56 protein-coding genes (2 of these 56 cut by a window edge) are annotated in these 57,671 nt (G+C 45.3%); 15 read left to right on the forward strand and 41 right to left on the reverse strand.

The genetic code is table 11. From position 1 onward, the window contains the following. Positions 1-332 carry the 3' portion of a DNA endonuclease SmrA gene (gene smrA / locus OCU60_RS13180; RefSeq protein WP_074371664.1) on the forward strand. 250 nt of this gene lie to the left of the window's left edge, so the window shows 332 of its 582 coding nt (coding positions 251-582); the start codon falls outside the window, past its left edge; its stop codon occupies positions 330-332. Positions 333-477: 145 nt separating this feature from the next. Here the strand turns inward: smrA and upp are convergent, their stop codons facing one another. Then, positions 478-1,104: a uracil phosphoribosyltransferase gene (gene upp / locus OCU60_RS13185; RefSeq protein ID WP_074371931.1), complete on the reverse strand. Its 627-nt coding sequence runs from the start codon at positions 1,102-1,104 to the stop codon at positions 478-480. Positions 1,105-1,338: 234 nt separating this feature from the next. Between upp and purM the strand changes: the two genes are divergently transcribed. From purM to nudI, 5 genes are all read left to right on the forward strand, one after another. Next, a complete protein-coding gene (gene purM / locus OCU60_RS13190) occupies positions 1,339-2,379 on the forward strand; it encodes a phosphoribosylformylglycinamidine cyclo-ligase (RefSeq protein WP_074371665.1) in 1,041 nt (346 codons plus the stop codon). Positions 2,380-2,382: 3 nt separating this feature from the next. Then, positions 2,383-3,030 carry a phosphoribosylglycinamide formyltransferase gene (gene purN, locus OCU60_RS13195; protein ID WP_074371666.1) on the forward strand — a complete coding sequence of 216 codons (648 nt, stop codon included), beginning with the start codon at positions 2,383-2,385 and terminating at the stop codon, positions 3,028-3,030. A 281-nt stretch (positions 3,031-3,311) separates the two neighbouring features. After that, complete coding sequence (locus OCU60_RS13200) at positions 3,312-4,181, forward strand: radical SAM protein (RefSeq protein ID WP_074371667.1); 870 nt, start codon at positions 3,312-3,314, stop codon at positions 4,179-4,181. Continuing rightward, a complete protein-coding gene (locus OCU60_RS13205) occupies positions 4,178-4,918 on the forward strand; it encodes a deoxynucleoside kinase (RefSeq protein WP_074371668.1) in 741 nt (246 codons plus the stop codon). Before OCU60_RS13200 ends, OCU60_RS13205 begins: the two co-directional genes overlap by 4 nt. Next, the gene (gene nudI, locus OCU60_RS13210) at positions 4,888-5,316 is read left to right on the forward strand and encodes a nucleoside triphosphatase NudI (protein ID WP_074371669.1); all 429 of its coding nucleotides are present in this window, start codon (positions 4,888-4,890) and stop codon (positions 5,314-5,316) included. Before OCU60_RS13205 ends, nudI begins: the two co-directional genes overlap by 31 nt. Before the next feature lie 52 nt (positions 5,317-5,368). Here the strand turns inward: nudI and OCU60_RS13215 are convergent, their stop codons facing one another. Together OCU60_RS13215 and lpcA are read right to left on the reverse strand one after the other, a co-directional pair. After that, positions 5,369-6,214: a class II glutamine amidotransferase gene (locus tag OCU60_RS13215; RefSeq protein WP_074371670.1), complete on the reverse strand. Its 846-nt coding sequence runs from the start codon at positions 6,212-6,214 to the stop codon at positions 5,369-5,371. Between the two features lie 28 nt (positions 6,215-6,242). Beyond that, on the reverse strand, positions 6,243-6,818 hold the full coding sequence (gene lpcA / locus OCU60_RS13220) for a D-sedoheptulose 7-phosphate isomerase (RefSeq protein ID WP_074371671.1): 576 nt from the start codon (positions 6,816-6,818) through the stop codon (positions 6,243-6,245). A 316-nt stretch (positions 6,819-7,134) separates the two neighbouring features. Between lpcA and fadE the strand changes: the two genes are divergently transcribed. Beyond that, positions 7,135-9,621 carry an acyl-CoA dehydrogenase FadE gene (fadE, locus tag OCU60_RS13225; protein ID WP_074371672.1) on the forward strand — a complete coding sequence of 829 codons (2,487 nt, stop codon included), beginning with the start codon at positions 7,135-7,137 and terminating at the stop codon, positions 9,619-9,621. Between the two features lie 127 nt (positions 9,622-9,748). On the opposite strand, the gene OCU60_RS13230 is transcribed toward fadE, so the two are convergent. Then, positions 9,749-10,996 carry a TIGR03503 family protein gene (locus OCU60_RS13230; RefSeq protein WP_074371673.1) on the reverse strand — a complete coding sequence of 416 codons (1,248 nt, stop codon included), beginning with the start codon at positions 10,994-10,996 and terminating at the stop codon, positions 9,749-9,751. Positions 10,997-11,010: 14 nt separating this feature from the next. Beyond that, entirely contained in the window at positions 11,011-11,751 is a 741-nt protein-coding gene (gene dnaQ / locus OCU60_RS13235) for a DNA polymerase III subunit epsilon (protein WP_074371674.1), read from the reverse strand. Positions 11,752-11,808: 57 nt separating this feature from the next. Here dnaQ and rnhA point away from each other — a divergent pair, with 57 nt between their 5' ends. Next, positions 11,809-12,270, forward strand: coding sequence for a ribonuclease HI (gene rnhA / locus OCU60_RS13240; protein WP_074371675.1), 462 nt, complete (start codon positions 11,809-11,811; stop codon positions 12,268-12,270). Positions 12,271-12,274: 4 nt separating this feature from the next. Here the strand turns inward: rnhA and OCU60_RS13245 are convergent, their stop codons facing one another. Beyond that, on the reverse strand, positions 12,275-13,003 hold the full coding sequence (locus OCU60_RS13245) for a class I SAM-dependent methyltransferase (RefSeq protein ID WP_074371676.1): 729 nt from the start codon (positions 13,001-13,003) through the stop codon (positions 12,275-12,277). 52 nt (positions 13,004-13,055) lie between these two features. On the opposite strand from OCU60_RS13245, the gene gloB reads away from it, so the two are divergent. Continuing rightward, on the forward strand, positions 13,056-13,814 hold the full coding sequence (gloB, locus tag OCU60_RS13250) for a hydroxyacylglutathione hydrolase (protein ID WP_074371677.1): 759 nt from the start codon (positions 13,056-13,058) through the stop codon (positions 13,812-13,814). 74 nt (positions 13,815-13,888) lie between these two features. Next, the gene (locus tag OCU60_RS13255; protein WP_074371678.1) at positions 13,889-15,463 is read left to right on the forward strand and encodes a lytic transglycosylase; all 1,575 of its coding nucleotides are present in this window, start codon (positions 13,889-13,891) and stop codon (positions 15,461-15,463) included. 93 nt (positions 15,464-15,556) lie between these two features. On the opposite strand, the gene OCU60_RS13260 is transcribed toward OCU60_RS13255, so the two are convergent. From OCU60_RS13260 to rpsB, 21 genes are all read right to left on the reverse strand, one after another. Next, positions 15,557-16,417, reverse strand: a complete 861-nt coding sequence (locus OCU60_RS13260; protein WP_074371679.1) for an endonuclease/exonuclease/phosphatase family protein — start codon at positions 16,415-16,417, stop codon at positions 15,557-15,559. Between the two features lie 110 nt (positions 16,418-16,527). Continuing rightward, positions 16,528-16,866 carry a nitrogen regulatory protein P-II gene (gene glnB / locus OCU60_RS13265; RefSeq protein WP_038183495.1) on the reverse strand — a complete coding sequence of 113 codons (339 nt, stop codon included), beginning with the start codon at positions 16,864-16,866 and terminating at the stop codon, positions 16,528-16,530. Positions 16,867-16,979: 113 nt separating this feature from the next. Continuing rightward, positions 16,980-17,120: a hypothetical protein gene (locus OCU60_RS13270; RefSeq protein ID WP_159439440.1), complete on the reverse strand. Its 141-nt coding sequence runs from the start codon at positions 17,118-17,120 to the stop codon at positions 16,980-16,982. Next, positions 17,113-18,489: a tRNA lysidine(34) synthetase TilS gene (gene tilS, locus OCU60_RS13275; RefSeq protein ID WP_074371680.1), complete on the reverse strand. Its 1,377-nt coding sequence runs from the start codon at positions 18,487-18,489 to the stop codon at positions 17,113-17,115. The genes OCU60_RS13270 and tilS overlap by 8 nt, the downstream gene beginning before the upstream one ends. Positions 18,490-18,673: 184 nt before the next feature. Beyond that, positions 18,674-19,633 carry an acetyl-CoA carboxylase carboxyl transferase subunit alpha gene (gene accA, locus OCU60_RS13280; RefSeq protein WP_074371681.1) on the reverse strand — a complete coding sequence of 320 codons (960 nt, stop codon included), beginning with the start codon at positions 19,631-19,633 and terminating at the stop codon, positions 18,674-18,676. 44 nt (positions 19,634-19,677) lie between these two features. After that, positions 19,678-23,157 carry a DNA polymerase III subunit alpha gene (gene dnaE / locus OCU60_RS13285; protein WP_074371682.1) on the reverse strand — a complete coding sequence of 1,160 codons (3,480 nt, stop codon included), beginning with the start codon at positions 23,155-23,157 and terminating at the stop codon, positions 19,678-19,680. A gap of 81 nt (positions 23,158-23,238) precedes the next feature. After that, a complete protein-coding gene (rnhB, locus tag OCU60_RS13290) occupies positions 23,239-23,853 on the reverse strand; it encodes a ribonuclease HII (protein WP_074371683.1) in 615 nt (204 codons plus the stop codon). Continuing rightward, on the reverse strand, positions 23,854-25,005 hold the full coding sequence (gene lpxB / locus OCU60_RS13295; RefSeq protein ID WP_074371684.1) for a lipid-A-disaccharide synthase: 1,152 nt from the start codon (positions 25,003-25,005) through the stop codon (positions 23,854-23,856). It abuts the gene before it with no gap. Positions 25,006-25,097: 92 nt separating this feature from the next. Then, on the reverse strand, positions 25,098-25,886 hold the full coding sequence (lpxA, locus tag OCU60_RS13300) for an acyl-ACP--UDP-N-acetylglucosamine O-acyltransferase (RefSeq protein WP_074371685.1): 789 nt from the start codon (positions 25,884-25,886) through the stop codon (positions 25,098-25,100). 1 nt (position 25,887) lies between these two features. Then, positions 25,888-26,319 carry a 3-hydroxyacyl-ACP dehydratase FabZ gene (gene fabZ / locus OCU60_RS13305; RefSeq protein WP_162493848.1) on the reverse strand — a complete coding sequence of 144 codons (432 nt, stop codon included), beginning with the start codon at positions 26,317-26,319 and terminating at the stop codon, positions 25,888-25,890. A 149-nt stretch (positions 26,320-26,468) separates the two neighbouring features. Continuing rightward, positions 26,469-27,500 carry a UDP-3-O-(3-hydroxymyristoyl)glucosamine N-acyltransferase gene (gene lpxD, locus OCU60_RS13310; protein WP_074371932.1) on the reverse strand — a complete coding sequence of 344 codons (1,032 nt, stop codon included), beginning with the start codon at positions 27,498-27,500 and terminating at the stop codon, positions 26,469-26,471. A gap of 7 nt (positions 27,501-27,507) precedes the next feature. Next, a complete protein-coding gene (locus OCU60_RS13315) occupies positions 27,508-28,017 on the reverse strand; it encodes an OmpH family outer membrane protein (protein ID WP_074371687.1) in 510 nt (169 codons plus the stop codon). A gap of 16 nt (positions 28,018-28,033) precedes the next feature. After that, a complete protein-coding gene (gene bamA, locus OCU60_RS13320; protein WP_074371688.1) occupies positions 28,034-30,454 on the reverse strand; it encodes an outer membrane protein assembly factor BamA in 2,421 nt (806 codons plus the stop codon). Positions 30,455-30,505: 51 nt separating this feature from the next. Next, entirely contained in the window at positions 30,506-31,864 is a 1,359-nt protein-coding gene (rseP, locus tag OCU60_RS13325) for a sigma E protease regulator RseP (protein ID WP_074371689.1), read from the reverse strand. Then, positions 31,861-33,069: a 1-deoxy-D-xylulose-5-phosphate reductoisomerase gene (gene ispC, locus OCU60_RS13330; protein WP_074371933.1), complete on the reverse strand. Its 1,209-nt coding sequence runs from the start codon at positions 33,067-33,069 to the stop codon at positions 31,861-31,863. Before ispC ends, rseP begins: the two co-directional genes overlap by 4 nt. Before the next feature lie 62 nt (positions 33,070-33,131). Beyond that, entirely contained in the window at positions 33,132-33,974 is an 843-nt protein-coding gene (locus OCU60_RS13335; RefSeq protein WP_074371690.1) for a phosphatidate cytidylyltransferase, read from the reverse strand. 11 nt (positions 33,975-33,985) lie between these two features. Then, the gene (uppS, locus tag OCU60_RS13340; protein ID WP_074371691.1) at positions 33,986-34,741 is read right to left on the reverse strand and encodes a polyprenyl diphosphate synthase; all 756 of its coding nucleotides are present in this window, start codon (positions 34,739-34,741) and stop codon (positions 33,986-33,988) included. Between the two features lie 91 nt (positions 34,742-34,832). Continuing rightward, positions 34,833-35,390 (reverse strand): ribosome recycling factor, encoded by a 558-nt coding sequence (gene frr / locus OCU60_RS13345; RefSeq protein WP_074371692.1) that lies wholly within the window; start codon positions 35,388-35,390, stop codon positions 34,833-34,835. 34 nt (positions 35,391-35,424) lie between these two features. Next, a complete protein-coding gene (gene pyrH, locus OCU60_RS13350) occupies positions 35,425-36,162 on the reverse strand; it encodes a UMP kinase (RefSeq protein ID WP_074371693.1) in 738 nt (245 codons plus the stop codon). A 162-nt stretch (positions 36,163-36,324) separates the two neighbouring features. Beyond that, positions 36,325-37,167, reverse strand: a complete 843-nt coding sequence (tsf, locus tag OCU60_RS13355; protein WP_074371694.1) for a translation elongation factor Ts — start codon at positions 37,165-37,167, stop codon at positions 36,325-36,327. A gap of 130 nt (positions 37,168-37,297) precedes the next feature. Beyond that, on the reverse strand, positions 37,298-38,023 hold the full coding sequence (gene rpsB / locus OCU60_RS13360) for a 30S ribosomal protein S2 (RefSeq protein ID WP_095533261.1): 726 nt from the start codon (positions 38,021-38,023) through the stop codon (positions 37,298-37,300). Positions 38,024-38,385: 362 nt separating this feature from the next. Between rpsB and map the strand changes: the two genes are divergently transcribed. The 3 genes from map to OCU60_RS13375 all read left to right on the forward strand — a co-directional run bounded on the left by map (position 38,386) and on the right by OCU60_RS13375 (position 42,589). Further along, positions 38,386-39,228 carry a type I methionyl aminopeptidase gene (gene map / locus OCU60_RS13365; protein ID WP_074371696.1) on the forward strand — a complete coding sequence of 281 codons (843 nt, stop codon included), beginning with the start codon at positions 38,386-38,388 and terminating at the stop codon, positions 39,226-39,228. A gap of 212 nt (positions 39,229-39,440) precedes the next feature. Continuing rightward, positions 39,441-42,065, forward strand: a complete 2,625-nt coding sequence (glnD, locus tag OCU60_RS13370) for a bifunctional uridylyltransferase/uridylyl-removing protein GlnD (RefSeq protein WP_074371697.1) — start codon at positions 39,441-39,443, stop codon at positions 42,063-42,065. A gap of 140 nt (positions 42,066-42,205) precedes the next feature. Next, positions 42,206-42,589, forward strand: coding sequence for a DUF3461 family protein (locus OCU60_RS13375; protein ID WP_074371698.1), 384 nt, complete (start codon positions 42,206-42,208; stop codon positions 42,587-42,589). Between the two features lie 48 nt (positions 42,590-42,637). Here OCU60_RS13375 and pgpA read toward each other — a convergent pair whose 3' ends face one another. From pgpA to OCU60_RS13445, 14 genes are all read right to left on the reverse strand, one after another. Continuing rightward, complete coding sequence (pgpA, locus tag OCU60_RS13380; protein ID WP_162493847.1) at positions 42,638-43,144, reverse strand: phosphatidylglycerophosphatase A; 507 nt, start codon at positions 43,142-43,144, stop codon at positions 42,638-42,640. Continuing rightward, positions 43,145-44,122 carry a thiamine-phosphate kinase gene (thiL, locus tag OCU60_RS13385; RefSeq protein ID WP_074371700.1) on the reverse strand — a complete coding sequence of 326 codons (978 nt, stop codon included), beginning with the start codon at positions 44,120-44,122 and terminating at the stop codon, positions 43,145-43,147. A gap of 119 nt (positions 44,123-44,241) precedes the next feature. Beyond that, positions 44,242-44,709 (reverse strand): transcription antitermination factor NusB, encoded by a 468-nt coding sequence (gene nusB, locus OCU60_RS13390; RefSeq protein ID WP_074371701.1) that lies wholly within the window; start codon positions 44,707-44,709, stop codon positions 44,242-44,244. Then, complete coding sequence (gene ribH, locus OCU60_RS13395; protein WP_074371702.1) at positions 44,709-45,179, reverse strand: 6,7-dimethyl-8-ribityllumazine synthase; 471 nt, start codon at positions 45,177-45,179, stop codon at positions 44,709-44,711. The genes nusB and ribH overlap by 1 nt, the downstream gene beginning before the upstream one ends. Positions 45,180-45,318: 139 nt before the next feature. Further along, positions 45,319-46,428, reverse strand: a complete 1,110-nt coding sequence (ribBA, locus tag OCU60_RS13400) for a bifunctional 3,4-dihydroxy-2-butanone-4-phosphate synthase/GTP cyclohydrolase II (RefSeq protein WP_074371703.1) — start codon at positions 46,426-46,428, stop codon at positions 45,319-45,321. Positions 46,429-46,509: 81 nt separating this feature from the next. Next, positions 46,510-47,169 (reverse strand): riboflavin synthase, encoded by a 660-nt coding sequence (locus tag OCU60_RS13405; protein ID WP_074371704.1) that lies wholly within the window; start codon positions 47,167-47,169, stop codon positions 46,510-46,512. Between the two features lie 10 nt (positions 47,170-47,179). Further along, a complete protein-coding gene (ribD, locus tag OCU60_RS13410) occupies positions 47,180-48,301 on the reverse strand; it encodes a bifunctional diaminohydroxyphosphoribosylaminopyrimidine deaminase/5-amino-6-(5-phosphoribosylamino)uracil reductase RibD (protein ID WP_074371705.1) in 1,122 nt (373 codons plus the stop codon). Between the two features lie 12 nt (positions 48,302-48,313). Beyond that, complete coding sequence (gene nrdR / locus OCU60_RS13415) at positions 48,314-48,763, reverse strand: transcriptional regulator NrdR (RefSeq protein ID WP_059121427.1); 450 nt, start codon at positions 48,761-48,763, stop codon at positions 48,314-48,316. 111 nt (positions 48,764-48,874) lie between these two features. Next, complete coding sequence (locus tag OCU60_RS13420; protein ID WP_074371706.1) at positions 48,875-50,125, reverse strand: glutamate-5-semialdehyde dehydrogenase; 1,251 nt, start codon at positions 50,123-50,125, stop codon at positions 48,875-48,877. A 14-nt stretch (positions 50,126-50,139) separates the two neighbouring features. Then, entirely contained in the window at positions 50,140-51,279 is a 1,140-nt protein-coding gene (gene proB / locus OCU60_RS13425) for a glutamate 5-kinase (RefSeq protein ID WP_074371707.1), read from the reverse strand. Between the two features lie 118 nt (positions 51,280-51,397). After that, entirely contained in the window at positions 51,398-51,790 is a 393-nt protein-coding gene (crl, locus tag OCU60_RS13430) for a sigma factor-binding protein Crl (RefSeq protein WP_074371708.1), read from the reverse strand. A gap of 83 nt (positions 51,791-51,873) precedes the next feature. Further along, positions 51,874-53,118 (reverse strand): esterase FrsA, encoded by a 1,245-nt coding sequence (gene frsA / locus OCU60_RS13435; RefSeq protein ID WP_074371709.1) that lies wholly within the window; start codon positions 53,116-53,118, stop codon positions 51,874-51,876. Between the two features lie 98 nt (positions 53,119-53,216). Then, positions 53,217-53,681 (reverse strand): xanthine phosphoribosyltransferase, encoded by a 465-nt coding sequence (gene gpt / locus OCU60_RS13440; RefSeq protein WP_074371710.1) that lies wholly within the window; start codon positions 53,679-53,681, stop codon positions 53,217-53,219. A gap of 38 nt (positions 53,682-53,719) precedes the next feature. Continuing rightward, positions 53,720-55,009, reverse strand: coding sequence for an NCS2 family permease (locus tag OCU60_RS13445; protein WP_074371711.1), 1,290 nt, complete (start codon positions 55,007-55,009; stop codon positions 53,720-53,722). An 815-nt stretch (positions 55,010-55,824) separates the two neighbouring features. Here OCU60_RS13445 and OCU60_RS13450 point away from each other — a divergent pair. Together OCU60_RS13450 and OCU60_RS13455 are read left to right on the forward strand one after the other, a co-directional pair. Next, positions 55,825-57,306 (forward strand): aminoacyl-histidine dipeptidase, encoded by a 1,482-nt coding sequence (locus tag OCU60_RS13450; RefSeq protein ID WP_074371713.1) that lies wholly within the window; start codon positions 55,825-55,827, stop codon positions 57,304-57,306. Positions 57,307-57,650: 344 nt separating this feature from the next. Continuing rightward, on the forward strand, positions 57,651-57,671 hold the 5' portion of the coding sequence (locus tag OCU60_RS13455; RefSeq protein ID WP_074371714.1) for an ATP-dependent zinc protease family protein. It continues 420 nt past the right edge of the window; 21 of the gene's 441 nt are visible here — the first part of the coding sequence; it begins with the start codon at positions 57,651-57,653; its stop codon lies off the right edge, out of view.

A 57,671-nucleotide genomic window follows, 5' to 3' on the forward strand; every position in this document is an offset into this window, starting at 1 on the left:
GACTAGGCAAATATCCGATTCAAGCGCGTTTGGATCTTCACCGAAAAACACTGGAACAAGCCCGTGATGAGATTGTGAAATTTTTACGTCAGTGTATGCGAATGGATATTAGAACCGTCCTCATCATCCACGGGAAAGGCGAACACTCGAACCCGCCGGCACTGATGAAAAGCTATGTTTCGTACTGGCTTCCTCAGATCGCAGAAGTCCAGTGTGTTCACAGTGCACAACGATTTCACGGTGGAAGTGGCGCACTTTATGTTCTCTTGCGTAAAAGTCAGGTACAAAAACTGGAAAATCGTGAGCGCCACCAGAAAAAGCGGCCTCACTAACCGAAAAAGCAACAACGGATATGACTTTCTTTCCGTACACGTATGTACTTTGGATAAACAAGCACTTTGGATAAACAAGCCGAAAATAAAAAAACAGTCAGACTATAAGAAGACTGACTGTTTTTTTATCTGATCAACGAAGAGCTTACTTGGTACCGAAGATTTTATCTCCAGCATCACCCAGACCGGGAACAATATAGCCTTGTTGATTCAGATGATCATCGATTGCAGCGGTGTACAATTCAACATCAGGATGCGCTTTTTCTAACGCCCGAATCCCTTCAGGTGCTGCCACCAGAACCAAGATTTTAAATTGTGTGCATCCCTGCGCTTTTAACAGATCAATCGTTGCGATCATCGAGCCACCGGTTGCCAACATGGGGTCAACCACCAAAGCAATTCGCTCCTCGATGTTTGAAGCAATTTTATTAAAATAAGGAACAGGTTCCAGTGTTTCTTCATCCCGATAGATACCCACCACGCTAATGCGGGCACTCGGTATATGCTCAAGCACACCATCCATCATACCCAATCCCGCACGAAGGATCGGAACAACCGTCACTTTCTTGCCTTTGAGTTGATCAATCTCAACCGGGCCATTCCACCCTTCAATCGTCACTCTCTCGGTTTCAAAGTCTGCTGTTGCTTCATAAGTGAGTAAGCTGCCGACTTCAGTGGCTAACTCGCGAAAACGCTTGGTACTAATATCAACCTCTCTCATCAAACCCAATTTGTGTTTGACAAGCGGATGTTTCACTTCGACAACTTTCATCTGCATCTCCGACATTCAATCAAATAAACTTTCCGATTATACATACTTTCTATCGTTAATTTTATCCTTAACATCAGGAAATATCATGATTTAACACATGGAGAAGCCATGATTACCCAGAATTTTCAGCCTATCTCACCAGATAAAAAAATCAGCGCAAACGTTTTCCTTTTACTTTTTTCCCCTGTAGAATAGCGCCGTTTTCATATCCAACCAAAGAACGAGGATGACCCCGTGAGTGGCAAAAACACATCTCTGAGCTATAAAGATGCAGGCGTTGATATTGATGCAGGCAACGCGCTTGTAGAGCGAATTAAAGGTGCCGTAAAGAAAACGCGTCGCCCGGAAGTAATGGGTGGTATCGGTGGTTTTGGTGCCCTGTGTGAATTACCAACCAAATATAAGCACCCAGTGCTTGTCTCAGGAACGGATGGTGTCGGCACTAAATTACGTCTGGCACTGGATATGAAAAAGCACGACACCATTGGGATCGATTTAGTCGCAATGTGCGTCAACGATTTGATTGTACAAGGTGCCGAACCTCTATTTTTCCTTGACTATTATGCCACCGGAAAACTTGACGTTGATACCGCAGCAGACGTCGTTTCCGGGATTGCCGAAGGCTGTCTTCAGGCTGGTTGTGCGCTGATTGGCGGAGAGACCGCAGAGATGCCCGGCATGTATGAAGGTGAAGACTATGATGTCGCCGGATTCTGTGTCGGTGTCGTTGAAAAAGAAGCCATTATTGACGGTTCCAAAGTTGGGGCCGGTAACAGTTTAATTGCTGTAGGCTCGAGTGGTCCTCACTCAAATGGTTATTCACTGATCCGCAAAATTCTGGAAGTCTCGAATGCGGATAAGTCAGAATTGCTGGACGGAAAAGCCGTTGGTGAACATTTGCTCGAACCGACCAAAATCTATATCAAGTCAGCACTCAAACTCGTTGCTGAACATGATATTCACGCCATTTCTCACATTACAGGTGGCGGATTCTGGGAGAATATTCCCCGCGTTCTACCACAAGGTACCAAAGCCGTCATCGATGGTAACAGCTGGGAATGGCCAGTGATTTTCAAATGGCTGCAAGAAAAAGGTCACGTCGAGACTTACGAAATGTACCGGACTTTCAACTGCGGTGTCGGTTTGATGATCGCACTGCCAGAAGCACAAGCTCAAGCGGCGGTCGAACTTCTCCAATCAGAAGGAGAAAATGCTTGGATTATCGGGCATATTGCAGAAGCACAAGCTAACGAACCGCAAGTAGAGATTAAATAGTTCATGAAAAGTATTGTCGTTTTAGTTTCGGGAAACGGGACCAACTTACAAGCGATCATTGATGCTTGTGATTCTAAAATGCCCAATGGCAGGGTGACTGCTGTTTTTTCAAACAAAGCAGATGCTTATGCGCTGGAAAGAGCCAAAAAAGCAAATGCCGCGGCAATCTTTGTCGATCCGAAAGCCTTTGATACGCGTGATGCTTTTGACCGTTCATTGATGGAACAAATTGATGGATACGCACCAGATCTGATTATTCTGGCAGGTTATATGCGTATTCTGAGCGCAGAATTTGTTCGTCATTACATGGGAAAAATGATTAACATTCACCCATCGCTATTGCCGAAGTATCCCGGCCTGAATACCTATCAGAGAGCAATTCTTGCTGGGGATGAAGAACATGGCACCAGCGTTCACTTCGTCACAGAACAACTTGATGGCGGCCCAGTGATTCTACAAGCCCGGGTTCCAATCGATGATGATGATACGATTGAATCTCTGACCCGTAAGATTCAGGAGCAAGAACACCGGATCTACCCGCTGGTCGCACAATGGTTTGTTGAAGAGCGTGTCGAAATGCGTGATGGCAAAGCCTATCTTGATGGTGAGCCTCTGGGAATTTATGGCTATAAAGGCCACTCAGCCCGTTAACCCCCCATTTTCTCCACACTTTCAATGTTGAACAGGCGGCGCCATGGCGCTGCCTTTTTTATCTCTCTGTCTCATCCTTAAATCATACTTCACGCCAGTATGGAGCTGTCCATACTTATCCATCCGACATGTCTTTTGCTGATCCCCTTCCACAATCACGTTCACAATCGCGCTCACAATCGAGTCATTGCTGACACGTCACTGGAATAAATGCACCTATTTGCACAATAACAATGTAAAGACTATGGTTATTCGAATACACATAGACTGGAACATTAAATATGTTAGATATCAATACATTATTGTTAGATTTCCGAATTACGTCTTATTGCAATCTCGACTGTGATTTGTGCTTCAGAAACCCGGGTATTGAAGATCAATCAACCGAGAGTGCCTTAAACGTCTTAGACAAAATGTACCAAGTCGGATTTCGCCGGGTGGGCTTTACCGGAGGAGAGCCAACCACACGGAAAGATTTTCTAATCTTAATTGAACATGCCAAAAAACTCGGTTTTATGACTTATCTATCAACCGTTGGTCACCGCTTCATCATGGATCACGCGCGGTTAAATGGTGTGCTGGACTGGGTTGGTATGCCCATTGATGGTATAGAAAAACAGACCAACAGTGACATCCGAAGTGAGAAAATGGGAAACCAACATCGCGTGATCAAAGATATTCTCACTTGGTTGTCACAGACAAATAACACCATCAATATAAAGCTAACTACCGTTGTGTCGCAAACAAATGCCCATCAAATCTCTGATATTGTTCGTTGGGTAAATAGTTTCCCCTATAAAATCCAGTCTTGGCGATTTTATCAATTTTGTCCGCTCGGTGTGGGTAAGGAAAAACGAGATAAGTTGGAAATTGATACTGACTTATTTCTCAATACAATGAAACAGACAAAAAATGAATTTCCTGATCTGCCATTGAGTTGGGCGACATTTGAGGAACGGGACAAAGCCAATATCGTGATGGAGCCCAACTTTGATGTCATTATACCCGACGGAGAAAACTATACCTACCTGTGTAATATGGAGAAAGACTCACCAGAACAGATCATTCACCATATTTTTGGTCAATCTGAAATTATGGAAAAATGTGAAAACAATCGATTCTGGCTTGATGAAATGGAGTTTGTTTCATGAATAAACACCATCTCTACACGCCCCCCTGGACGGTCGGAGAACTGCCGGATGCACCGGATGCAAACCCATTATATATTGTTCTGTCCGGTAACTCCGGTGTGGGTAAAAGTACACTGCTCCGCGCTATCTCAACACATATTTATGAAAACAATCCTCAAACAATTGCGATTGATGAAAAGTCACTTCATCACCCATTATTACAAAACCTGTTTGATAAAACAGAAACGTATGGCTATCCATTACAGCTTAATTTTATGATCCAGCGAGTGCTTCTGGTTAAATCTTGGCTAGATAAAGGCGTTAATGTTATTATGGAACGCTCTCATATCGAGGATTATATATTTGCAAACTTTATGTATAAGCAAGGATATATATCCAGAGGACAACATCAAGCTTATCTGACTTTATGGCATGAACTCATGGATATAGTTCCCGATCCCGATGTGATTATTTATATGAATTTTCCGCCCGACTTTTCATTAAAAAATTTATTCAATGACGAGTTAAAAGGTATTCGTCCCCGAGAGTTTCCAGATGAAGCGACCAAACAACGGTGGATTCATGGCTGGGGAGAGGAATATCAATCATTGATTGATAACTTGCCGGCACATTTGCAAGATCGGGTGGTTGAATATAATCCGCAAATGACGATTGAAACCATTACCGATCTCGTTATCAATAAAATTCAAAATAAACAGGAGCCTTTATGCGACAGCGAACCATTGTTTGCCCCTTGATCACCAACAACGGGGATTACTTACTTTGTAAAATGGCAAATGATCGCGGTGTATTTCCCGGTCAGTGGGCGCTTCCCGGAGGTGGTATAGAACCGGGAGAAACAATGGAAGAGGCATTAAGACGTGAAATCAGAGAAGAGTTGGGCCCTGATTTAGAACTCACGCGGATCTCCCCTTGGAAATTTAGAGACGATACTCGGATCAAAACTTACCCGGACGGAACTCAAGAAGAAATCTATATGATTTATCTGATATTCGACTGTGAAAGTGCCAATCGACATATTGCAATTAACGACGAATTTCAGGAATTTAAATGGGCAACTTCTGAAGAACTCCAGACGCTTGATCTCAATGACGCAACAAAAGTGACCTTTGCACAAAAAGGGTTGCTGAAATAAATAGATCTGCTGAAAGAATGACAGAGGCTTGCAACATGGCAAGCCTCTTTTTTTATTCGAGCGGTTCCGTCGGAGCCTGAGAGCCGGGTTTATCTTCCGCAAACGGAATATCCGCTAACTGAGACTGATTGGTATCAATCAACTCTCCTTGATGGAAAATATTGTACTCTCCGGGCTTCATTCGATGCCACTGCTCGTTCAGTGTCAGTGGCTGAGTCGCAATCACTGTGACAATATCATTGGGTGTCGTCTCTTCCTGAAAATTAACTTCGACTTCCTCATCAATCAACGTTGCCTTACCAAAAGGAGACCGACGTGTAATTGAATAGAGATGATTGGTACAGTAGGTCATCACATGCTCACCATCCGTCAGCAGCATATTAAAAACCCCCAGTTGTCGAAGCTGGTCACACTGCGAAGCAATAAAACGACAGACTTCTATTGCATCATCGGGTGGTGTCGGATATTGATCATCCAGACGCTTTAACAACCAACAGAATGCCAGTTCACTGTCTGTTTCTCCCACAGGCCGATGATTGGCAGTATCAAGCGCCTTATAACCACTCAATTGTCCATTATGCGCGAATGTCCAGAAACGTCCCCAAAGCTCTCGCGTAAACGGATGGGTATTCTCCAAACTAACCCCACCACGATTTGCCTGACGAATATGGCTAATCACGGCCCGACTTTTGATTGGGTATTTCTGAACCAACTCAGCAATCGTGGACTGGTAGCCCGGCTTCGGGTCCTTGAATGTGCGAAACCCCTTCCCTTCATAAAACGTAATTCCCCAGCCGTCACGATGCGGGCCTGTTTTACCACTGCGCTGAATCCAGCCAGTAAAACTAAAACAGATATCGGTCGGAACATTAGCGCTCATGCCGAGCAATTCACACATAACCTACGCTCCCTTATTGAACCGGTAATTAAGCCATTTCTTTCTCGATCAACATAATCAGAATATGGATGATTTTGATATGAATTTCCTGAATACGATCAGCATAGCCGAAATGAGGAACCCGGATCTCAACATCAGCAACACCCGCCATTTTGCCACCATCTTTACCGGTTAAAGCAATACTTTTCATGCCTTTTGCTTTCGCCGCTTCAATGGCTTTCAGGATGTTACCGGAATTTCCCGAGGTCGAAAGCCCGAACAATACATCGCCTGTGGCACCGACAGCCTCGACATAGCGAGAAAATACAAATTCATAACCAAAATCATTACTGACGCACGACAGATGACTGGGATCTGAAATGGCAATGCCCGGATAGCCCGGTCGATTATCACGGTAACGTCCGGTCAGTTCTTCAGCAAAATGCATCGCATCACAATGGGAGCCACCGTTCCCACAAGAAAGCACTTTTCCACCCTGTTTAAAAGAATCTGCAATCAGCTTGGCAGCCGCCTCAATCTGAGCAATATTGTGCTCATCACTTAAAAACTTGTTTAGTACGTCGGCAGCTTCGTCCAGCTCGTTCTTAATTAAATCGTGGTACATAACTCAATTCTCTTTGATGTATGCTGAAATGGCACTCTTATGACAAGAGCGATACATATTTACCCGGATCACTCAGGAGATATTGGTGAAATGTTCCGGAGATAATCATGAGTTTACCCCAACAATTCATTCTGTCGAGCCTTGCCCTGTAAGAATGCTGTTTCTTCCCTCAGATCCAGTTCATCATCGCACCAAATCATCAGAAAGTGACTCACAACCCGATCTCCTTAACACTTTTGCAACATTACAACTGGTAAGACCTCTTCGATAGTTCTACGATAAAAGCATCTGAATCTCCCGATTAAGGAAAATAAGTATGAGTATTTTGCTCTCGATCGTCGTATTACTCGTGGTATGGGGAATCTGCGCCTATCATCGTCTCTCGATGGCATTGGGAACAGGAATACTTACTGCGTCACTCATTGTGTTAACGCTGCTTGGCCAAGTCGGTTTCACATTCTGGGTCATTTACGCACTGCTCCTTGCCTGCGTGACAGTCCCATCGATTCGGCAAAATCTAGTGACATCCCAAATCTTCACTCTCTTTAAACGCCAACTCCCAAAAATGTCCAAGACCGAAAAAGAGGCCTTAGATGCAGGAACCGTCTGGTGGGAGGCCGAGCTATTTCGAGGCAAACCCGACTGGCAACAACTTCATCGCTATCAAACACCTCAGCTGACCGAAGAAGAACGTGCATTTTTAGACGGCCCGGTGAATCAGGCCTGTGAAATGGTCAATGATTATCAGGTTTCTCATGAGCAGGCAGACTTGCCTCCTGAAATCTGGGAATATCTCAAAGAGCAGAAATTCTTTGCCATGATTATCAAGAAACAATATGGCGGCTTGGAATTTTCAGCCTACACACAATCACTGGTGCTTCAAAAGCTGGCAGGTGTCTCTGGTATCCTCGCGATTACGGTCGGTGTTCCAAACTCTTTGGGTCCCGGAGAATTATTGCAACATTACGGCACCGAGGATCAAAAAGACTATTATCTGCCTCGGCTGGCAACGGGTCAGGAGATTCCCTGTTTTGCGCTCACCAGCCCTGAAGCGGGTTCTGATGCCGGTTCGATTCCTGACTTTGGCGTGGTTTGTCAAGGGACATGGGAAGGGAAAGAAGTCCTCGGGATGCGTCTGACTTGGAATAAACGCTATATCACACTTGCCCCCGTAGCAACCGTATTAGGGTTAGCATTTAAATTACAAGACCCGGATCATTTACTCGGTGAAGAAGAAGATATTGGCATCACTTGTGCGCTGATTCCAACCGATATGGCTGGCGTGGAGATCGGTCGTCGTCACTTCCCGCTGAACATTCCATTCCAAAACGGCCCCACTCAGGGAAAAGACGTCTTTGTCCCGCTTGATTTCATCATCGGTGGGCCCAGTATGGCCGGCAACGGATGGCGCATGCTGGTTGAATGTCTGTCGGTTGGCCGCGGTATCACCCTGCCATCCAACTCAACCGGTGTCACCAAAACTACGGCAGTGACAACCGGAGCCTATGCAAGAATCCGTCGTCAGTTCAAGCAACCGATAGGAAAAATGGAAGGGATTGAGGAGCCACTGGCACGCTTAGGCGGAAATGCCTACCTCATGGATGCAGCCTGTCAACTTACCGTGACGGGTATCATGAACGGTGAAAAACCCTCGGTCATTTCAGCCATCGTCAAGTATCACTGTACCCACCGGGCTCAACAGTGCCTCAAAGATGCCATGGATATCACCGGTGGGAAAGGGATCTGCCTTGGTCCGTCGAATTTCCTTGCCAGAAACTATCAGGGCGCGCCCATCGCAATTACGGTCGAAGGCGCGAATATTCTGACCCGTTCGATGATTATCTTTGGCCAAGGCGCGATTCGCTGTCACCCTTATGTACTCAAAGAAATGGAACTGGCTCACTCTCAAAGTGATAACGCGATGGCACAGTTCGACCAGACGCTCAGTGCGCATATTGCTTACACCGTGAGTAATGCAGCACGCAGCTTTTGGCTTGGTCTCACCAATGGACTCGGGTCCGCGGCACCACATCATGATGAAACCCAACGTTACTACCAGAGACTCAACCGTTACAGTGCCAATCTCGCACTCATGGCCGACCTGACCATGCTGACTCTCGGGGGTAGCCTAAAACGCAAAGAACGCGTATCAGCCCGTCTGGGAGATTTGCTGAGTCAACTGTATTTGTCTTCAGCAACATTGAAACGCTATGACGATGAGGGCCGTCACACTGAAGATTTGGACTTGGTGCGCTGGGCGCTGGAAGATAGTCTGAAACAGACGGAGGTGGCATTGTCAGAATTACTCGACAACTACCCGTCTCCGGTCTTGGGTTATCTGCTCAAACGGATCCTCATGCCTTTTGGACGAGTTTGCCACGGTCCCAGCGATAAACTGGATCACCGGGTTGCGAAACTATTGCAATCTAACACAGCACCGAGAAACCGTCTGGGTCGTTATCAGTACTGGTATGCAAGCGACCATAATCCGGCGGGTCGGATTCATCAAACGCTGGATACGATTATCCAAGCAGAACCGATTTTTGATAAGATCTGTCAGCTGAAAAATAAACATTATCCATTTACCAATTTGGATCAACTGGCGAAAACAGCATTGGATGAACAACTGATTTCAAGCGACGAATCAGATTTACTGATCAAGGCAGAACAAGAGCGACTCTATGTGATTAATGTAGATGACTTTGCACCGGAAGCGTTAGCCGCCGGATCACCTGACCGTCCGAAACAGGGAAGAGCAAAGCGTAGCAATCGTAAAACAGCCAGTCCGGTACAAGAATCCTAAAATCAGAGAGACGAGAAAAAGCAGTGTCATCCCCATAAGCAGAATGCCAGTCAGTATCACTGACTGGCATTCTTTCATATCGATCTTGATATCAATAGCGTTCCACAAATCACTCAGGACATCATGATTACTTTTTCGGCATATCGAGCTGTAGTGACACTTCAGATTTTTTTGCTTTCATCTTGCGGACAACCATCCAGATAACGAGTCCCAGCATCAAAGCACCAATATTCCCTAGCACGATATAAATCAGCTTCCATTTTCTTGCTGACTCCCGCTGTTGCAGTATCTCTTCCTGCTGTTCCTGCTTAACTTTCTCCGCGAGGGCTTTCTTTTGCATAAGGCGCGTCTGCTCGATATTCACATCTTCCACGACACTATACGTATGTTCAGGGATAGGGAAAACAAGCGGCCGCTGAGAGTTGGCTTCAGTCGCATAGACTCGACCATTCCATTTAAAATTCCCCACTTCACCATCGTTAGGAATCGCCAGTTTAACGGTCAGCGATTCACTACCGGATTGGCCTTCGGCAGTAAAGTGGTCGTCATACCGATCCCAGTGATCGACATGTGCAATCAGCGACCCCGGTTTGATGGTACCTTCTAGCCCGGAAAACACTACTTGGTGGGGCTGGTCATCAACACGAGACTGAATAAAAGACGTGGTAATCGGGGACGGATAAACCAGCACTTCCTGTTCCTGCGCGCGTAAAAAGACACCATTCCCCGAGGTAATCCGTGCCCGATATCTTCCCGGCTCAGAGAAAATATTCAGTTTGACGGTGAATACACCATCGCCGGGTTTTTCATCAAGTCCCCGGCCATCATCGGCAAACTCACCGATCACATCTGGTGTCGGGCGCGCTTCTTTGACCAGTTGTGCTTCATTCTCGATGTATTTAGTAAAGGTCACTTTCAGTTTCACGCGATCCAAAAAATCACGAATCGTTAACGGCTTATCATCGGAAGTTAGTCTGGCGGTAAACTTAATATCTTCGCCCTGATATAACCGTAACGGGAGCTTATCGGTGGTCAACGCCAAATTTGAGATGAGTCTGATATTATTTTTGGGTGTCACTTTCCCCACCGCTTGCCAAGGGCCGGGCATAGGCTTATCAATCGAGATAATATCCATTGAAGGTTCCTGATACCAACGGACATTATCCGGATGCCGCCATGAATAGTATTTTGTACCATCAGGGCGAACTAACACCACAGGTCTCGAGGGTTTCTCACGATAAATGACGAAAGTAATCTGACTGATTGTCGGATCCACCCGAACGCGATTATCCAACAGAGACACCGGAGAATTTGTTGCAGCATAACTTCCCAGCGATACCCATAGCCCGATAAAGATCGTTAACACCCGCAACATATATATTCACTCTCCTACTGACGCCAAAGACAGCTGCCACTTTTTTCAACTAAATCTAAACGATCTTGATGTGCTTGTATTTCATCGGCAGTTGCGCTTAAAACCTTTAGTGATTTTCGTCCGGTGGTCACTCTGCGAATTGCTTCACCGCCATCCCCGGAGCTTTGTCCTGCCGAAAACTGCAATGAGGTTTGCCCACCGGTCATGAACAGATAAACGTCAGCAAGAATCTCCGCATCGAGCAAAGCGCCGTGCAATGTCCGATGTGAATTATCGATGCCATAGCGTTCACATAATACATCCAGATTATTCCGCTTACCGGGGAAAATCCGTTTGGCCATTGCCAGGGTATCGGTCACCTTGCAATACTGCTCCGTTTTGCCGATATTGTCGGCATTGAGCTTAGCAAATTCATAATCCATGAAGCCGACGTCAAACGGTGCGTTGTGAGCAACCAGTTCAGCCCCGCGAATAAATTCTAGAAAAGCAGCATGGACATCTTTGTATTCCGGTTTATCGACGAGAAATTCATCAGTAATACCGTGAATTTCAATCGCTTCTGGCTGAATTTGGCGATCCGGCTTGAGATAGACATGAAAATGTCTCCCGGTCAATTTACGATCGATGATTTCAACCGCACCGATCTCAACGATCCGATGTCCTTCATAGTGCGGACCACCATCTTGGTTCATACCTGTAGTTTCCGTATCGAGAACCACGATACGATGTATTTCAGAATTGTTGCTAGTATTCATTGGGATAACTGTGTCAGACTATATTGATTCAATCACTGTGGCTTATAGTATCAAATCATGGCGAAACAGGTGGAAATTTTCACAGATGGTTCTTGTCTCGGCAATCCGGGACCGGGCGGATATGGCATTGTTCTGCGTTATAAAAGCACTGAAAAAAATCTTTCTCAAGGCTTTCGGTTAACCACCAACAATCGAATGGAGATGATGGCGGCAGTTGTCGCACTGAAAAGTCTCAAACAACCCTGTCAAGTCATTCTGACAACGGACAGCCAGTACGTCCGACAAGGGATTACCCAGTGGATTCATAACTGGAAGAAGAAAGGCTGGAAAACCGCAGGTAACAAGCCCGTTAAAAATGCAGACTTATGGCAAGCACTGGATAAAGAAACCCAGCGTCATAACGTTGAATGGCATTGGGTCAAAGGCCATGCAGGTCACCGGGAAAATGAGATTTGCGATGAGTTGGCGCGTACAGCGGCTGAATCACCAACCGCTGATGATGAGGGATATCAACCATAATCGATTACTCAGAATGGGTACGGTAGTTGACCCGAACCGGGCTCAGCGGGCGTTTGAAACGCCAGTGCGGTTTAATCAGCTTCAGCGGATAAGTTCTTTTTCTGGCAACGATAAAGTACAGACTGCCGAAAGGACAACAGTAATCACTGATATTGTTTTCCAGCCAAGTCCAAAGAGGACGATAATTCTGGACCGGAAACAATGCATACCGTTCACATTCAAGCACTTGATAGTTCAAAACGCCGAGCCAGTCGCTGATACGGTTGGGCGTAAACATCCGCCCGCTCCACGGCAAATATTTCTTGCGCCACGGTAAGATACTCGCACATCCGGCCAGACTCATCGGATTGAATCCGGTCACAATCAGATAACCATCATCAACCATCACCCGATCGACTTCTCTGAGCATTCGGTGCGGATCGTTACAATAATCAAGCTGATGCGCCAAAATCACCACATCAATACTTTTTTCCAGAAAAGGTAAGTCATAACCATCTGCAATGAGTGTGTGCAATGGGTTTTCTACATCCAAATGGACTTGATGTTGAATATTTGAAAGACTACTGGCAAGCTCACAACTTAAACCGCCCAATTTCAGCATATGATAACCAAATAATCTCGGCCACCACTCATCTAACCGGGTTTGTATCGACTCACGAACCCATTGACCATTCTTCAATTGGTCCCAAGAGTGTGGCTTATCGATTTTTTTTTCACTGCGTGCCGGTTCCATGACTGCCCCGCTACAATAAGCTCAATAAAAAGAAAGTGAATGGAGATAACTCATGTTAAACATCAAAAGCATACCTGCATTTCGCGATAATTACATCTGGCTCATCCAAAATCGAGATCAACACTGCGTAGTTGTCGATCCCGGTGATGCTGGCGTTGTCATCGACTACCTGACATCCAATCATCTGACTTTAGATGCAATCCTCATTACACACCACCATGCCGATCATGTGGGTGGCATCAGTGAGCTTGTTCGCCACTGTCCTCATGTTCATGTTGTCGGTCCGGCCAATGAAGCTATCCCCGGCATCACTCATTCCGTCTCTGGTGGTGATCAAATTGAAGTTTTCGACCATATATTTCATATCATCGATCTAAAAGGTCATACACTGGGACATATTGGCTATTTGGGTGAATCCGAAGTTTTCTGTGGTGATACGTTGTTTTCTGCCGGATGTGGCCGCCTGTTTGAAGGGACTGCGGAAGAGATGTGGCAGTCATTACAGAAGTTAAGAGCTTTGCCAGAAGAGACTAAGGTTTACTGTGCCCATGAATATACAGCCAGTAATATTGCTTTTGCATTAGCCGTTGAGCCGGAAAATTCGGCACTACAGACATATCGCGATACCGTCAATCGCTTGCGTGCCCATCATCAACCCACCTTGCCAACAACGATTGGGCTAGAGAAACAAATTAACCCTTTTCTACGCCCGGAACAGGCTGAAGTGATCAAATCCGTCTCAGATAGGAACTCAGAGCTTGATCCACTCTCTGTTTTTACGGTATTACGTGAATGGAAAAATGATTTTTAACACATCCTCTCTTGTCATCGTTATCCTGAGACAAGTATCATCACGGGCTGTGTAAAAAGGGCTGTGATTAATTTATGAGAATACATATCAGTTGGGTGCTAATGCTGTTAGTCACCGGATGTCAAACCACCCAACCGTTTGAACAAACGAGTGCTTCCGAGTCGACAAACACTCCGTCTCCGGAACATTCGGAAAACGCAGCCGCAAAGCCGCCTGCAACGTTCCAGACGGCTGTCAAAGAACAGAAAAAAACACGAACCCCACAGGAACAAGCGGACTTGTGGCAACGCATGATTATGCAGTTCAGTCTGTCAGTACCGGATAAAGCATCTGTCAAACGGTATCGTGCTTGGTATCTCAGACATCCCAGACATTTAAAAACAGTCGCCCAAAGAGCAACACCGTTTCTCTATCTAATCACTGAAAAGATTGAACAGCGTCATCTACCACTAGAACTCGCGCTGCTCCCCGTCGTTGAAAGCTCATTCGACGCCTTTGCCTACTCTTATGGCAGAGCCGCCGGCTTATGGCAGTTTGTGCCTTCAACCGGAAAAATATATGGTCTGAAACAAAATTTTTGGTATGACGGACGCCGAGATGTTGATGCGGCAACCGACGCAGCGTTAGATTACCTTTCCTATCTCAACAAGAAATTCAATGGCAATTGGAATCATGCGATTGCGGCCTACAATAGTGGCAGTGGCCGAGTCTCATCCGCGATTCGCAGAAACAAAAGAAAAGGGCTGCCAACCGACTTTTTCTCATTAGATTTACCGAAAGAGACCAGTAGTTATGTCCCTAAATTGCTGGCATTGGTCGATGTCATTGCCCATCATCAACAATACGGTATTGAGCTTCCACCGATTACGAACCAACCCGTATTAGCTCGCGTTGATCCCCAGAAGCAGCTCGATCTTGCCGTTGCAGCAAAGTATGCCGGTATCAGTGTCAGGGAACTGCAGAGCTATAATCCAGCGTTCAATCAATGGGCGACGTCACCGAATGGTCCATATCAGTTACTGCTCCCTGTCGATAAAGTCAGCGCATTTGAACAGGCAATCGAGGCCGATAACGGAAAAGGACTGAAACTGATCCGTTATCAGGTTAAGTCCGGGGATGTACTAAGTACCATTGCTCAAAAATACAATACGACCACGAAAGTCATTCAAACCGTGAATCATCTGAATGGGATGTTGATTCGTGTCGGACAGTATCTGATGATTCCAACCTCAGTCAAAGACGAAAAAGCTTATACACTCAGTATGAGTAATCGACTGGCGAAAATTCAGTCCAGAGTCAGAGGGCAATATAAGATGACTCATCGTGTTCGCTCAGGGGAGAGTTTATGGACAATAGCCAAACACTACCATGTTTCTCATCGGTCTCTGGCAAAATGGAATGGGATGAGCCCGAAAGATCCGCTCAAAATTGGCAAATCTCTGGTGATCTGGAAAAAAGCCAGCAATGGCGCCATCATCCGAACCTTATTTTACAAGGTTCGCAATGGTGATACCCTCAGTGGCATTGCCAATAAATTCAGAATCAGAACATCCGATATCATCAAATGGAATAGCCTGATGGGAGAAAAATACCTCCAACCCGGCCAACAGTTGAAACTATATGTCGATGTAACCAAAGTCAGCGTTTAAGCACAACAACCGCTTTACCGGAAATTCCATGACTCCGGTAAAGCGGCTTTGCATTGCATTACAGCCAACAAACACTAGTTCGAGAAAAATAGACTACTGCGGTAAAGAGAAAGAGACCTCAATCGGATTATGATCCGAAGCGGTTGTCTGTACCACGCTGGCCTGATTCAGAATTAGCCCACGGTAAAATACATGATCCAGCGGATGAGACAGAAACTGTTTACGCTGGTCATGAGTAAAGTCCACTTCCTGCATCGATAATGAGGCCATCAGCTGATTGACCAGTTGAATCCTCGCATCACTCCAGCTGTTGAAATCACCGGCAAACAAGATTGGGCCCTGATGAGAAGCTAGCGTCCGCGTTAGCTGCTGCAACTGCTCCTGAAACGCGTCTATCCCAAGAGAAAAATTAATGGCATGGACATTCACCACTGCCAACGTCTGTGCCAGAGGTTGACTTAACTGATAATAGGCAACCAAGGCCGATTTAGGCAGACGAATCAACGGCTCATCAGCGGTATAAGCACAAGCGGAAATGGGGAGTGGCCTCGCAATATTCATCACCCCAGCAGCCTTATTGAAGACCGAGAATGCACGGACCTGTAATGCCGACAGATTTTGTTGCATTAACCACTGATACAATGGCGAACCGAAACTTGACTCCTGAAGTAAGATCAGTTGTTTGTGTTGACTATATTCGGTCAGTGCCGGTTCCCAATCCGAGCGATTCTCTTTATAGATATTCCAAACCAAAACATTCAACGCCCCTTGCTCGTCAATCGCAACAGCCGTGTGACGATTCTGATAGCATTGCCCGTCAACTGCCGGAGTAGATGAGATTGAAGGGACCAATGACATCAGTTGTGGTGAGTCAGGGACTTGAACAACAATCGTCGCGCCTACTCCAGAAAGGAGTAACAAGACAGCAAGGATGATCGCCAATCTTTTTTTCATGGTGTATTTTCCGGGAAATAATCAAAGCATAAAATGGCAGGAATAAATCAGTCGTTCATGAAAGATGTCATGAACTAAAGAAGGAGCCGATGGCTCCTTCTTTCATTCGGTTAGATCGCGTCTTCGTCTTCTTCACCAGTGCGGATCCGAATCACTCGCTCAACATCAGTGATAAATATTTTGCCATCGCCAATTTTTCCGGTTTGTGCCGTTTCAATAATGGCATCAACACACTTATCAACAACATCACTGGATACAACGATTTCCAGCTTCACTTTCGGCAAAAAATCCACCATATATTCAGCGCCACGATATAACTCAGTGTGACCTTTCTGACGACCAAATCCTTTGACCTCTGACACGGTCATCCCCGTAATTCCGACATCGGCAAGCGCTTCCCGAACATCATCGAGTTTGAACGGCTTAATAATAGCTTCTATTTTTTTCATGTTCATCCTTTAAACTTTATGGGTTACAGGCATTATCAATGACCAGAAGAAAACATTCAACAATCCCTCAACTGACAAGCAATCATCGCGCCAGTATGAAATGAATGGATTAATCATATATTGTTGGCATCATCCAAACCTGCACCTGAAATTCGATTCATCCGAACCAACTTCAAACTAGCACAATGAGAGACTTGTGCAATACCATCCAACAGCATGACCTCATCCGTGACTCTTTGTGTCGGTTCAGACATCCCAGTTTTGACATTGATGTGCCAGTGCTGATGTGTCAGTGCTCCAAATCAGCTCATAGTCTGAACCAGAAAAGTGCTCATCGACAAATAAGCCCGCCACAGCTATCACCTGCTGCCCGCAGAGCAGAATCGGCATTCTCCGCCGTTGCCAACTCGGAATTCGGTATTCTTGAAACAGCTTCTTCAATTTGTGTCGCCCTTTTCGCCCAACGGGAGAAGCGACCAGTCCTTCAGGATTAAAGCTCACCCAAAGTGGCATCGACAGACAACGTTTATCCAGTCCAAACTCAACTTGTTTTTCCGTCGCGCACTCAGTTAATAAAGCACCCTTGGCTAATGTTAGTGTGCCCAGTCCATCAGGAAGTTCAACCGGATGATTGAATTTTATCTGGCATTGCCAGTCACTGATATCCGCATAAACCGGAATATAATGGAGATAACCGGCAAAGCGACGCACTTCATGATTGCCGATACGACAGCGCGGATTGGCATCTGATTTGGCCTGCAAGACTTGATGACTGATATGTTCAAGCTGAACCCGGCTTGGCATCTGATGGCCGAACTGATGGAACCACATTCGTAATATCTGTGCCCGTACGGCTTCTCCACAATCTAATAGGCAACGAACCGACAAACGATTGTCCGGCTGTAACGCAGCCTGAAAACGCTCTTGGAGTAACTCATTCAGTAAGGCTTCTTGACTGGCGCACAACTCGGCACTGCGTTGTACTGCTTGCGGGAAATGGGGCCAGCGCTCGACCAACAAGGGCATCACCTCGTGGCGAAGAAAATTCCGGTCAAAGCGAGTATCCTGATTACTCTCATCTTCAACCCAGCTTAATTGATGCGTATTGGCATATGCCTCAATCTCTGCTCTGGCGCAATGCAATAACGGACGGATCAACCGCCCCTGATGAAATGGCATCGATGCCGCCATCCCCGATAACCCTTTCGGGCCACTTCCCCGCTTGAGAGCCAGCAGAAAGGTTTCCAGTTGATCATCACGATGTTGTCCGGTCAGTAGCAGATCCCCCTCATCGATATAATGCTCTAATGCCTGATATCTTGCCTGACGGGCAGCCGCTTCCAAACCTTTACCTTGAGTATCGCACTGGATATATGCCACCTGAAAAGGCAGCCCTTCTTCAGCACACCACTCGCGGCAACGTTCAACCCATCGTTCAGCAAATGAGCTCAGTCCGTGATGGACATGCACCGCCATCGCCGGACATTGCTTATCCCGCACATAGCGAGCCAATAGGTGAAGCAAGACACGCGAATCAATACCGCCACTCAATGCCAGAATACATCGAGCCTGCGGTGATTGAATATGGGTGGTCATAAACTGAGAAAAATCGTGATAAAGCATCGAGGTCGCATTTCAAAAAATCGCTGGAGGATGTCAGTTTACCTTGGCCCTTTGCTGGTGGAAACCTGAATTGGCCTCAGTGAGATAACGACGAGTAAACGAAAGGGAGATCCAATCCGGATCTCCCTTTCAATCGCAATCAATATGCCGGTACAACACCATACATTTGTACCGTCAATTGAGCTTAACAATAACCGTAGTTCATGAGTCGCTGATAGCGGCGATCTAATAAACCATCCTGCTCAAATTGAACCAATTCCTGAAGCTGTCGTTGCAACGTCGCTTTCATTTGCTGTGCGATTTGCTGATGATCACTATGCGCCCCACCTAAGGGTTCTTCGATAACATCATCAATCAATCCCAGCTCTTTCAATCGTGGTGCGGTTAATCCCATTGCCTCCGCTGCTTGAGGTGCTTTATCCGAGTCACGCCACAAAATAGAAGCACAGCCTTCAGGAGAAATAACCGCGTAGGTTGAGTATTGCAACATGTTGACATAATCCCCAACACTGATAGCCAAAGCGCCACCGGAGCCCCCTTCACCAACCACATTACAAATAATCGGCACTTTCAAACTGGACATCACTTTCAGATTGGTCGCGATCGCTTCTGATTGTCCGCGCTCTTCAGCACCGACACCGGGATAAGCACCAGCCGTATCGATAAACGTAATAATCGGCATGTTAAAACGCTCCGCCATTTTCATCAGACGCAGCGCTTTACGATAACCTTCAGGTTTTGGCATCCCAAAGTTACGCTTCACCTTTTCCCGGGTTTCACGGCCTTTCTGATGACCAATGATCATCACTGGCTGACCATCCAAACGCGCCATTCCACCAACAATTGCTTTATCATCAGCATAAGCACGATCACCAGACAATTCATCAAAATCTGTAAAGATATGTTTGATATAGTCCAACGTATACGGACGCTGAGGATGACGAGCTAATTGAGCAACTTGCCACGCACCTAAATCACTGAAGATTTTTTTCTTCAGTTCGATGCTTTTATTTTCTAGCTGTTCAATCTCTTTATCGAGATCAACTGAGGTACTCCCGCCATGACGAGAGACATCTCGCAACGCTTCAATTTTCGCTTCAAGTTCTGCAATTGGTTTTTCAAATTCTAGAAAATTCAGGCTCATTTACCGATCCTTTTTGACTCAGCTTTCTTTATTTTCAGCTGAATTTAGTTAAATTCGAGTTCAACTTGGCCGGGGCCAAGCAATTGTTTCAGTTCATCCAGCAATGTATCGTTCGGCGTCACTCGCCATTCTGTACCCAAGGTCAATTTCGCTCTGGCATCAACCCGTTGATAATAAATATGTATTGGTACACTGCCGGAACGGTGAGGTTCCAGAATACGGCTGAAACGCTCAAAAAATGGTTCATCAATCTGTGTTTGAGTGATTGATAAAGACAAACTCTTTGCATATTTTTCTCGTGATGAATCTAAATCCATCACTTCGCGGACGGTCATTTTAAGCCCACCATTGAAATCATCAAAGCTGACCTGTCCGCTTAAGATCAGAATTTTATCTTTTTCCAGCAACTCTGCATATTGTTCCAGCGCATCGGAGAACAACATGGCTTCTAACCGACCGGAACGATCATCCAATGTTAATATCCCAATTCGTGAGCCTCGCTTCGTCGTCATCACCCGTGCGGCAATCACCAAGCCCGCCACTTTTAATGATTGGTCGCGTCGTGTTGGCGTCACATCCTTTAATCGACAATCCGTATAATAATTGAGTTCCTTCAGATACGCATTCACAGGGTGCCCGGTTAAATAAAGCCCCAGCGTATCTCTTTCGCCTTCAAGCCAAACCTTTTCCGGCCATGACGGCACTTGGATATACCGTTGTTCTACCGCTTCCGGCGCATCGGTTAATACACCAAACATATCCGTTTGACCAAATGATTCAGCCTGACGATGTTGGCTGGCCGCTTTGACCGCATCACTCAGAGAAGCCATCATTGCTGCGCGATGTGGTCCAAGACGATCGAGCGCACCGGCATAGATTAGTTTCTCAATAACACGCTTATTCACCCGTTTAAGATCAACACGCGCACAAAAATCAAATAAATCTTTAAAATGCCCGCCAGCATTACGGGCTTCGAGAATAGCATCAATCGGACCTTCACCGACCCCTTTTATCGCCCCGATGCCGTACACGATAGCGCCCTGATCATCGACATTAAACCGATAAAGGCCTGAATTAATATCAGGCGGTAGCACAGTCAGGTTCATGCGGATACACTCATCGACCAGACCGACCACTTTTTCGGTATTGTCCATATCCGCAGTCATCACCGCGGCCATAAACTCCGCTGGATAGTGCGTTTTCAACCATAACGTCTGATATGATACGAGAGCATACGCTGCCGAATGCGACTTGTTAAACCCATAACCGGCAAATTTCTCTACCAAGTCAAAAATTTTCATTGCAAGTTCGCCATCAATACCGTTATTGATCGCACCTTGCTCGAAGATCGCCCGCTGCTTCGCCATTTCCTCAGGCTTCTTTTTCCCCATTGCGCGGCGCAACATATCTGCACCACCCAAAGTGTAGCCAGCCAAAACCTGAGCGATTTGCATGACCTGTTCCTGATAAAGAATAATGCCATACGTTGGCTCAAGAATCTCTTTGAGCGATTCGTGTTGCCATTTTTCATCAGGATAAGAGAGCGGTTCGCGCCCATGCTTCCGGTCGATAAAGTTATCGACCATCCCTGACTGCAAAGGACCGGGACGGAACAACGCCACCAATGCAATAATATCTTCGAAACTGTCCGGCTGAAGTCGTTTAATCAGATCTTTCATCCCGCGCGATTCGAGCTGGAACACCGCGGTTGTTTCTGAGTTTTGCAAGTTCCGAAATGATTGTGGGTCAACAAGCGGAATCGCTTCGATACGAACCGGTGGTTCTCCTTGCTTTTCTAATCGTGGATTGATCAGACCAAGCGCCCAGTCGATAATCGTCAGTGTACGCAGCCCCAAAAAGTCAAACTTCACCAGTCCCGCAGTCTCGACATCATTTTTATCGAACTGAGTGACCGGGTAGTGACCTTCCGGATCACAATAGATGGGGGAAAAATCGGTAATCGTCGTCGGTGAAATCACCACCCCACCCGCATGTTTACCCGCATTTCGGGTACATCCCTCCAGAATGCGACACTTGTCGATCAGCTCTTTGACTTCTTCATCGACATCATAGAGTTCTTGCAGCGCTGGCTCAGCTTTAAACGCTTTTTCCAGAGTCATCCCCGGATCGGGCGGCACCAGTTTGGAAATACGATCGACGAATCCAAATGGATGCCCCAAGACCCGTCCCACATCACGAATCACGGCTTTTGCTGCCATGGTACCGAAAGTAATGATCTGAGAAACGGCATCTCTTCCGTACATCTCAGCGACGTGTTCGATCACTCGGTCACGCTTATCCATACAGAAATCAACATCAAAGTCGGGCATTGAGACCCGTTCCGGATTAAGAAAACGTTCGAAAAGCAGATCGTATTCCAACGGATCCAAATCGGTAATTTTCAGGGCATAGGCCACCAAAGAACCGGCACCAGACCCCCGACCGGGTCCCACCGGAATATCATTATCTTTAGACCATTGGATAAACTCCATGACGATCAAGAAATAACCGGGAAAACCCATTTGGTTGATGACATCAAGTTCAATCTGCAAACGCTCATCATAGGCAGGACGCTGTTGCGCTCTGACTTGCGGATCAGGAAAGAGAAATTCGAGTCGTTCTTCGAGTCCTTCCTGTGACTTTTTCACTAAAAAGTCATCAATATTCATCCCTTCCGTGGGGAAGTTCGGTAAGAAATACTCGCCTAACCGCACCGTCACATTACAGCGCTTGGCAATTTCAACTGTATTTCCCAGTGCTTCGGGGATGTCTTTGAACAGCTCACACATTTCATCTTCACTACGAAGATATTGCTGCTCACTATAGTGTTTGGGTCTGCGAGGATCCTCGAGCGTGTAACCATCATGAATCGCCACTCGAATTTCATGCGCATCAAATAGATCCCGGCTTAAAAAGACAACTTCATTGGTCGCCACAACTGGTAAGTCATATTGTCCTGCCAGTTCTATGGCAAAATGCAAGTAGGTTTCTTCGTCAAGACGCCCTGTTCGGGTTAATTCAAGATAAAAACGGTCGGGGAAATGAGTTTGATAAAAATCGACATACTGCTCAACCAGTTTCTGGTTGCCTTTGAGTAAAGCCTGTCCAATATCACCATTTTTACCGCCAGACAGGACGATTAAACCTTCCGAATGTTCAGCCAGCCATTCCTGATCGATCACCGGGTGGTGCTGAATATGCCCACGAAGATAGGCTTGTGAGATGAGCCAAGTCAGATTCTTGTAGCCAGTATTATTTGCTGCCAACAACGTCAGATGAGTCAGATCATCACCGAATGCTTGCGAACGTACTAAAAAATCTGCACCGATAATCGGCTTTACGCCACAATTATGCGCCGTACTGTAAAATTTCACTAAACCACATAGGTTTGTGAAATCGGTTAACGCCATCGCCGGCATTCCCATCTCTGCAACCTTCTTGACTAAAGGAGGCACTTTCGACAGCCCATCAATCATAGAATAATCACTATGAATTCTGAGATGGATAAATTTAGGGTCAGACATGTTGATGAATATCCTGTTCAGAAACGGTAAAAAACCACCGTCTCCGTCTGTAAAAACGTGATAACCAAATATTGTACGTGATTATCTATCTAAGTCCAAAATACGTCGTACAGGCTTGAAACTTCTGCGATGCGTATCAATCACACCATAATGTTCAATCGCTTCCAGGTGCGCTTTGGTCGGGTAGCCTTTATGCTGTGCAAATCCATAGTTTGGATATTGCTGATCTAATCGCACCATTTCCTGATCTCGGGTTACTTTTGCCAAAATCGAAGCGGCACTAATTTCGGCGACTCGCAGATCGCCTTTGACAACAGCCGCAGCAGGGACCGATAAGGACGGAATCCGATTACCATCGACCAGAACAAACTCAGCCGCAACAGGCAGTGCATGAACGGCTCGCTGCATTGCGACCATGGTTGCTTGTAAGATATTCATCTGATCGATTTCTTGTGCAGAGCAACGCCCAATCGCCCACGCAATTGCTTTTTCCTGAATTTCAGGGAAAAGTGCCAATCGTTTCTTTTCAGATAATTTCTTCGAGTCGGTTAAACCCGAAATCGGTCGGGCCGGATCTAAAATGACCGCGGCTGTCACGACATCGCCAACGAGCGGCCCGCGACCAACCTCATCCACCCCGGCAAAACGCTGGTAACCGAGCGGGTATTCAAAAGGAGGGAATTCAATGTTAGCCATTCACAATCGCTCTATCAGGTTTAAAACTGCGTTAGCTGCCTGTTTGTCTGCATCTTTTCGGATCAACTGGTGAATTTCTGTGAACTTGCTTTGCATCAAACGATTATCACCATCAAATAAAACACAGACTTCTCGGTATAAATTTTCCACCGTACATTCGTCTAACAATAATTCTTTTACGATCTCTTCGTCGACAAGAATATTCGGTAACGAAACATATTTTGTTTTTACCAAGCGCTTCACTAAGAAATTGGTCACCGTATTAAATCGATAACCGACCACCATAGGGCGATTCACCAACATACATTCTAACGCCACCGTCCCAGAGGCAAGCAGCACAGCATCCGCTGCAGTAATCACTGTCCTTGCCGTACCGTTAACCAGCACAAAATCTAATTCAGGCGCAATGTCCTGCCACACGGCTTCAAATTGTTCACGTCGTTTATCGTTCACTAGCGCCACAACAAACCCTAAATCGGGATAGCGCTGACGAAGTTTCCGACAAGTTTCAATAAAAGGGCGACATAGCATTTTCAGTTCGCTGCCCCGACTACCGGGAAGCACGGCTAACCAACGTTTTCCACTATCTAGCCCCAGAGTTGCCCGAGCTTCGTTTTTATCCGAAGACAGAGGAATTGCATCCGCTAATGTATGGCCGATAAATTCACACGGTACGTTAAACCGATCATAAAAAGCTTTCTCAAACGGAAGAAATGCCAAGACCAGATTTGTTGCCTGAGCAATCTTATAGATGCGTTTTTGGCGCCATGCCCAAACGGAAGGACTCACATAATGAACGGTGGTGATACCGGCATCTTTCAAATTACGCTCCAAACGCAAGTTGAAATCCGGTGCATCAATACCGATAAAAACGTCAAGGTCAGCATCTTTAAAGTAACGAACGAGGTGAGATTTTATCTTAAAAAGACGAGGTAATCGCCCTAAGACCTCAGCTAACCCCATAACGGCAAGTTCTTCCATATCAAATAAAGATTCACACCCCAATGCTTTCATTTTCGGGCCAGCGATTCCCACAAAATGAGCATCAGGATATTGTTCCCGAATCGCTTTGATCAATCCTTCACCCAGCGTATCACCTGATAACTCACCGACCACGATGCCAATCTTGAGCGGCTTACTTTTATCCAACATTATCGACTTTGAATCCATAATAGACTGCATTGATGAACCAACAAAAAAAGATCGCTCAATTCAAAGCGATCTTTTGGATAGTTGTGCACAAATCAACGGATAATACCGCGTACAGATTGAACCAGAGAATCCAGAAAAACCTGAACAGCGGGACTTGATTGCGCTTCTTTTGCAATTTCCGTTTTTGCTTCATCCAGCTTGAGACCGCTGCGATACAATAATTTATATGCACGGCGAATTGCATGAATATCGGATTTCTCAAATCCGCGGCGTTTCAAACCTTCAATATTAATACCGAATGGTGAACAATGGTTCCCCTGGGCTGTCACATAAGGTGGAACATCCTGAACAACAATTGAGCCACCACCCAACATCACATGTTCCCCAATATGGCAAAACTGGTGAATCGCACACATCCCGCCCACAATCGCATAGTCACCGACTTTTACATGTCCGGCAAGCGTTGCGTTATTGGCAAAAATACACCGGTCACCTACGATACAATCGTGTGCCACATGCGCATTAATCATGAACAAGTTATCACTTCCGACTTGCGTGATCCCCTGATCCTGCACGGTCCCCCGGTGCATGGTGACACTCTCACGAATAGTATTTCGATCACCAATCACCAGTTGCGTTTCTTCGCCTTTGTATTTCAAATCTTGGCAAGCTTCACCAATTGAAGCGAACTGAAAAATACGATTATCCTGACCGATTTTCGTGGTGCCTTTGACAACAACATGGGACAGCAACTCGGTTCCGTCGCCAATTTCCACATCGCTTTCGACATAACAAAATGGGCCAATTTTTACATTCGCACCGATCAGAGCACCGTCTTCCACGACTGCTGTAGGGTGTATCTGAGCTGTTTCATGAATCATACTAAAACTCTCTACGAGCACATTTTAGCGTTGCCGAACAAACGACTTCACCATCAACTTTTGCCACTCCGGTGAATAGTGCGATTCCCCGACGATCTTTCAGGAATTCCACTTCAACGATTAATTGATCTCCCGGAGAGACCGGTTTGCGAAACTTCGCATTGTCAATACTAGCAAAATAATAAAGCTCATTCTCTTTAGGCGCACCAAAAGTTTTAAATGCAAGTAAGCCGGTCGCCTGAGCCATCGCTTCAAGAATCATGACTCCCGGAAACACCGGAAATTGAGGAAAATGTCCGGTGAACTGAGGCTCATTGAATGAAACATTTTTCAAGCCAACTAAATATTTCCCTTCCTCATAATCCATCACGCGATCAATCAGCAAGAATGGGTAACGATGTGGAAGGAGTGTCTGAATCTCAGTGATATCCATCGTTTTATTTTCAGTAGTCAAAGTCATATTCCTATATAAATCAATAAAAACCAATATGGGTATTGCCAACAAAAAAGGCTCACACGATGCGAGCCTTTCTCTATATCCTTCCCCGTTCAATCAAATCCGGCTCAGGATACATCGCAGAATTAAGATTCCACTTGTTGCTCCAAATGTTGTTCAACGGCTTTCAACCGTCTATGCATATCTTCAATCCGAAGGAGCCGGGCTGTCGTCTTACGCCACTCTTTATTCGGTTGAATAGGAATCCCTGAAGAATATACACCTTTCTCAGACAGACTCCGCATGACCATCGCCATCCCGGTAATAGTAACACCGTCTGCAATATCAATATGTCCATTGATAACTGAAGCACCACCAACGACACAATATTTTCCTATCTTTGTACTTCCGGCAATAATCGTACCACCAGCCATTGCCGTACCATATCCGATGTGCACGTTATGTGCGATCTGCATCTGATTATCAAGGATAACATTCCCTTCAATGACCGTATCATCGAGAGTTCCCCGATCAACTGTCGTGGACGCACCGATCTCAACACGATCACCGATTCTGACTGTTCCCAACTGAGGAATTTTAATCCATTCCCCTTTTTCGTTGGCATAACCAAAACCATCAGAACCGATAACGGAACCCGATTGAATCAGACAATCAGAGCCAATCACCACCCGATGATAAATACTAACATTCGCCCACAGACGGGTATTATCACCAATCTCAGCATGCTGACCAATAAAACAACCAGCACCAATAACAACATTATCACCTAAAACGACGCCAGATTCGATGACAGAATTGGCGCCAATCGAAACATGACTTCCCAGAACAGCATCTTCAGCAATGACCGCAGATGAGGCAATACCTGATGCAGGTGGCGGTGTCGTATCCAAAGCTTGAGCCACTTTTGCAAAAGCAACATAGGGATCATCCACGACCAATACATTCTTTGGGCATAGCGACTGATGTGAAGCTTTGACCATTATTACCGATGCCTGACAGCTACCTAAATGCTGCGCATATTTCGGATTTGATAAGAAAGTGATATCACCCTCTTTTGCGGTATTCATCGGTGCGACAGCCCCAACCGTAACGGTTGGGTCGCCAATTATTTCACCATCGGTGATATCTGCCAGCTCGGCTAATGTCAGTTTTACCATCATATAATTATTTCAACGCTTTAATAACCTTGTCTGATAGGTCATATTCAGGTTTGCCATATTGCATAACCTGAGTATCAATGACCATATCAAAACCTTCTTTCTTGGCAATTTTTTCTACCGCGTCATGAATGACTTTCAGTAGTTTACCCTTTTCTTCAGATTCTCTTTTAGAAGAGGCTTTTTCTAATGCCTGCGACTTAATTTTAAACTTACTATCAAGCTGTCCAATTTCGATGCGAAGCTTCTCGATGTCACTTTCACTCATTAATGAACTGTCTCTTTTCAGTTTTTCAACTTTCTTTTTTGCTTCAGTCCGAATACTTTGTAGCTCAGCGGCTTTATCCTGAAACTCCTGCTTCATTTTTTGCAGAACAACCTCTCTTTGAGGAAGCTGTTGGAACACTTTAGCAGTGTTGATATAGCCAATTTTCTGCGCAGCATCGGCTGCCAGACTAAAACATGACATGCTCAAAACAGCTAAACCAACACTGATCGCTTTGATATGATTCCTCACAATTAATATCCTCATTTTAGAAAGTTTTACCTATCGTGAAGGAGAAGAATTCTTCATCATCTCCCTCATATTTCTTAATCGGCTTAGCAATTGCAAACACAAGTGGCCCCATTGGAGACATCCACTGCAATGCAGCTCCATACGACGAACGGTACTTCGTCGGATCAGAATAATCATAATAGTATGTGTTACCATAATCTGAACCACGATCATGATAATTAAATTCAGTATCCCAAACACTCGCCATATCATAGAAGACGCTGGTCCGTACCTGATTCTGAGCCTCCTCTGACACAAACGGCGTCGGCACAATCAACTCGGCACTGGCTTGCATCATTGCATTACCGCCAGCCGACTTGTTAGTCGCGGTTAATGTACCATTGTTGCTATCTGCAAAGCTTTTAAATACAGCTCTTGGACCTGCCGAGTTTGAACTGAATCCTCGTAAAGTGGAGAACCCACCTGCATAAAAGTTCTCATAAAATGGGTAAAGGTTATCATTATCACCATTTTTCCCATAACCATTTCCGTAACCCAATCTTCCTCTGAGCAGCAAGGTAAAATCGTGTTGTTTCGTCAATGGGAAATATTGTCTGACGTTATATTGAACTTTGAAATACTGAGTATCAGACCCTGGAACCGTGATCTTATAAGAAGCACGTTGATAATTTCCCTCCGTCGGGAAATAACCTTTATCAAGGTTGTTGCGTGTCCAAGTAAAATCGAGATCAAAATCGTCAGTCACAAAATTAACTGTTGAACCTGTATTGGCATCGATTCCCTGAGACATCAAGAATTTTTCAATCTGTAAATAAGGAGACAGATTGCCAATCATGTTATGTGTATACCCGATACCAAACGCAAAACGGTTGAGTTCATCGTAAGGGAATCCCCACGTTAGATTGGTGCCATAACTCTCATTGGTATAATCAACAATCCCAGCTTCCGACGCTTCAAATTCATTATAGAAGATCTTGCCTCCTAAGCTAATACCATCCAAATTCCAATAAGGATCGTTATAGCTCAAAGTGACATTTTTCTGATAATCATTAATCGTCGTCGTAATGCCAACGCTGTTTCCGGTTCCCAAGAAGTTGTCTTGTTGTAATCCTACCTGAAAACTCATTCCAGATTCGGTACCATAACCGATACCAAAATTGACACTACCTGAATTGGCTTCTTTGACGTTATAGACCAGATCAACCTGATCATCACTGCCAGGCACCCGAACGGTCTGTACATCAACCGTTTCAAAAAATCCCAGACGATTCAGACGAGTTTTACCGGCATCAATCGATTTAGAATTCAACCAACTGCCTTCCATCTGACGCATTTCACGGCGAAGCACTTCATCTTTAGTGACTGTATTACCGACAAAGCGAATATCCCGCACGTAAATCCGCTTTCCGGGAGATACTTGAACCACGAGAGAAACTTCTTGCTTGTCGTCATCAAACTCAGGGATGGTTCGAACTGTCGGATAAGCATAGCCGGATTCACCAAGGATTTTCTTGATGCTGCTTTCCATTGCTGTCACAGAAGAGCCTTTGTAGACATCCCCTTTTTCAAAAGGTACCAGTGTCTCGAACTCTTTTTCTTTACCGATGAGATCACCTCTGAAGGTCACCTTTTTCACAGTATAAGGCCGGCCTTCATCTAAGTTCAGGGTAATATAAACACCCTTCTTATCAGGAGAAATTGAGACTTGAGTCGAATCAACCTGAAATTTCAGATATCCGCGATCAAGATAAAATGACTTGAGTTTTTCCAAATCACCAGCAAGGATTTGCTTTTGATATTTATCTGAGGATAAGAAGTTCCACCATGAAACATCAGCATTCAGATCAAAACGTGCCAGTAACTCTTCATCACTAAACACATGATTACCAATAAAATTAATCTGTTGAATCTTGGCAGAAACACCTTCGGTAAACACAAATTTGAGGTCGGCCCGGTTACGCGGCAACGGTGTAACAACCGCCTTTACGGTGGCATTATATTTCCCGACACTGTAATAGAAATCTTCCAGACCTTTTTCGATGTTACTCAGCGCAGTACGATCAAGCGCTTCGCCAACCCGCACACCCGAAGCTTTGAGGTTCTCGGTCAACTGTTCATCTTTAATTGCTTTGTTACCGGAGAAAGAGACACTGGAAATCGTTGGCCGCTCTTTCACTTGAACGACTAACGTACCATTATCCCGAAAAACTTGAATATTTTCGAAGTTACCGGATGAATAGAGTGCCTTGATTAAATCGGCAATGTCCTGAGAGCCCACCGTGTCTCCGACACGAATAGGCATTTTCAATAATGCAGCGCCAAGCGTGACACGTTGCAATCCATCAACTTGAATGTCCTGAACAACAAACCGCTCGGCACCGTAAACAGACATACTGCTGACAAGCGCTGTTGTCAGGATAAGCTTTTTTATCGCCATCGTTATTCTAATTATTCCTTTGTACAACCATGCCTAATCAATGCAGATTCATCACAGGCGTGTAAAATCATTAAACATGGCGATTGCCATGAGTGAAAAAATAATTGCGCCACCGATTCGGTACCCAATCTCTTGTACCTTTTCCGGAACAGGATGTCTGGTAATCGCCTCAATTGCAAAAAACATCAGATGTCCGCCATCCAACATCGGAAGTGGCACTAAATTGATGATTCCCAGATTAATGCTAATAAGTGCCAAAAATCCTAAGAAATAAACCAATCCATATTCTGCTGTTGTTCCTGCACCTTTCGCGATGGAAATCGGCCCGCTTAAATTATTCAGCCCGACATCACCAACCAACAGTTTTTTCAACATACTGAGGGTCAGATTAATCACTTGTCCCGTTTTTTCAACGGCCTTCGGAAGTGCCTCAAAAACACCGTATTGTAAATTATAACGATAATTTGCTGGCCACTCATCCACTGTTGGAGAGATTCCTGCAAAACCGATGGTTCGCCCATCCGATAATGTTTTAGCGTTCGGAATCATTGTGATATCAAGATGTTGTCCATCTCTTAACACCGACAGTTCCAAAGTTTTATTCGGACTGTTTTGTACCGACTGAACCAACTGTTGCCACGAAGACACGTCTTTACCGTCGATAGCGACAATCTTATCACCTTTTGTTAATCCGGCGACAGCCCCTGCACCTTCGTCAATCACCTGTTCCAAAACCGTTGAAACCTTCGGTGAATACGGCTTAAAACCAAGAGCCTTCATTGGAGACTCTTTTTCTGGATCAAAGTTCCATGTTGACAGATCAAGATGCAAAATTTCTTGGTGGCCAATGGCATCAGGTTCGCGGACTGTGAGTGTCATTTGCGCATCACCAATATGAGAAATGAGTGCCATATTGACCGATTCCCAGTTCCCGGTTTTAACCCCAGATACCGACTGAATTTCCATACCGGAACGTAATCCGGCATCCGCGACAATCGATGTGGGCGCGACTTCGCCAATGACCGGTTTTACCGCAGGAATACCAATACAATAAACGGCCCAATAGGCGAAAACAGCGAACAGAAAATTGAAGACTGGGCCAGCGGCAACAATTGCGGTCCGTCTCCATAAATTTTTCTGGTCAAAAGCCAGATGTTGCAAGTGTTCCGGAACATCAGCAACCCGACTATCGAGCATCTTCACATATCCCCCTAACGGGATCACTGAGATGCTATATTCAGTTCCATCTTTGGCGATACGACGCCAAAGAGAACGCCCAAAACCGATTGAAAATTTCTCGACCTTGACACCGCAACGCCGTGCAACCCAGAAATGACCAAATTCATGTACGGCAACCAATATTCCCAATGCCAGAATGAATGAAATGAGGTTCCACAGAATACTGTTCATAACGAATACTCTTTAACTAATTGCTGTGCCGACTGTCGCGCGCTCTTATCGAGCGCCAGTAAAGATTCCAAATCCATGACAGAGGCAGCGCTTGTTGCACACACCTTTGACAAAACGCGCTCATTAATCACGGCAATATCTGTAAAACGAATCCCACGATTTAAAAATGCATCAACCGCAATTTCATTCGCGGCATTCAGTGATGTTGTCGCGTGTTGCCCCTCGTAACAAGCATCAATCGCCAACTGTAAACAAGGATAGCGCGCCATATCAGCCTGCATAAATGTCAGCTCACTCAACTGAGAAAAATCAAGTGGTGCTACGCCCGACGAAAGCCGCTGTTCAGGATAACCCATCACATGAGCGATCGGTGTTGCCATGTTTGGTTCTCCCATCTGAGCAATCACACTGCCATCACGATACTGAACCATAGAATGAATCACAGACTGAGGATGAATCAGGACCTTAAGTTGATCGCGCGAAGTATTAAATAACCATTTCGCTTCAATATACTCAAGCCCTTTATTCATCATGGTGGCTGAATCAACAGAAATCTTCGGCCCCATAGACCAATTAGGATGAGCGATGGCCTGCTCTGGTGTAACATCAGAAAGTGTATGAACCGGCGTATAACGAAACGGCCCGCCAGAACCGGTTAACAAGAGATGAGAGATGCCACTCTCGGCCAGATTGCACCGGCCTAAAACTTGTTGGCAACTCGGTGGGAGTGATTGAAAAATGGCATTATGCTCACTGTCAACGGGAAGTAACTGAGCACCGAACTCTTCAACAGCATTGATAAATAACTGACCGGACATCACTAAGGCTTCTTTATTTGCCAGTAACACCCGCTTTCCGGCTTTAATCGCAGACATTGTCGGTAGCAATCCGGCAGCACCAACAATCGCAGACATCACTGTATCGACCTCATTGAGTGCCGCGACATCACACATTGCCTGTATACCGGACAAGACCTCCGTTTTCACAGCGTCTGTCTGTAAACGTAATCGTAGTTGATGAGCGGCCTGCTCTGATGCCATCACAGCATATTGCGGTTGCCAGCGACAGCACAGTTGGTACATTTTCTCAACATCACTGCCGGCAACTAAAGCAACGACAGAGAATCCTTCGGGATTTTCTTCCATGACCCGAAGTGTACTGGCACCAATGGAGCCTGTTGCTCCTAAAATGGTTAATTTACGCATAAAAGAAATCGTATCACTCTTTTGGGACATCATTGCAAAACCCGAACTGCACCAGCGACCTGCTACACCTGAAAGTACAGGAATGCAAATACAGGGAATGCGGCAGTCAAACTATCAATGCGGTCTAAAATACCACCATGCCCGGGAATAATATGACTACTATCTTTAATTCCTGCGACACGCTTAAACATACTCTCGACCAAGTCACCGAGTACAGAGAAAATAACCGTTAATAAAATCGTCACTAACATCATGCTCGTACTCGAGAAGTGCAATTCAAACCATTCCACCAACCCAAAAGCAACGAGACATGCAGCCACAACACCACCGATCAAACCTTCGATGGTTTTATTCGGGCTAACTTCTGGCGCCATTTTATGCTTTCCAAAAAATCGGCCAGAAAAATAAGCAGCACTATCTGCCACCCAAACAATCATACAGACAAAAAGAACCAGCTTTGCACCGTGATATGGATCAACGGATACTCCTTCCGTTCTTAGCAGTAAAACACTCCAGAAAAATGGAATGAGTGTGAGTAGCCCAAATAGATGTTTAAGTCCTTTCGAATGCTCCCAAAGGGGTCGGGATTTTGGATAAGAAACCGCAAGATAGCTTGCAACAAACCACCACAGAAAACCACTCCATAACAGAACTTGGTAAGGCAGTGGAAGAGCATGGTTCATCGAAAAATTTTCAGGCAAACACCACCAACTAAAGCCACCGATTAAGACGGCTGGCAACAGTGAAATAAGACGAGCATCTAAACTAATAAATTGTGTCCATTCCCAAAAACCAAGCAGCGCTAACAGAGCCAATACAGCGATGAAAATACCCAACGGTAATTTAAAAATCCCTAATATAACTAGGGGAGCCAACACCAAGGCGGTAATAATTCTCAGCTTCAAATCCTGAACCTTTATCTCTTATCCATCATTGCTTTAATTTGTTCACCGGTACACCCAAAACGTCGTTCACGATTAACAAACCAAGTCATTGCTTCAATTAAGCTTTCTTCATTAAAATCTGGCCAGAAGGTCGGTGTAAAATATAACTCAGCATAAGCAAGCTGCCACAACATAAAATTACTGATCCGACATTCACCACTCGTTCTAATTAACAAATCAACATTTGGTAAATCGGACATCGTCAGATGTTGAGCCAGAATACTTTCAGTAATGTCGGCAGGTGTCAGAACGCCTGTCGCAACTTTTTCAGCGACTTGCCTTGCGGCTTGAGTAATGTCCCACTGCCCACCATAGTTTGCTGCTATATTCACGACCATTCCGGTGTTCTGAGCCGTCAACATTTCTGTCTGAGCAATTTTATCCTGTAAGCGAGAATTAAAGCGAGAGGTATCACCAATGACTCGTAGTCGAAGATTATTTTTGTGAAGTTTCTTTGCTTCTGTAGACAAAGCTGTAATGAATAACTCCATCAGTACCCCAATTTCATCTTCAGGACGTCGCCAATTTTCACTACTAAAAGCAAATAAAGTGACCGCCTGAATGCCAAGTTGGGCAGATGTCGTTATCGTTTTTCTTACTGCTTTGACACCATTTTTATGTCCAAAAACTCTCGGTTTTCCCCTCGCTTTGGCCCATCGTCCATTACCATCCATAATAATAGCAATATGTTGAGGAAGTGCTTCAGACGAGAGTTGTGATTTTTGCATAAGAAACGAATTGATTTTCAATAGAATATGTCAAACAAAAAGGCGCTGTAATGGCTTTGCTCAGCGCCTCAATTATATATGGAAATACCAATTAAACTTCCATCAACTCTTTTTCTTTTGCAGCAAGAACTTCATCGATATTCTTCACCGCAACATCAGTCAATTTTTGGATGTCGTCTTGGGCTTTATGTTCTTCATCTTCTGAAATGTCTTTATCTTTCAATAAATTTTTCAGCTCAGTGTTAGCATCACGACGAATATTACGAACCGCAACCCGTCCACCTTCTGCTTCTCCGCGAACAATTTTAACCAAATCACGACGACGTTCTTCCGTCAACGCTGGCAGGGGTACGCGAATGACAGTACCGGCAGACATTGGGTTTAATCCCAAGTCCGACATCATAATGGCTTTTTCTACTTTGGGTGCCAATTCTTTGTCAAAAACTGTAATTGCAAGTGTTCTTGAGTCTTCGGCAATGACGTTCGCAATCTGATTCAATGGTGTTGGTGCGCCATAGTATTCTACGGAAATGCCAGAAAGCAAACTGGGATGGGCTCGCCCGGTACGAACTTTAGATAGGTTATTTTTGAGCGCGTCTACACTCTTGTCCATTCTCTCTTGAGCGTCTTTTTTGATTTCATTAATCACATTATCACCTTAATTCTTACTCAACCTATAAAGATTACAATGAAGCCTTGTTGTTTATGAATGTCCCTTCAGCTTCACCCATCACAATACGACGCAGAGCTCCAGGTTTATTCATATTAAAGACTCGGATTGGCATTTGATGATCTCTGGCAAGCGTAAAGGCTGCCAAGTCCATGACCCGTAGTTCCTTTTCAAGGACATCGTTATAAGTCAGCCTATCATACAGCTCTGCATCAGGGTTTGCTACCGGATCCGCACTATAAACACCATCAACTTTTGTGGCTTTGAGCACAACATCAGCTTCAATTTCAATACCGCGTAAACATGCAGCAGAATCGGTTGTGAAGAAAGGATTACCTGTTCCTGCTGAAAAGATCACCACGCGCCCCTGACGAAGCTGGCTGATCGCATTGGCCCAGTTATAATCATCACACACGCCATTCAGTGGAATAGCAGACATCACTCGGGCATTGACATAGGCTCGATGCAATGCGTCACGCATCGCCAGCCCGTTCATGACAGTTGCCAGCATCCCCATATGGTCACCAACAACACGATTCATCCCTGCTTTGGCAAGTCCTTCGCCACGAAACAGGTTGCCACCACCAATCACAACACCGACCTGAACGCCTAACTCAACCAGTTCTTTCACTTCCTGAGCCATCCGATCAAGCACGGTCGGGTCAATACCAAAGCCTTGCTCGCCTTGCAGAGCTTCACCACTGAGTTTTAACAAAATACGTTGATATGCAGGTTTCGGATTCGTTGTCATGGTGTCTTTACCTTCTCAAGAAAGTTATTCATCGATTAATGGTCATGAATAGATGCTTGCAGACAATTATAAACACATATTCATCACAATTAATGATGGTTTCATTCGTGAAAAGACCGTAGCAATAGCCACGGTCCTTTTAATCGCTTCACGAATCAGAAATTAACCTTTCTGAGCCAGTGCAACTTCTTCAGCAAAACTTAGGCTTTCTTTCTTTTCAATACCTTCACCGACTTCAAGACGGACGAACGCAGAAACAGAAGCACCTTTTTCTTTCAAAATTTCGCCGACAGATTTCTTAGGTTCCATCACGAAAGCCTGACCAGTCAGAGAAATTTCGCCTGTGAATTTCTTCATCCGGCCTGCAACCATTTTCTCTGCAATTTCTTTTGGCTTACCTTCATTCATCGCGATTTCGACTTGAACATCACGCTCTTTTGCAACAACGTCAGCAGGTACATCGTCTGGTGTCACATACTCAGGGCTAGATGCAGCAACGTGCATTGCAATGTGCTTGAGTGTTTCAGTGTCGCCTTCACCAGCAACAACAACACCAATTTTTTCGCCATGACGATAAGACGCCATCGCTGAACCTTCAATATACTGAACACGACGGATAGTGACGTTCTCACCGATTTTTGCAATCAGTGCAACACGCGTGTCTTCAAATTTAGCCTGTAGCTCTTCTACAGATGCTTTAGAAGCGAGGGCTTCAGCAGCCACTTCATGGGCAAATGCGCTAAAGTTTTCATCTTTCGCAACAAAGTCAGTTTGGCAGTTCACTTCAAGAAGAGCGGCAATGCCTTCACCTTCTTTGATAATGATAGTGCCTTCGGCCGCCAAATTACCTGCTTTTTTAGCAGCTTTAGCAGCACCACTTTTACGCATGTTTTCGATTGCAAGTTCAACGTCGCCGTCTGTTTCAACAAGCGCTTTCTTACATTCCATCATACCTGCGCCAGTACGCTCGCGCAGTTCTTTTACTAGAGCAGCAGTAACAGCCATTCTCTATTCCTCGATTGATTCTGGATATGGTAAAAATTAGGGGCCAGTTTTCGGCCCCCAATGTTAACTATAACCTAGTCGATGTGTCACAGATGTTGCACATCGGACTAAGTGTGACTCAGAGCCGCAATTATTCAGCTTCTACAAAACCATCTTCAGCAAGAGCAACAACGTCTTTGTTACGGCCTTCGCTGATAGATGAAGCAGCAGCATTCAGATAAAGTTGAACTGCACGGATTGCATCATCATTACCTGGGATAATATAGTCAACACCATCTGGATTAGAGTTCGTATCAACGACTGCGAATACAGGGATACCCAGATTGTTCGCTTCTTTAACTGCGATGTGCTCATGATCAGCATCAATGATGAACAGAGCGTCTGGTAAACCACCCATATTTTTGATACCACCAAGAGATTTCTCTAGCTTCTCCATTTCACGAGTACGCATCAGAGCTTCTTTCTTAGTGAGTTTGTCGAAAGTACCGTCTGTTGATTGCGCTTCAAGGTCTTTCAGACGCTTGATTGACTGACGAACGGTTTTCCAGTTCGTTAACATACCACCTAACCAGCGATTGTTAACATAGTATTGGTTGCTTGCTAATGCAGCTTCTTTTACAGATTCAGATGCAGCGCGCTTTGTCCCTACAAACAGAACTTTTCCTTTTTTCTCACCGATTTTTGCCAGCTCAGCCAGCGCTTCGTTGAACATTGGAACAGTTTTTTCTAGGTTAATGATATGAACACGACTACGAGCACCGAAAATGAAAGGCTTCATTTTTGGGTTCCAGTAACGAGTCTGGTGACCAAAGTGAACACCAGCTTTCAGCATATCGCGCATTGATACAGTTGCCATATTTTCATCCTCTATGGGGTTAGGCCTCCACATCCCCCATGCATCCGACCTTTGAACTATTTCAACAAAGGCACCCCGGAACACGTGTCGGAATGTGTGTGATTTAAAGAAGTAAATGGAAAGAATGCAAATAGACTCATACCTCTTGTGTGAGATAGGAATCGACTCTGTCATTCCGGCGCGCTTTATATCATATTTTACGGCTTACTGGCTAGAAAAAAATATCATTCCCCACGGGTGCACCGCTTGATGTACAGGTTTATCATGTTGCATCGATGTTGCCAGCTTGCGCTCCTGCCAGCGCTTGTTAAAATAAGCTATCAGCACGATACAGTGCCTATCAAATAAAATAGAGATTACCGATGTCTGTAAATATAAAAACCGCAGAAGAAATAGAAAAGATGCGTGTTGCCGGCCAGCTTGCGGCAGATGTACTCGAAATGATTGAACCTCATGTCAAACCCGGTGTAACGACAGAAGAACTGGATCAAATCTGCCATCGGTACATCACAGAAACCCAACAGGCCATTCCTGCACCGCTCAATTATCATGGCTTCACAAAATCCATTTGTACGTCCATCAATCACGTTGTCTGTCATGGTATTCCGGCAACTGAAGATAGTATGTACGGTCAAATTAAACGTCCGGCAGTGCTGAAAGATGGTGACATCATCAACATTGATATCACCGTTATTAAAGACGGATACCACGGTGACACTTCCAGAATGTTCTTGGTTGGCGATGTCTCTCCGGCAGATAAGCGTTTGTGTATGGTGGCACAAGAAAGCCTTTATCTGGCAATGAAAGTGGTGAAACCCGGCATCCAGTTGGGTGAAATCGGCACTGCTATCGAAAAGTACATCAAAACGAACAATAAAAATAATCCACGGATGAAGTTTTCTATTGTGAAAGATTACTGTGGTCACGGTATCGGCGCCGGATTCCATGAGGAACCACAGGTTGTTCACTATAAAAACGGTGACAGAACTGTACTGCAACCGGGAATGACATTTACTATCGAGCCGATGATCAATGCGGGTAAGTTTAGCTGCCGTCTGGACGAAGAAGACGATTGGACAGTCTATACCGCAGATTGCAAAAACTCAGCGCAGTGGGAACATACACTCCTCGTCACCGATACGGGTTGTGAAGTGCTCACCTTACGCAAAGACGAAACGATTTCCCGTCATTTACACAATATCTAAATCAGAATCAGCCTGCATGTCGTGATGCCCTCGGATATTGCAGGCACTTTTCTTCCGCGAAGAGATACGACTCACCACTCAAAACGCTATAAACTCGCTTCATCATGGCTGTTTTTTCCAATTGGACGCGAAGGGAAAAGGTAGGCTTCTGAATATATCTTTGATAGATTCATATTCATAAACAAGATGTATGTCGCATGGATGCTACTAATATGCATGTTCAATCCCCACTTACACTACAAGATAAACAACTGACGCTCGCCTCGCTGAAAAATCAGCTGGAAATGTTTGCTGATGAGCAAAAACAGCAATTTCTGGATGCTCACTTAGTACCGGATTTAGTTTATGGCCGAGCAGAATATATGGATCAATTGCTGCAACGTTTATGGCAGTCTTACAATTTCCATCAGATCGACGAACTCACCTTGATCGCGGTCGGTGGTTATGGCAGAAAAGAACTTCATCCGTTGTCAGATATCGATATTTTAATTCTTTCCAAACAAAAGCTTCCGCCCCAGGTTCAGACACAGATCAGCAAATTCATTACACTTCTCTGGGATTTAAAACTTGAAGTCGGTCATGCCGTCAGAACCATTGCAGAGTGCAGTTTGATTGGCCGTGAAGATTTAACCGTCGCAACAAACCTACAGGAAGCCAGAAGGCTCGCCGGTTGCGAAGAGATATTTCATCAACTTAAACTCATCATTCTGTCAGAATCGTTCTGGCCGACAGAGACGTTCTACCGAGCCAAAGTTGAGGAACAGAAAGCACGTCACGCCCGTTATCACGATACCACTTATAATTTAGAACCCGATATCAAATCAACGCCCGGTGGATTGAGAGACATTCACACGCTCAGTTGGATAGCCAGACGACATTTCGGGGCAACCTCATTATTCGAAATGAGTAGCCACGGTTTCCTCACTGATGCCGAATACCGGGAGTTGGCTGAATGTCAGGAGTTTTTATGGCGGATACGTTTTGCGCTGCATCTAGAACTCAAACGCTACGATAATCGCCTAACGTTTGCCCATCAGGCTCAAGTTGCTGAACATCTGGGTTTTCAGGGAGAAGGCAACCATGCTGTTGAGATGATGATGAAAGAGTTTTACCGCACACTGAGACGGGTGGCTGAACTCAATAAAATGTTACTCAAGCTCTTTGATCAGGCTATTCTGGATGAAGACAATACTTCCCTGCCGACAATTATCAATGACCATTTCCAAAAACGTGGCAACCTGATCGAGCTTCGGACCGAAGGACTTTTCCAACAATATCCGGAAACGATTCTGGATATGTTCATCCACATTGCGAACGATTCTCAGATTGAAGGCGTTGCCCCGACGACCATGAGACAACTCAGAACAGCCCGACGCCGACTCAGTTATTTTTTACACACGCTCCCTTCAGCCCGAGAGAAGTTCATGGAATTGGTCCGGCATCCGAATGCGCTGACCAAAGCTTTCAGTCTGATGCATCGTCATGGCGTCTTATCCGCGTATCTGCCGCAATGGAGTCACATTGTCGGACAAATGCAGTTCGACCTCTTTCATGTTTATACTGTCGATGAACACAGTATTCGTTTGCTCAAACATATCCGGATTTTCAGTGATCCCAAAAATCATGAACATCATCCGATCTGCTGTGAAATTTACCCTCGCTTGCAAAAGAAAGAACTACTGATTATCGCGGCTATCTTCCATGATATCGGTAAAGGACGTGGCGGTGACCATTCAGAAATTGGGGCGGTAGAAGCCTATGATTTCTGTATTGAGCATGGTTTATCAAAGCCCGAGGCAAAATTGGTATCATGGCTGGTGCAAAATCATTTACTGATGTCGGTAACCGCACAGCGACGCGATATCTATGATCCGGAAGTGATTATCGAGTTTGCGAAAACAGTACGTGATGAAGAATATCTTGAGTTTCTCGTCTGTCTGACCGTTGCGGACATTTGTGCAACAAATCCGGAATTGTGGAATAGTTGGAAAAGAACCTTACTGGCGGAACTGTTTTATTCGACCCAACGGGCACTTCGCAGAGGTCTGGAGAACCCGGTAGATGTCAGAGAGCGAATCCGACACAACCAGCAACTCTCTTCAGCTTTATTAAGAAAAGAAGGCTTTAGTCTGCAAGAGATTGATTCGTTATGGCAACGTTTCAAAGCAGACTATTTCTTACGCCATTCGCATAAACAAATTGCTTGGCACTGTACGCATATGTTGCGCCACCAAGCACCAGATGAACCGCTGATCTTAATCAGTAAGAAAGCCACCCGTGGCGGCACGGAAATTTTTGTTTATACCAAAGATCAACATGCACTGTTTGCTACAGTTGTCGCTGAACTTGACCGCAAAGGCCTGAATGTTCATGACGCTCAGATCATGACCAGTAAAGATGGTTACGCACTCGATACATTTATGGTGCTGGACCAAAATGGAGATACCATTGATGCGGAGCGCCATCAAACACTGACATCTCATATCCACCGGGCTATCGGACAAGGAACGCCAGCCCTGCATAAAACCCGCAGAACCCCCAGTAACTTAAAACACTTCACGGTCAAAACGCAGGTTGATTTTCTGCCGACCAAGAGTAAAAAACGCACACTCGTTGAATTTGTAGCACTGGATATGCCGGGGTTACTGGCAACGGTCGGTGCAACATTTTCTGAACTGGGATTTGATATTCACGGTGCCAAAATCACGACCATCGGTGAAAGAGCTGAAGACTTATTTATCATTACCAGTACCACACATGGCAAGCTGAGCATTGAAGAACAAGAAAATCTGAGGCAGGTTTTAATCGAAAATGTAGATGTGCTTATGCCCCACTAAGTGGGGTTACCCCCACTCAAACCGAGTATCAATAGAGCGATCTATACCACAACTTTCAAGGCAAAATAGGAACATGCGCTACCTCAACCGAGAATAGGCTGATACATTGATATGATTACTAGCCATCAGAGAGATAGCCTATGTTCCCACACCTCAGCAATCTGGGAATCAATGATCCCACCCAAATAGAACGCTACACCGTCCGTCAGGAAGCCCTGAAAGATGTGCTGAAGATTTATTTTCTTAAGCAAAAAGGAGAGCTGTTTGCGAAAAGTGTGAAGTTCAAATACCCGAGACAAGTGAAAAATGTACTGGTCGATGGGGGGAGTCAACAATACAAAGAGGTCACCGAAATCAGTCGTAATCTCACATTAGTCATTGATGAACTCAACCACATCACAACCCCAGAGCAACTCTCCGAACAAGACCTGAAAGAAAAAATACTCAGTGATCTGCGCCATCTGGAAAAAGTCGTCACCAGTAAGATCCACGAAATTGAAAATGATTTAATGAAATTAAAATGATGTGTAAGGTTCCCGCTTGGGAACCTTATTTTTCATCGCCAGCGTATTTCAGCCAAACCATCCGATACCAAAACCGATCCCAGCAAGCACAACCCCGGCCATCACACCGGCGAGCACGTCATCAATCATGATGCCGAATCCCCCAGCAACATGCTGATCCAGCCAACGAATCGGCCATGGTTTAACCATATCGAAAAAGCGAAATAACACAAAACCGAGAGCGATCCATGACCACTCGCCACTCCCCTGAACCATATAGGGAACGACTAACATGGTGATCCAAAAACCAACAAATTCATCCCAGACGATCGAACCATGATCATGAACACCCATATCGTCTGAAGTCCGCTGACAAATTTTTATGCCAATCAACGTCGCGAAGAGCGTGATGGCCACATAGATCCCAAATGGCAGCTGAGACAACAATAGATAAAATGGAATTGCGGCCAGCGTTCCCATTGTGCCGGGAATCACCGGGGATAAACCACTGCCAAATCCTGTCGCCAGTAAATGCCAAGGATTGCCAAGACTTAGGCGCTCTGTGGGTTTCATCAATTACTTCTCCTGCTGAAAATGATCATAACCGGCTAACTCCCACAACAAGGGATTGCCTTCATGATGTAATTCCCACTGTCCTTGAGACCGAATTTGTCCAATGCAAGTTAACGGTGTATTACAGTGAGACAGCGCACTTACCAATGAACCTTTGTTTTCGTCCGGAATGGTAAAACAGAGTTCGTACTCTTCACCACTTGTTAATGCATACTGTTGTGCTTTAACCATATCACCGCCCACATACTGTCGCAGTGCTTCAGAAATAGGCAGGCGACTTACGTCAATACTGGCTCCCACCCCTGACCCCGTCAGAATATGTTGGATGTCACTAATCAAACCATCAGAGATATCAATCGCGGCTGAAGCCTGTTTTAACAATGATTGTCCGGCAAGAATTCTGGGGGTCGCAAAGTAGTGACGCTTTTCGAGCTCCCGGCTCACATCATCAAGTGTTTGCTCCGCAGATAAAATCAGTTCTAACCCAGCTTTACTATCTCCCAGCGTTCCAGTCACATAAATCCAGTCCCCGACCTTTGCGCCATTGCGAGTTAAGGCTTGCGCTTCTGGCACGAAGCCATGTACTGTCAGCGTAATACTCAGCGGCCCTCTGGTGGTATCACCACCAATCAGTTGAATATTGTAGTAACTTGCTAACTCAAAAAAGGCATCACAAAACCGACTCAACCACACTGAATCCGTTTCAGGTAACGTCAAAGCCAGCGTACACCATGCTGGTGTCGCTCCCATCGCGGCCAAATCACTTAAATTAGACACCAGCGCTTTATGTGCGATCCAAGCCGGATCAGTCTCAGGAAGAAAATGGGTCCCAGAGACCATCGTATCTGTACTGATCGCAAGCCGGACTTGCTCGGGTACTTTGACAATCGCGCAATCATCGCCAATACCAAGCTGAACATCTTTACGCTGTGTTTGTCGTTGCTTAAAGAAACGATCAATTAAACCAAATTCACCAGTCATAAATTTTCCTGAATATGGAGAGATGATAATATCATGCACATAAAAAAGGCCAGCTTCTCGCTGACCTTCTTATTTTAATCGCTTTCTGCGTCTTACGAACACTTATTTCTTAAGAACACTTATTTCTTACGAACATGAGGCGCTGCTTTATCCAGCACACCATTGACAAATTTATGGCTATCTTCTGCTGCAAAAGATTTTGCTAATTCAATGGCTTCATTGATTACGACTTTATAAGGCACATCTCCACGACGCGTCATCTCATACATCGCCAAGCGAAGCAAAGCTAGTTCCATCATATCCAGATCTTGCATCGGACGAGAAGCATAGGGACGAATTTTGCTATCTAGCTCAATATGGTTCTGCACGACACCGGTGAGCAAATCGCGAAAATACTCAACATCGGTTTCAGGCGCGCGAAGTGCTGGCTCCGTTGAGTGATGCTCTTCTTCATCATATTTATCACTAGAGAGAAACTGAGCCTCAATCGTTGAGACATTCTCACGGGTAATTTGCCAAGAATAAATAGCCTGTAAAGCAAACTGGCGTGCATTACGACGAGCGGCTGGTTTCACATGAGCCCCCATTAGGAATCAATTGCGGAAAGAACATTAATCATTTCAAGTGCGCTCAGTGCAGCCTCTGCACCTTTATTACCAGCCTTGGTCCCTGCGCGTTCTATCGCTTGATCGATGGTATCGACAGTTAAGACACCAAAAGCGACAGGTAAGCTATACTCAAGAGAAACCTGAGCTAAGCCTTTATTACACTCATTACAAACATAGTCAAAGTGCGGTGTTCCGCCTCGGATCACGGTCCCAAGAGAGACGATCGCATCAAACTGACCGGTTTTTGCAACTCGCTGTGCGACAAGCGGCAGTTCAACGGCACCCGGACAACGAACAACCGTAATATTCTCATCACTTACCTGACCGTGACGTTTCAACGTGTCAATTGCACCGGAAAGTAAACTTTCATTAATAAAACTATTAAACCGTGAAATGACAATCGCAATTTTCGCGTGAGGTGCCGGGAGACCTCCCTCAATCACTTTCATAAACTTTCCTTAAAACTCTGTTCATCAGCGAGAATCGGCGGATTCTAGCATAGTTCCATGATTAATTTCTAATGGTATTTCTGAAGACGTCAGGAAACAGATTCCCTGTTTTCATCCAAGCGCCTCCCTCTCAGATGACTTACTGACTGATATACTCAACAACATTCAGTCCAAACCCACCCAATGCATGATATTTTTTATTCGCGGAGGAGAGCAACTTCATATCAGTGACACCCAAGTCAGCAAGGATTTGTGAACCCACACCGACACGGCGGGATGTCCCTTGTTTTTTTGCCATCGCAGGCGCTTCACCTTTATCCTGTAACTCAAACATCTTGACCCGATGAATAATCAGTTCCGAAGACTCTTCATTGCCGAGCAAAACTAACACACCACCTTCAACACTAATACGTTTCATCGCATCTTCAATACTCCAGCTCCGATCGGTATTCCGATCACTATGCAGGACATCCGTGAATGTGTTGATCAGGTGAACTCGGACAAGAGGAGCATCCTGGCTCTCTTGCTCTTTGACCAATGCATAATGAACTTGATTATCGATGACATCACGATAAGTGATTAAATCGAATTCACCATAAGCAGTTGGCAACTGACAAGTTGCAACACGCTCAATGGTTGTTTCCGTGTTGTTCCGGTATTCAATGAGGTCAGCAATCGTCCCGAGCTTAATTTGGTGCTTCTCGGCAAATACTTCCAGATCGGGACGTCTTGCCATGCTACCGTCTTCTTTAAGAATCTCGACAATTACCGAAGCCGGTTCAAAACCGGCTAATCTTGCCAAGTCACACCCGGCTTCAGTATGTCCGGCACGAATCAATACGCCACCATCTTGCGCGGCAAGAGGGAAAATATGGCCCGGTTGAACAAGATCAGAAGCCTTTGCATCAGGCGCAACCGCAGCCTGCACAGTCCGGGCACGATCACCGGCCGAAATCCCCGTAGTAACGCCTTCAGCAGCTTCAATCGAAACCGTAAAATTGGTGGTAAACTGGGCGTTATTATCTTGAACCATCGGCGCCAGTCCCAAATGCTGACAACGCTCTTTAGTCATCGTCAGACAAATCAGCCCCCGCCCATGCGTTGCCATAAAATTAATCGCTTCTGGTGTAATATGCTCTGCGGCAATAATCATATCACCTTCATTTTCACGATCTTCATCGTCCATCAGGATAACTATTTTACCCTGACGAATATCTTCGATAATTTCTTGGGGGGTGCTAATTGCCATCGTTCTTATCCTCGGTACTGAATTTAGTCTATTGTTCTGTATGATGCTTCAATGCAACCGCAAGCAACAAGTTGTTATCATTCAAGCAAAACCATTCTGCTGCAAAAATTCCAAGGTCATGGAACCGCTCTGTTCATGCTTATCAGTATCTCCGGCACTCAGTAAGCGCTCCAAATAGCGAGCCATGACATCGACTTCAAGGTTCACTTGTCGCCCGACCCGAAATGAGTGAATGGTGGTTTCTGACGATGTGTGGGGAATAATCGTCAGTTTAAAAGCGTTGTGGCGTAATGCATTGACGGTCAGACTAATCCCATCCACAGTGATAGAACCTTTTTCCGCCACATAACGGCAAATCTCTTCCGGTAAAGCAATCCAAAATTCAATCGCTCGCCCGACCTGAGCGCGCTCAATAATCTCACCAACCCCATCGACATGACCGGAGACAATGTGTCCGCCAAACCGAGTCGTCGGTAACATTGCTTTTTCCAGATTGACTCGATCGCCCGCCTGGGCATGGGCAAAACTCGATTTATTGAGTGTTTCCAACGATAAATCAGCGGTATAACTTCTTTCCGTCATCTCAACAACCGTCAGACACACACCGTTGGTCGCAATGCTATCACCCAATTTCACGTCTGACATATCCAGAGAACCGACTTCGACCTGAATGGAAACATCTTCACCTTTCGGGGTAATCGCGGTGAGAGTCCCGATAGATTCAACAATACCAGTAAACATGATGTTACTCTTATATTTGTACTTTGGGGGAATGATACTGCGGTATCACAGTCATACGAATGTCGGGGCCAACCCGAACCACATCAGCGATATCGAGCTGAAATACATCTTGCATCGATTCAAAACCAAACCGACCAAACAATCCTCTTCCGTCACTGCCCATTAATTTGGGAGCCAGATAGAGAATAATTTCATCGACTAACTGCTGTGACAGCAATGCCTGCGAGAGTGTCGCCCCCGCTTCAACCCAAAGATGATTGATTTGATGCTTGTCAGCTAATTGGCATAGCAGAGCACGGAGGTCGAGTTTTCCTGTTGAGTCAACAGCAACACAAATATCCGCGTCGTCCTGCCCGACAGTCAATACAGCCCCGTCGCCATCATACAGTTTCAGTCCGGCATGTAAGCGGTGGTGCTGATCTAAAATGATTCGTACCGGTTGACGCATCTCAGCCAATGGATACCGCTGACCAACCGATTCAGGGAGCGCGTGATGCCGAACTGTCAGGGCCGCATCATCTGCAATCACCGTTTGGCTGGTTGACAAAATTGCACTGGCTTTGGCCCGAAATTTTTGCACATCAGCCCGGGCTTCCGAAGAAGTGATCCATTGACTGACACCGTTTGCTAAAGCAGTCTGCCCGTCAAGGCTGGCAGCCATTTTCAGCTGAACCCATGGCATCCCGGTTTTCATTCGTTTGAGGAAAGTAGGATTGAGTGCGTTTGCATCTGCTTCCAGTAATCCAGTCAGGACTTCAATGCCTGCGGCTTGCAGCATCGCAATTCCTCGGCCGGCCACTTGCGGATTTGGATCTTGCATCGCACAAATAACTTTGACTACGCCAGCCTGAATCAAACCTTCAGCACAAGGGGGCGTTCGACCATAATGAGAACAAGGTTCCAGTGTCACGTAAGCGGTTGCGCCTTTCGCTTGCGCGCCAGCCTGCCGCAACGCGTGAACTTCCGCATGAGGGCCACCAGCCTGCACATGATAACCTTCCCCGACGACCTGACCGGCTTTCACCAGCACACAGCCTACATTAGGGTTGGGCGTTGTGGTGTAAACACCTCGCTTTGCTAATGCGATCGCTTTTGACATCATTTGATAGTCAAACGCGCTAAAAACACTCATCAATACAGCCTTCTAGTCTTCCAGTCTGGCAATTTCTTCACCAAATTCCCGAATATCTTCGAAACTCCGGTAAACCGAGGCGAAACGAATGTAAGCGACTTTATCAAGCTCTTTCAGCTGTTCCATCACTAAGTTACCAATCAAGTCACTAGGGACTTCTCGCTCACCCGTCGCTCGCAGCCGTGACTTAATCGTACTGATGGATAGGTCAATGGCATCAGCACTGACCGGCCGCTTTTCCAGCGCCCTCAGCATACCATTGATCATTTTATCTTCATCAAATGGTTCACGGTTACCATTTGACTTAATCACTCTGGGCATCACCAGCTCTGCGGTTTCAAATGTTGTAAACCGCTCATGACAAGCCAGACACTGTCGGCGACGACGCACTTGGTGTCCATCGGCAACCAAACGCGAATCGATCACTTTCGTATCATTTTCCGAACAAAAAGGACAATGCATAACACCTCCACTCCAATGAGAGTGAGTTTAACGGAATTGCTAACAGGAGGGAAAGAAAAAGGGGCAAAAATGCCCGCTTCTCACACAATCCATTTGATTCATCTAAAAATATCAACTTCTGGACAAATAATCGGCTCGGCCGACCCACTTATAACTGGTGAGTTCTGCGAGTCCCATGGGGCCCCGGGCATGTAATTTCTGCGTTGAAACAGCGACTTCAGCACCTAAGCCAAACTGAGCACCGTCAGTAAATCGCGTTGAAGCATTCACATACACCGCCGCAGAATCGACAGCATTAATAAATTGTTCAGCATGATCGAGTCTGTTAGTCAAAATCGCATCCGAGTGACTCGCATGATGCTCTCGCATATGTTGAATCGCTTGCTCGAGATCCGCCACAACTTTTACACCCAGCGTATAACTTAGCCATTCGGTATCAAAGTCACCATCCTGAGCCGTCCTCAGAGATGCAGCGCCCGTCAGACCGGCCTGTGCTGATGCATCGGCAACAAAAGTCACCTTATCATTCAAACGCTGCGCCAATTGGGGTAAAAACTCAGCGGCGATCTGCTGATGAACCAATAATGTATCTAAGGCATTACAGGCAGATGGACGTTGTACTTTAGCATTTTCAATCACATCCAGAGACCGATTCAGGTCAGCACTAGCGTCGATAAACATATGGCTGATACCAAATCCACCAATAATCACGGGTATCGTACTATTTTCCTGACACATTTTGTGTAGTCCGGCACCACCGCGTGGAATAATCATATCGACGTATTGATCCAGCTTCAGGAGCTCGCTGACCAAGGCTCGGTCCGGATTCTCAATATATTGAACCGATGCAGCCGGTAATCCGGCTTTTTCCAATGATGATTGAATGACTTTAACCAGTGCCATATTTGAGTTGAACGTCTCTTTTCCGCCCCGCAATATACTCGCATTACCGGTTTTCAAACATAGCGCGGCAATATCGATCGTCACATTGGGACGAGCTTCATAAATGACGCCAACAACGCCCAACGGCACACGACGCCGAGAAAGAGACATGCCATTTTCCAGAATGCGACGATCCATTTCCTGACCCACAGGGTCCTGTAGACCAACCACATTCCGGACATCACTGGCAATGTCGGCTAAACGCTCGGTGTTGAGTAATAACCGATCCAACAAAGCGTCACTTAATCCCGACTGGCGCCCCAGCTCAATATCCTGTGCATTCGCTGCCAAAATGGCATCACGGTTTGCTTCAAGCGCATCGGCAATCATGGTTAAAGCTCGGTTTTTATGTGCCGTTGTTGCTGTTGATAATTGAAAAGCGGCTTCTTTCGCGGCTTTTCCCGTCAATATTAGGTCCACGCTATACTTCCTTTTTATTCCTGAATTACGACCATATCATCCCGATGTACGACTTCGGAACCATAATCATGCCCCAGCAGTTCATTAATTTCTTTACTATGTTTTCCCTGAATAATCTCTAGATCCTGACTGGAATATGAAGAAATTCCCCGGGCAATCACCTGCCGTGACTGATTGAGAATAATTGCCACATCGCCTCGGGAAAACACACCATAAATGCTGATAATCCCTTTCGCCAGCAGACTACTTCCCTGAGAAACAACCGCGTTCACAGCACCATCATCAATCATAATTTCGCCAGATGCTGCCGGCCCGGCCAGAATCCAACGTTTGCGATTCTCCAACGCTTCTTCCAATGGTAAGAAACGCGTACCTTGAGGATGTTCGCTCAATGAATCCGAAATCACATTCGGCGCCCGCCCTGATGCAATAATCACTTCAATACCAGCCCGACGCGCAATATCTGCGGCTTGTAACTTGGTTGCCATACCGCCGGTTCCGAGTGTCGTACCGCTTCCCCCGGCAATTTTCCGTAGCGTATCATCAATTTTTTTGACTTCCCGAATCAACTCAGCGTTTGGATTTTTTCGCGGGTCAGCCGTAAATAGTCCGGCTTGATCGGTTAAAAGCAGGAGCTTATCTGCACCACATAATATGCCGACTAACGCGGATAGATTGTCATTATCGCCGACTTTAATTTCAACGGTTGCCACAGCATCGTTTTCATTCACTATCGGGATAATGTCATGCGCGATTAACGAATTCACGGTATCTCGTGCATTTAAAAAACGTTCACGATCTTCTAAATCAGCACGTGTCAGTAACATCTGGCCGATTTTGAGATCGTAAATTGAGAATAGAGACTCCCAAGTCTGGATGAGTTGACTTTGACCGACGGCTGCCAGCAATTGCTTACTTGCGATCGTATTCGGCAAAGCCGGATAGTCAAGATGCTCCCTTCCGGCTGCTATCGCCCCCGAAGAGACTAAGACAACTGCATGTCCCTGACGCTTCAGCGCAGCACACTGCCGGACAAGCTCTACCATTTGTGCCCGGTCAAGCGCTAACGTTCCGCCAGTCAGCACACTGGTTCCCAACTTGATAATAATTGTTTTTGATTGTCGTTCGTTTTCAGGTTGTTCTATCGCCATCATCAATCATACGATCTAAGTAGAAAAGGAGAGATTCTTTTTAGCAATCAAAAGGGCAATTCACAAGTAGAAAAAGGTGCAACCGCACCTTTTTTAACAGAATGAGAAAATAAGATGAGAATTATTTATCGACCAACAAAGGATCACAGGTGGCGAGCTCATAGCCAAATTTCTCATTGAGTAACGTTTCAAGCTTTTCGTGGAACGCTTTTTGAGTTCGGTGAACTTCTGCTAGAGCCTGAAGTTGAGGCTCTTCAAGGACCCAGTTGCCGGCGTGATCATACCGCCCAATGGCATATTTTGCTTCAAACCGCTGTTCATCCGAGTGTGATAATGACATCCACCACCCCCAAAATTCCCTCACTTCCGGTGATTTTTTATCATCGACGCAAACCGCCAGACAATCAAACTGATAAGTGCCACTCTGATATTGTTCTTCTCTCAAATATGGTCCTAACAATTTAAAGGCTGCATTTAGTCGGTGGAAGGTTGGTTCCTTACTCAATTCTGGCATTTCAGCACTCCTTTTTTACAGAATTGCATGTCACTCTAAAGATCAACAAAACGCATATCTTGTAAATAAAATAGCACAAAAATTCACTGAATTAGTTCATCTTCGAGCCAGTTTATCGCCAAATCGAGGGCTTGCTCATATCCGTGAAATAATGTCTTTGACTTAATCTCTTTCGACTTCCCGCCAGCACTATAATATGCAACCATTTGATTATCTGAAAGCGGTGATACCGGATCGCCCTCCAATCCCAGAGCCAAAATAGGCGTTTTTGTTTTTCTACCGGTAAGAAACCCTTGCGCTTTCAGTGACCACGCTCGTAACTGCATGGATAAACTCTCAATATCGACCACATTTTTCCCTAATCGAGATGCCAGCACATCTAAATACATCTTCGGCATCCGTTTTAATTTTTCAGGAGAAGACAGGATATCATGCACCGGAGCTCCCAAAGCGATACAGGCTCTGATTTTACTGGATTCAACAAATGACAGCCGGATCATCGCATTGCCGCCAAAACGAAAGCCGATTAATCCGACGCGGTGGTGATCGACCCAAGGTAAACGAGCCAGCTGATTCAGAACGGTTTGATGAAGCGCGGAGGTATCTTCGGTTAAAGGCCACTGCGAGTTATACCCAATGGATGGCATATCAACCGTCAACATCGCAATATCCCGCTGTGCCAGATAATCTCGGAATAAGCGCCACATATCGGTTTGCAGACTATCAAGACCGGCCGTCACAATGACAACGGGCTGGGGACGCTCAGTATGTGATAAGTGCAGATGGGCAATGATGTTCTTGTTCTTATACGGAAACTCCAACTGTTTCACAACGTATCCAGAGCGTTTCGCAGCTTCCGTATAAGCGGTGTTTGCCAATGCCTGTGCCTGGATGGCAAGCGTGTCATTCTTCAGATGAGGATATCCGGCGATACTAAAACATAAGGATGCGGCAAACATGCGCTCAGCCGCAGCTTCGCCCTCAAGCTGATCTGATTCATGTTGATAACGGGTACCCAATTTATTCCATTCATAAGCCCAGTTGCCTTGCCGATATCCCATCACCGTATCCAACCATTCATCAACAGTTCTGGAATGCGATGAAGATGCGATCCGCGCTAAAACTTCTTCCTGATCAATCGAATCAATGCCCTGCCATGCCCATTGCATGCGTCTTAATGTCCGATACCAAGCGCCCTCAATTTTCTGAGTCACAAATCCTTGACTACTTGACATGTACTGAGTCAATGCAGAAGTTTCTTTAGCCTGTTTATGGTTATCAAACAATCGCTCAGAAAGGTTTTCACTGTTCTTGTTACTCTTAAGCATAAATGGGGACCACTTCCGAAAACGTTTAAATTCATCAAAAAAAAATGGTCCGTAACCGGACCATTTTCTCAAATTAGCATCAATTCATATGAAAAGATCTATTTCAGCTTACGATTCACTGGCTCAACATAGGATAGTACAGTATCCCAAGGTTGTTCAATCCATGTCTCCTGAGCGACATCCACGATGTATTCGTCAACTAAATCTTTACCGGCCGGCTTAGCGCACACGGTCACAAGTTTAGCTTTTGGATACAACTCGCGAATTTTACGGGCTGTATCACCGCTATCAACTAAGTCATCGACAATTAAATACCCTTCACCATCATGCTCAGGTGCTTTCAGCACACTCATATCACGCTGATGGTCATGGTCATAGCTGGAAATACAGATAGTATCGACGTAACGAATACCCAATTCTCGGGCAAGAATTGCTGCTGGTACAAGTCCACCACGGCTCACCCCTATCAGACCTTTCCACTGTTCTGCGGGCATTTGGCGCTCGGCAAGCTGACGACAATACATCTGCATATTATCCCAGGTAATCAGGAATCTTTTGCTCATTATTTTCTATCCAATTTTTTATATAAAATCTAAATTCGTTAACCTGCGATATATTTTACAACAAAAATCGCAGCCATGAACCACACGCTGAGTGAAACACTACGTGACTTGCCACTTAAAAGTTTAATCATTGCATATGAGATAAACCCTAAAGAGATACCTTCTGCAATTGAAGATGTGAGAGGCATCATTAAACAAGTCACGACAACGGGTGCAGCCTCAGTGAGATCACGCCAGTCAATACTCACCAACCCAGATAGCATCAAAATAGAAACATAAAGGAGCGCACCTGCGGTTGCGTAGGCGGGAATCATCCCTGCAAGAGGCGCAAAGAATAAAGCAAACAGGAAGAGAATTCCAACAACAACAGCCGTCAATCCAGTTCGTCCGCCAGTCGCAACACCAGCAGCACTTTCAATAAAAGAGGTCGTATTCGATGTTCCGAACAATGCACCTGTAACCGTTGCTGAAGAATCAGCCAATAACGCCCGGTTCAGACGAGGAATTTTTCCATCTTCACCAATCAGATCTGCTTTTTGAGCAACACCCACTAATGTTCCGGCAGTATCAAACAGATCCACGAACAAGAATGCAAATACAACCGAGATCATCCCAACATCTAATAACGCTGAAAAATCTAGTTGTAAAAATGTCGGCGCAATACTTGGTGGCATCGAAACCACGCCAGCCCAATGGACATCACCAAGCATCAAGCCAATTGCACTGATCGCCAGAATAGAAATCATCACACCGCCTTTGACGTTGCGATAAACCAGAGCGATCGTGAGGAAGAAACCGAGAGCGCCTAAGACACAGTGAAGCGAGGTAATATTGCCAAGAGAAACCAGTGTGGCTGGGTTATCAACGATGATGCCTGCATTTTTTAATGCAATAAAAGCAAGAAATAAACCGATACCCGCTGAAATCCCGGTCCTTAAAGACATCGGAATCGAATTGATAATCCATTCTCGAATCTTAAATAAACTCAGTATGATGAACAATACGCCTGAAGCAAATACCGCAGCCAAAGCAACCTGCCACGTATACCCCATACCAAGCACAACGGTATAGGTGAAAAATGCATTCAGCCCCATTCCCGGTGCCAGCGCAATCGGATAATTAGCGATAAATCCCATGATGAAGCAACCAACAGCTGCTGCCAAACAGGTTGCAACAAAAACGGCGCCCCGATCCATTCCTGTATCGGCTAAGATCGCTGGATTAACAAAAATGATATAAGCCATGGTCAGAAAAGTCGTAATTCCCGCAATGACTTCTGTTCGCATGGTTGTACCATGTTCACTCAGTTTAAATAGCTTCTCGAGCATGATGGTTCCTATATAGATACAAGTAAACGGTTGCGTAAACGATTGGGAGGCGATTATAGAGAGTAAAGACGGCAAATTCTAGCGTAATTCATATAAAAACTGACCTAATAGTCAAGTTTATGAAACCTTGTAAATATTCCTATTTACGCGACAAAAGTCATCAAAAATGCACGGGGCATCCGCATGACGAACCGAGTCAGCCCAGACAATATCATGCAAAAGGATAAAAAAACGCCACTTCATGTGAAGTGGCGTTGGAAAGAGATCAAAATCTTCCAATAAAAATTAGGGGTGAACAAAAATGTCCGAGCTGCAAGTTTCCATCGTGTCCAATTCTACAACAGACCATCAAAGCAAATTGGTCTAGTCAGAGTCCCGAATCTCTCCCCATCAATTTCGCAGGGGGAACGCTTCATTCAGGCAACTCAATAAATGGGTTAAATAGAAGCATAGCAAACAGTATTGAATATACCATAAAGAAAATTTATTACAACAATGACGAAATAAAAACAAGAAAATCGAATGACAGCGACTTTTTTATTGAGATATATGTAATTTAATTACCAAAAATAGACCGTATTGTGAAAATTTACTTCTTAAGTGTAAGAATTGTAATCAATGAGACCCATATCTGGTTTTTAAAAAAACATGTCTCATGCTATCCCCTGCATGATGAGGGTGATATTCTCTTGCTATCGGCTGGTGCGCATGGTCTTCAGTACAAACGAATTCTCCAGTACCGGCGAGCATTAAGCACCAACTCAGTTTGATTTGATCCACTTTTCATCGACCACCTTGTGGAACAGGAGTCTTCAGTGTCAGAATTCCAATCCGAAATTAGTCATCTTTCACCCTCTCTCGTCTGGACGTTTTTCGATAAAATATGTTCTATCCCGCACCCTTCATATCATGAAGAAAATCTAGCTCAATACATTATCGGATGGGCTCAGGAACAATCACTCGATGTCAGGCGCGATCCAACGGGTAATATTTTTATTAAGAAACCAGCGACATCAGGCATGGATAACCGTAAAGGTGTCGTGCTACAAGCGCATCTGGATATGGTGCCACAAAAAAATGAGGAGACGGTTCACAACTTCGCACAGGATCCAATTCGTCCTTATATTGATGGTGACTGGGTCACCGCTCAAGGCACGACTCTCGGTGCAGACAATGGTATCGGGATGGCAACCTGTCTTGCTGTTTTGGCTTCAGACAATATCCAACATGGTCCTCTAGAAGTGTTGTTAACGATCAATGAAGAAGCTGGCATGACCGGCGCATTTGGTCTGGAACCGGGTTATCTGGAAGGAGAGATCTTGCTGAATACCGACTCAGAACAGGAAGGTGAAGTTTACGTCGGGTGTGCCGGTGGAATTAACGGCTTACTCGCGTTTGATATTGAACGCAGTCAAGTTCCGGCAAACCATGTAGTCCGTAAACTCCAGCTCAAAGGCCTCAAAGGCGGCCATTCTGGTTGCGATATCCATCTCGGCCGAGGCAACGCCAATAAACTATTCGCTCGATTTTTGGCACAACATGCCGAGCCCCTAGCGTTACGCCTGATTGATTTTCAAGGCGGCTCACTGAGAAATGCCATTCCTCGTGAAGGTTTTGTTACCTTATGTCTCCCTGAAGAAAATGTCTCCAAACTGACTGAAGCATTCCAACGCTTCACGGCAACGATTCGTCAGGAACTGGCACAAGCTGAAGGTAATATCATTACCGAATGCCATGACGTTGAACTGGATCAGGAGCAGCACCAGGTATTTGATTTATCGACTCAGCAACGTTTCATTGCGACACTCAATGCAAGCCCAAATGGGGTGCTTCGTATGAGTGATGATTTCTCTGGTGTGGTCGAAACCTCACTGAATCTGGGGGTCGTCAAAACGGATGAAACAACAATTTCGATCCTCAGCTTGGTCCGTTCTTTAATCGACTCTGGTCGTCAACAGGTAGAAAGCAGTCTGAGATCGATAGCCGAACTCGCAGATGCGAAAGTCGATTTCTATGATGCTTACCCGGGTTGGAAGCCTGACACGAATTCAGCCATTATGGCCATATTCAGAGAACAGTACGAAAATATCTATGGTCATAAGCCGAATATCATGGTGATTCACGCAGGCCTTGAATGTGGCTTATTCAAGCGTCCATACCCGGATATGGATATGGTGTCGTTCGGTCCGACGATTAAATTCCCACATTCCCCGGATGAAAAAGTGCAGATCAGCACGGTTCAGCAATTCTGGGAACAAATGATCGTTATGCTGAAAAGTATCCCTGAAAAAGATTAAGTCCGAAATGCCGTAGCGGAAAATCGCTACGGCCATCCCCTTCTCATATCGACTAAATCTAAGCAATCTATCCCATTGAAAATAAAAATAATCTAATGTCAACCTTCCGTGTTCAGCATCAATCATGATTATTTATCGTGACGGATAAAATTTTTATTCGCTCAATATTGAAACTGCTGGTAATGTGCCCTCGGGTAAAGCCATATCTGTTTAAAAATTAAGCGCATTTCTGTATAAGGTGCCCCCTAAGCGCTATGATTGCTGATGGGGGAACAGCCTTGCAGAAATAAAATTGCCCAGCGCCTTTCCTATCGATTCACGTCTATTAATCGAAGAACACAAAGATGAATGAAAAAATTATGATT

It is taken from the genome of Vibrio spartinae, from assembly GCF_024347135.1.
GTDB classification, from domain to species: Bacteria; Pseudomonadota; Gammaproteobacteria; order Enterobacterales; family Vibrionaceae; genus Vibrio; species Vibrio spartinae.

Coding starts and splice junctions, on each gene's coding strand:
- upp (WP_074371931.1), bottom strand. CDS start 1,104: ATGAAAGTTGTCGAAGTGAAACATCCGCTTGTCAAACACAAATTGGGT.
- purN (WP_074371666.1), top strand. CDS start 2,383: ATGAAAAGTATTGTCGTTTTAGTTTCGGGAAACGGGACCAACTTACAA.
- OCU60_RS13200 (WP_074371667.1), top strand. CDS start 3,312: ATGTTAGATATCAATACATTATTGTTAGATTTCCGAATTACGTCTTAT.
- OCU60_RS13205 (WP_074371668.1), top strand. CDS start 4,178: ATGAATAAACACCATCTCTACACGCCCCCCTGGACGGTCGGAGAACTG.
- nudI (WP_074371669.1), top strand. CDS start 4,888: ATGCGACAGCGAACCATTGTTTGCCCCTTGATCACCAACAACGGGGAT.
- OCU60_RS13215 (WP_074371670.1), bottom strand. CDS start 6,214: ATGTGTGAATTGCTCGGCATGAGCGCTAATGTTCCGACCGATATCTGT.
- lpcA (WP_074371671.1), bottom strand. CDS start 6,818: ATGTACCACGATTTAATTAAGAACGAGCTGGACGAAGCTGCCGACGTA.
- fadE (WP_074371672.1), top strand. CDS start 7,135: ATGAGTATTTTGCTCTCGATCGTCGTATTACTCGTGGTATGGGGAATC.
- OCU60_RS13230 (WP_074371673.1), bottom strand. CDS start 10,996: ATGTTGCGGGTGTTAACGATCTTTATCGGGCTATGGGTATCGCTGGGA.
- dnaQ (WP_074371674.1), bottom strand. CDS start 11,751: ATGAATACTAGCAACAATTCTGAAATACATCGTATCGTGGTTCTCGAT.
- rnhA (WP_074371675.1), top strand. CDS start 11,809: ATGGCGAAACAGGTGGAAATTTTCACAGATGGTTCTTGTCTCGGCAAT.
- OCU60_RS13245 (WP_074371676.1), bottom strand. CDS start 13,003: ATGGAACCGGCACGCAGTGAAAAAAAAATCGATAAGCCACACTCTTGG.
- gloB (WP_074371677.1), top strand. CDS start 13,056: ATGTTAAACATCAAAAGCATACCTGCATTTCGCGATAATTACATCTGG.
- OCU60_RS13255 (WP_074371678.1), top strand. CDS start 13,889: ATGAGAATACATATCAGTTGGGTGCTAATGCTGTTAGTCACCGGATGT.
- OCU60_RS13260 (WP_074371679.1), bottom strand. CDS start 16,417: ATGAAAAAAAGATTGGCGATCATCCTTGCTGTCTTGTTACTCCTTTCT.
- glnB (WP_038183495.1), bottom strand. CDS start 16,866: ATGAAAAAAATAGAAGCTATTATTAAGCCGTTCAAACTCGATGATGTT.
- OCU60_RS13270 (WP_159439440.1), bottom strand. CDS start 17,120: ATGTCTGAACCGACACAAAGAGTCACGGATGAGGTCATGCTGTTGGAT.
- tilS (WP_074371680.1), bottom strand. CDS start 18,489: ATGCTTTATCACGATTTTTCTCAGTTTATGACCACCCATATTCAATCA.
- accA (WP_074371681.1), bottom strand. CDS start 19,633: ATGAGCCTGAATTTTCTAGAATTTGAAAAACCAATTGCAGAACTTGAA.
- dnaE (WP_074371682.1), bottom strand. CDS start 23,157: ATGTCTGACCCTAAATTTATCCATCTCAGAATTCATAGTGATTATTCT.
- rnhB (WP_074371683.1), bottom strand. CDS start 23,853: ATGGCTAACATTGAATTCCCTCCTTTTGAATACCCGCTCGGTTACCAG.
- lpxB (WP_074371684.1), bottom strand. CDS start 25,005: ATGTTGGATAAAAGTAAGCCGCTCAAGATTGGCATCGTGGTCGGTGAG.
- lpxA (WP_074371685.1), bottom strand. CDS start 25,886: ATGATTCATGAAACAGCTCAGATACACCCTACAGCAGTCGTGGAAGAC.
- fabZ (WP_162493848.1), bottom strand. CDS start 26,319: ATGGATATCACTGAGATTCAGACACTCCTTCCACATCGTTACCCATTC.
- lpxD (WP_074371932.1), bottom strand. CDS start 27,500: ATGGTAAAACTGACATTAGCCGAGCTGGCAGATATCACCGATGGTGAA.
- bamA (WP_074371688.1), bottom strand. CDS start 30,454: ATGGCGATAAAAAAGCTTATCCTGACAACAGCGCTTGTCAGCAGTATG.
- rseP (WP_074371689.1), bottom strand. CDS start 31,864: ATGAACAGTATTCTGTGGAACCTCATTTCATTCATTCTGGCATTGGGA.
- ispC (WP_074371933.1), bottom strand. CDS start 33,069: ATGCGTAAATTAACCATTTTAGGAGCAACAGGCTCCATTGGTGCCAGT.
- uppS (WP_074371691.1), bottom strand. CDS start 34,741: ATGCAAAAATCACAACTCTCGTCTGAAGCACTTCCTCAACATATTGCT.
- pyrH (WP_074371693.1), bottom strand. CDS start 36,162: ATGACAACGAATCCGAAACCTGCATATCAACGTATTTTGTTAAAACTC.
- tsf (WP_074371694.1), bottom strand. CDS start 37,167: ATGGCTGTTACTGCTGCTCTAGTAAAAGAACTGCGCGAGCGTACTGGC.
- rpsB (WP_095533261.1), bottom strand. CDS start 38,023: ATGGCAACTGTATCAATGCGCGATATGCTGAAAGCTGGTGTTCACTTT.
- map (WP_074371696.1), top strand. CDS start 38,386: ATGTCTGTAAATATAAAAACCGCAGAAGAAATAGAAAAGATGCGTGTT.
- glnD (WP_074371697.1), top strand. CDS start 39,441: ATGCATGTTCAATCCCCACTTACACTACAAGATAAACAACTGACGCTC.
- OCU60_RS13375 (WP_074371698.1), top strand. CDS start 42,206: ATGTTCCCACACCTCAGCAATCTGGGAATCAATGATCCCACCCAAATA.
- thiL (WP_074371700.1), bottom strand. CDS start 44,122: ATGACTGGTGAATTTGGTTTAATTGATCGTTTCTTTAAGCAACGACAA.
- nusB (WP_074371701.1), bottom strand. CDS start 44,709: ATGGGGGCTCATGTGAAACCAGCCGCTCGTCGTAATGCACGCCAGTTT.
- ribH (WP_074371702.1), bottom strand. CDS start 45,179: ATGAAAGTGATTGAGGGAGGTCTCCCGGCACCTCACGCGAAAATTGCG.
- ribBA (WP_074371703.1), bottom strand. CDS start 46,428: ATGGCAATTAGCACCCCCCAAGAAATTATCGAAGATATTCGTCAGGGT.
- OCU60_RS13405 (WP_074371704.1), bottom strand. CDS start 47,169: ATGTTTACTGGTATTGTTGAATCTATCGGGACTCTCACCGCGATTACC.
- ribD (WP_074371705.1), bottom strand. CDS start 48,301: ATGAGTGTTTTTAGCGCGTTTGACTATCAAATGATGTCAAAAGCGATC.
- nrdR (WP_059121427.1), bottom strand. CDS start 48,763: ATGCATTGTCCTTTTTGTTCGGAAAATGATACGAAAGTGATCGATTCG.
- proB (WP_074371707.1), bottom strand. CDS start 51,279: ATGATGGCGATAGAACAACCTGAAAACGAACGACAATCAAAAACAATT.
- crl (WP_074371708.1), bottom strand. CDS start 51,790: ATGCCAGAATTGAGTAAGGAACCAACCTTCCACCGACTAAATGCAGCC.
- frsA (WP_074371709.1), bottom strand. CDS start 53,118: ATGCTTAAGAGTAACAAGAACAGTGAAAACCTTTCTGAGCGATTGTTT.
- gpt (WP_074371710.1), bottom strand. CDS start 53,681: ATGAGCAAAAGATTCCTGATTACCTGGGATAATATGCAGATGTATTGT.
- OCU60_RS13445 (WP_074371711.1), bottom strand. CDS start 55,009: ATGCTCGAGAAGCTATTTAAACTGAGTGAACATGGTACAACCATGCGA.